This is a genomic window from Helicobacter sp. MIT 03-1614, assembly GCF_000762925.2.
GTDB classification, from domain to species: Bacteria; Campylobacterota; Campylobacteria; order Campylobacterales; family Helicobacteraceae; genus Helicobacter_C; species Helicobacter_C hepaticus.
Genome location: NZ_JRMS02000002.1, coordinates 1 through 57,671 on the forward strand (window position 1 = coordinate 1; position 57,671 = coordinate 57,671).

Genomic DNA, 57,671 nt, shown 5'->3' on the forward strand with positions numbered 1-57,671 from the left:
AAAAATATTCTTATTGAGTTTTTTGATTATATGAAAACGCATTTTAAAGATGAAGAGGAATATATGAAGGCAATCGGTTTCCCTCAATTAGAAGAACATAAAAAAATACATCGTCAAATTGTCAATGATATGGCAGGTATGGTAAAAAATGTGCATTCCGTAGATGTGCTTAAAGAAATGATTGCTACAATCGCAAAAGATTGGCTTTTAACGCATATTTTACAAGAAGATATGCGGATTGAAAAATATCGTAGAAAGGCACAAAGAAATAGCCCAGTTACTCAACCTCAAAGATTCTATATTTACACTTGTGCGTGTCCAGGTAAAGAGCATAAACTCACAGAAGCAATCCATACTTTTGTCAAAAACAGCAAATCAGGTATCCATTGTAAAGAGTGTCATTGCACGATTGCATTTCAACATATATTGGAGTAGAGTAAATTAAAAGAGAGGGGGATTTATGTTGCCAGAATGGAGTGATGATTTTAGCGTTCATCATCAGATTATTGATGAACAGCACCAGAAGCTTTTTGCTCTTGCTCATAGAGCGTATAATATTGCGAATAATAATAAAAGTTTAGCAAGTGATGTGAAAAATATTCTTATTGAGTTTTTTGATTATATGAAAACGCATTTTAAAGATGAAGAGGAATATATGAAGGCAATCGGTTTCCCTCAATTAGAAGAACATAAAAAAATACATCGTCAAATTGTCAATGATATGGCAGGTATGGTAAAAAATGTGCATTCCGTAGATGTGCTTAAAGAAATGATTGCTACAATCGCAAAAGATTGGCTTTTAACGCATATTTTACAAGAAGATATGTGCTATGAAAAATATCGTGAAGAACAACAAAATGCAACTTGTGAGGTGAAATATTATTATTACACTTGTGCGTGTCCAGGTAAAGAGCATAAACTCACAGAATCTATGCACCTTTTTATCAAAAATTCCTCTCACCCTACTAATTGTCAAGAATGTCATCAACCTATTCAGTTTAAAGAGCAACGTTAGATTCTATAAATGTGCTTTATTTATAAACCAAGTTGAATATCTTGTTTGCCTTGCGTGATAATATGGGTATATTGTTTATAGATTTCTTTATAATTAGGCAAAATCGTGTTGTTGAGTTCGTCAAACCACATTAGTTTAAAATCTTTAAAATGTGGATTATAGTAATTGTAGATAAGCTCTGCACGTGGATTTGAAAGTTTAACTTTGCCATCTTGAATCTTTGTGATATGCACGCTTCCTAGCATACCAATACGTTTATTTGTGCCTCTTTGCCCAGAGATAAGGTTGCCAAGTGAATAATATACTAAAGTATTACCTATCCATTCTGCAGGCTGTACTACGTGTGGGTGTGTGCCGATTATCAAATCCACACCCAAATCTGCTAGAAACTTTGCCAAATCACGTTGTTCTTTAGAGGGAATAAAATCGTATTCAATACCCCAGTGCATTGATACCATAAGAAAATCCACTTGCGAGCGAATAGCTTTTATATCTTTTTCAAGCATAGCCTTTGTATATACATTTACTAGATATTCCTTGCCCTTTGGTAGAGGAATGCCATTTGTGCCATAAGTATAAGCCAAAAGTGCATATTTAATACCATTTTTTTGCTCAATCTTTGGTGTATTGCGTTCTAAAAATGAGTTATAACTTCCAGCAGTAAGGACAGGTTTTTCCTCCCAATAAGCTAAAGAAGAACGCACAGCCCTTTCTCCCCTATCAAGTGTATGGTTATTAGCAAGAGAGATGAGATTAAAACCTAGAGAAAGCATATTATCGCCAAATTCTTGAGGTGAGTTAAAGTTTGGGTAAGTGCTTAAACCAAGCTTTACACCCCCTAGAATCGTCTCTTGATTATAAAATGCCAAATCATATTTTTCTACCACAGGCTTTAATGCGGTGAGCATAGAACTAAAATCATAACTTCCATCTTCTTGTTTGGCATCTTTATATACAGTGGAATGAAGCAAGGCATCGCCCGCCATAATGAGATTAAGCTCTTTAGCAGTTGCAAAAACACAAATGCTCCATAGGCTAAAAATTAAGGTTACAAGTATTTTTTTCATTTTTGCTCCTTTGTGGATTTTATTGCATTTTTTAGATTGTCAAGTAAAGCACGGAGTTTGTGAATATCTTTTTTTCCTACTTCTTTTTCTATACCAGAATTAATATCAAGCAAAGTGGGCTTAAGAGCTAAAAAATCTCCAATATTGTGTGGATTGATTCCTCCTGCGATACACAAGTATCTCTCCTGTAACGAGCGCAAAACATCTTTATTGATACTTTGCCCAGAACCACCCCCTTGCGCACTTTTGGAATCTACAAGACAAAATATACCCTCATAATATGGTGTAAAATCCTCTATGTGAGCAATATTTTGCACAGGATAAAAACAAAAAAGTGCCTCTTTAAGGTCGCTCTTAGCAAATATATCAGGTGTGAGGAGATTCAATGCGTGAAGTTGAATTGCATCAATGTAGCCTTGCTGATAAAGAGATTTTGCCTCATTGAGTGCTTGTTTATCATCATTTATTACGGCTATGCGTAAAATATGTGGATAGAGTTTTTGCAAGGCTTTAGCAATGTCTTTAATCTGCTTAGATTCTATGTATCGTGGGCTGTGTTTAACAAGAATAAAACCGAGCATATCTATTTTTTCTTGCCCTACCATAAGTGCATCATCAAGATTTGTAATGCCACATATTTTAAGTAGAGGTCTAGATTGTGGGGAGTGCGCACTTAGGGATTCAAATATTTGGCGATAAAAGCGAGGTTTTTGTGTTTTGCCAAGTGTGAAAGCGTGTTTGAGAGATTGCAAAGCAGTAGTTGGATTTTTATGTGAGACAAGATAACTTCCGCAAAGTAGTCCATCAAAGTCTAAAGAGCCTGTTATAAAAGCAGAGTAAGGAGAATCTATACCGGATTCAAAGATGATTTTACTATGAGAAAGTGCATTTTTAAGTGCACAGGCTGCAGGAATATTAATCTCAAAGGTGTGAAGACTGCGCGAATTAATGCCTATAAGTGGTGCTTGAAGTGGCGCAATAAAGTCAATTTCAGCTTGAGTATGCACTTCAATAAGTGGTGTAATCCCAACTTTTAAACATTCCTCATAAATCATTTTAAAATGAGAAAATCCCCCATCTTCATTGATAAACATCGCTACAATTAGCAGCACCATATCTGCTCCAGCACGATAACTAACATCAACCTCTTGAGGATATTGAATAAAGTCTTTGCGTAGGATACAGGCATTAGGATAAGCAGATTTTACGGACATTAAATCAAGCAAGCTTCCTCCAAAATAGTGTTCCTCACAAAGCACCGAAATTGCTCCAGCACCGCCATTAAGATAATCCCCAGCAAGTTTTGTAACAGAGGGTATCTCCTTAATAGTTCCAGCTGATGGTGAAGAGCGTTTTATTTCGGCAATAAAAAAGACAGAATCTAAATGAGGTTTGATTAAAGGGTGGATTCTTTGCTTTGGAATCTCATAGCCAAAATCAAAGCCTTTAAGGGTAATATCTTGTGAGCGTTGAGTTGTGATTTTGGCTAAAACTTCTACCATATATTGTTATCCTTATGCTGTATTGAAAGAGGCGATTGTAACATATTTGAGGTAATCACCTAGAAATAATATGAGAGATTAAGTGTGCCTGAATAACTTTGAAATGCCAAGTGTGAGCGTGAATAAAGCGCATAAGCACTAAGAGAGAATTCTTTAGCTATAGGCATAGAGCCACCAAAATGAAGTGTAAGCCCAAGTGAATTTTGAGGGTTAAAGTTAAGAACTGAAGAGCCAAAATGAGCGGAAAAAGAGGAATTTGTGAGTGCATATTGAATCTGCGCTCCTCCAAAGAGAAAGTGTTGCTTTTTTAAGTAGTATTGCCCTTGTGTGCCAAGTGAGAGTTGTGGCAAATGAGAAAGCCACATAGGAGCTGTAAGCATAGCGGAGGTGGTATCTGAAACAAGATTTTCTTTGAAGGCACTTTGTAAGCCAAAAGCATAGTTAATCCCTATAAATGGCTTTATCCATAGTTTTTCAAAGCGCAATAGATGAGTGATTTGGGCTGATAAACCAAGCTCGTGATAAGAATAGCGTGTTTGAAAAGCACTGTTGTTTAATAAAAGATGTCGTTTAGCTTTGTTAAAACTAGCACCATAGTATGCAAGGAGTGAAACTTCTATATATGGTAGGGAGATTCTATCATATAAACCTATAAGAAAAGAGTTTGTGTCAAAATGAGTTTGCAAGTGGGTAAGTGTATGGGTAGCGTTTGTATTTCCATAAGCAGCAAAAGCGCTAAGAAAATGTGTCTTATAAGGAATTTGGGCACTAATATTTACACCATTAAGAGGGGATTTAAGTGAGCCACGTGAAGCAATAGAGCTTAAAGGAGCTATGTTGAAAACAGATTTGCGTGGAGGGGGCATTACTTGAGCTTTAAGCGGCATAATACTATTTTGAACTATAGCCCATATATTTAAAGGAGAGGCATAAAGGAGCATAGATTCTGCGCTTTCATTAATATTATTTCCTAGTTTTGTAAGGTAATTTTTATTGCCATAAGCATAAATACTTTGTTGTCCTATTGTATTAGGATTGTAAAGACTATCTTCAAGCGCGGTAAGAATAGTTTTTGATTGTATAGGAAGAGTGTTCATAAAAGCGTTAATAGCTTGAGTGTTTTTATTAAGTGTGATTGTTGTGCTATTTTGGTAATGACTAATTCTCGCGTTTAAAAATTCACTTTTGCTCCCATTTAGTAAGACATCTCGATTTGCATTAAGCCTGCCAGTATGCCAACCACCAGCGATTCTATGATCTGTATTAAGCGTTGCTCCTGTAATATCAACTTTGGCTATACCACGATTGGTTACATTTCCATCAATCTGCCCCATTTTCCCATTATACCAACCTAAAATAAGTGTATTATTAGCTCCGTTGTTAATTCCTCCATCAACTTTGATTGTGCCACCATAAATTTGCACACTTGAATTTTGTGTTTTTCCAAGTTCAACGCCTTGCGCATTAATAAGGTTACCCGTAATATGAATTGTTCCACCATAGTTTATAAGATTCCCTCCACCCGGGCTTGGTGCATCATTTTGCCACCAGCTTCCTTGCACTGAATCGGCACGTGGAGTGCCACCATTATAAAAATTCCCATTCACTTTGACATTGCCATAATTGATAAAATGCGAAGTGCCAAGATTTGTGATTGTTTGGCTTTGTCCTATGTTATATACATCTCCTGTAAGTTCTATTGTGCCCTTATTGTGGAGAGTATTTTGGAATCTTATTGTGCTAGAATCTAAAATCATTTGTGCATTATTATTTATAATGCCTTTAGAGCTTATTATGACAAAATCAGTATTGCTTATATTAAGTGTTGAGCCATTGCCAAGATAAAAATTTGCATTGCGTGAAAAATGCACTTTTGATGAAGGGGCAAATTCACTCGCAGGTATTTTTTCTCCTTTTTGCAAAATAATCTCAAGAGCAGCATTATTATTAAGCGTAAGCTCACCAGAGAGGGCAAATGTATGAAAATCATTTATACTTAATGTTGAATTTTCTCCTACATTAAGATGTCTCATATAAAATACAGAATGCCTATGGTTATAAGGATTTGTAGGAGTATTTGCAACGAGAGAAAGCTTCGAAGAACCATTATGGGTAGAATAGCTGAAGTCATAGCTTCCAGCATTATTGCTCATTAAGCCAAATGCGCAATATTGATTCCCACATACTGAAGTAAGAATATCGCTTCTACTCTCTCCATTTTGCAAGATAATGGAGCTTGGAAGATTTCTAGTATAGTTTTGTGCTTTGAGCGAGAAAAAAGCCATAGAAAGTAAAAACACAATGAAAAAAGTATTTGAAATTTTATATTGCACTATGTTTATGTTTTGCATAATCCCCCTTCCGTCACTTATTTATATTTAATTGAACGATTTATATTTAACTTAAAAGTATAATGCAAGTAAACTTAATTTTTTAACTATGTTATGTAGATAAATAAAGATAATTTATAGATTTTGTACTTGGTTTAATGTTACTAATCTACTCTAAAAGATAAAAAGTTAAATTCTCATTTAAATATTAGATAGGTTTTAAGTTTGAAGTATTTAAACTTAAAATTATCTAAAAAATAAAGGAGAGTTATGAACAAAATTGTAAGTATAGGAATTTGGGGACTTATCTCGCTTTTAGGCGCTTGGTGCTTTGGTGTTTTAGCATTGCATACAGGAGAAAGTATTTCAGCTGTATGGATTGTGGTAGCAGCAGTATGTATTTATGCAATAGCATATCGTTACTATTCAAAGTATATTGCTCATAAGGTGCTTGAGCTTGATGATAATCGTGCAACTCCTGCCGTTGTCAATAATGATGGACGTGATTTTTGCCCAACAAATAAAATAGTGCTTTTTGGACATCATTTTGCTGCAATTGCTGGAGCTGGTCCGCTTGTAGGTCCAATTTTAGCAGCGCAAATGGGATATTTGCCTAGTATGATTTGGATTGTGGTAGGTGTGGTGCTTGCTGGTGCAGTTCACGATTTCACGGTGCTTTTTATCTCTATGCGCCGCAATGGTAAATCTCTAGGTGAAATTATTAAATTAGAGCTTGGTAAGCCTGTAGGCTCTATTGCAATGATAGGGATTCTAGGGATTATGATGCTCATTATTGCAATTTTGGCACTTGTCGTAGTAAATGCACTTGCAGAATCTCCTTGGGGATTATTTACGATTGCGATGACGATTCCTATTGCTATTTATATGGGAATTCATATGAGATTCTTACGTCCGGGTAAAATTGGCGAAGCAAGTATTATTGGATTTGTTCTTTTGCTTCTTGCGTTGTTTTATGGACGCGATGTTGCGGCTCACCCTGAACTTGCTGAATTTTTTACACTCACACCCATTCAGCTTACTTATGTAATGATTGTATATGGATTTGTTGCGGCAATCTTGCCTGTTTGGTTTTTGCTTGCACCTCGTGATTATTTAAGCACATTTTTGAAAATCGGTGTGATTGTATTAATGGCAGGGGGTATCTTAGTAGTTGCTCCTGATGTGCAATTCCCAAGTACAACTAAGTTTGTTGATGGCACGGGACCAGTATTTAGCGGGGAGCTTTTCCCATTTCTTTTTATAACAATTGCGTGTGGAGCGATTAGCGGATTTCACGCACTTATTTCAAGTGGGACAACACCAAAAATGCTAGAAAAAGAATCTCACGCGAGAATGGTAGGCTATGGTTCTATGGTTATGGAATCTGCAGTTGCAGTTATGGCACTTGTAGCTGCTGTGATTCTTACTCCGGGCTTGTATTTTTCTATCAATGTTGCTCCTGCAGCGCTTGGAACAGCAGGCGTAAAAGATGTCGCAGAAGCTGCAGCAATAGCTGCACAGACAATTAGCCAATGGGGATTTGTGATTACTCCTGAACAAATTTTGCACACAGCACAAGAGATTGGCGAAAATAGTATTTTAAGTAAAACAGGTGGTGCGCCTACATTTGCGATTGGTTTAGCCACTATTATTTCTCAAGTGCCACTTTTTAATCAAGGTTCTATGGCATTTTGGTATCACTTTGCGATTTTGTTTGAAGCACTCTTTATTTTAACTGCTGTTGATGCAGGCACAAGAGCAGGACGCTTTATGGTGCAAGATGTATTAGGAAATGTATATAAACCTATTGGAAACATTCACTCAATGTTTTGGGGTGTTGTGGCAACACTCATTTGTGTAGTTGGTTGGGGATATATCCTTTATCAAGGTATCACAGACCCACAAGGTGGAGTAAAATCGCTTTGGACACTCTTTGGCGTATCGAATCAAATGCTTGCAGGTATGGCATTACTCACGGTTATTGTGGTGCTTTTCAAAATGGGTAAAGCAAAACAAGCGTGGGTTGCTATACTTCCTGCAGCGTGGGTGCTTTTTAGCACAATGTATGCTGGTGTATGCAAACTTCTTCCTGCAAATGGCGAAAAAGTCCATGATGCAGTTTCTCATATTGCATTGTGGCAAATCAATGGTCAAAAGGCTGCAGCAAAAATGCAAGAAATTGCAGAAGCAAAGGCTTCAGGGCTTGATGTTGATATGATTGCAAATTTAAGTGCTGAAGCAACAAAATTTGCTACAATTGCCAATAATAACTTAATCAATGCTTTCCTTTGCGGATTGTTTATGTTTATTACTTGTCTTGTTCTTATTCAATGTGTGAGGATTTGTTTGCGCTGTTCTAAAGGTACAAATGATATTCCACTTGCTGAAACTCCTTATCGTAAAGCAAGTGAATTTGAAAGGAGTATGGCAAGTATACACTAGATATACCTCTTTTAGGGGTATATTTTAATTTTAAGAATCTCGTTACTTTTGTGAGATTCTTAAGCTTGATTTAGCTCTATTTTTGTCCTTTTTTTCTTTTTATTTTTTCTGATTTCATCATTTAAGTTTATTTAAATTAATAATTAAAGCTGACAATAGAGAATCCACGATTTATCGCCCAAAGCTAATACATCAAAATTACGAAAGAGGATTTTTATTATTTACGCGCTGCTTATAAGGAGCTTTCACATAAGGTGCATAATTAATCATTAATTGAGAAAATCTTGTTATACTAGAAATTTATCGTTTACTTTAAGGATTTAATATGGGGTTAAAGGATTAAATGTGAAAGAATATGTTGTCGGTGTAGTTGGAGCAAGTGGTGCTGTAGGTGAAGAGATTTTTAATGTATTAGAAGAACATAAATTTCCTGTATCAAGGATTGTGCCATTAGCCAGTGAGCGGAGTGTAGGCAAAGAAATAGAATTTAATGCCCAAACTTACAAGATTTTAGAAACCACAGATGAAGTATTTGCAAAAGAGGGCATACATATCGCTTTTTTTTCTGCTGGTGGAGCAGTGAGTGAGCGGTTTGTGCCAAGCGCTGCCAAAGCTGGAGCAGTAGTGATTGATAATACAAGCTATTTTCGTATGGATAAAGATGTCCCATTAGTCGTGCCTGATGTGAATCCACAAGATATAGCATTTTGGGACAAAAAGGGCATTATCGCTAATCCCAATTGCTCTACAATCCAAATGGTGCAGGTACTCGCTCCTTTGCATAAGGCATTTAAGATTAAACGTGTAGATGTAAGCACTTATCAAGCTGCGAGTGGTGCAGGAAAGCGCGGTATGGAAGAGCTTGTGTTGCAAATGCAAGCATTTTTTGCTTTCAAGCTTGATGAGGCACAACCGCAAATATTCCCTCATCGCCTTGCTTTGAATGTAATTCCGCATATTGATGTATTTATGTCCAATGATTATACAAAAGAAGAAATGAAAATGATTAATGAGACGCATAAGATTATGCACGCAGATTTTCCTTTGAGTGCGACTTGTGTGCGAGTGCCTGTGTTGCGAAGTCATAGTGAATCTATAAGCATTACTTTTGAATCCGAAGTGAGCGCAAAACAAGTGCGTGAGATTCTTTTAGAATCTCCTTATATTGTGCTCTGTGATAATCCTCAAGAAAAGCTTTATCCTATGCCAATATTAGCGACTGAAACAGATCAAACTTATGTGGGACGTGTGCGTGAGGATAATTTTGATAAACATATTGTGCATTTGTGGTGTGTAGCTGACCAAATTCGTGTGGGTGCAGCAACAAATGCTGTGAGAATCGCTCAAAAGTGGATTGAAATGCAAAACTAAAGTAGGAGTAATAAATGATTTTTATTGATGCGTGTTTTAGAAAACCCACGCCTTATACGCCTATATGGCTTATGCGCCAAGCAGGTCGATATTTGAGTGAATACAAACAAACAAGAACAAAGGCTGGAAGTTTTTTAAGCTTATGCAAAAATGTAGAACTTGCTACGGAAGTAACATTGCAGCCTGTGGAGATTCTTGATGTTGATGCAGCTATTTTATTTAGCGATATTTTAGTTGTGCCTTTAGAAATGGGGTTACCCCTTGAGTTTCTCGCAGGCGAGGGTCCTAAATTTAATCGCACAATCAGCAATGTGAGTGATGTTGCGAATTTACAAGAGGGTGCGCATAAACGCCTTACTTATGTTTATGACACCCTAAGCTCTATCCGCTCTAAGCTACCAAAAGAGAAAGCACTTATAGGATTTTGTGGTTCTCCTTGGACTTTAGCAACCTATATGATTGAGGGGCAGGGGAGTAAAACTTACGCTAAAAGTAAAGCAATGCTTTATAAAGAGCCTTATATTTTGAAAACTTTGCTTGAAACTTTGAGTGAGGAGCTCAAACTTTATCTGGAGGGGCAAATCCGCGCAGGGGCAAATGCAGTGCAGATTTTTGATAGCTGGGCAAGTGCACTTGAATGTGAGGCATATTTTGAATTTAGTTGGAAATATATGAAAGATATCGCTCAATACATCAAGGGCAAATATCCACATATTCCTGTTATGCTTTTTCCTAAAGGGATTGCTGGATATTTAGATAAAATTGATGGATGTTTTGATGTCTTTGGTGTGGATTGGGGCACACCTATGGCATTAGCAAAATCATATCTTGGCGCAAAATATGTTTTACAAGGTAATCTTGAACCTTCAAGGCTTTATGATAAAGAATCTATGGAGCGTGGAATTGATGAGATTCTAAAAATTATGGGAAAAGAAAAGGGACATATCTTTAATTTAGGACACGGAATGCTTCCAGACTTACCACGCGAGAATGCTATTGCCCTTGTGCAAATGGTAAGAGAAAAATCAAAGCGTTGATGTTATTTTTGGTGTATAAGTAACTTTTAATTTTTTAATTCTTGCACCTTCCATTTCAAGCACTTCAAAAATGCAATGTTCATCAGTAATTTTATCTTTCATCATAGGTAATCGCCCAAATAATCCAAATACATAGCCTCCAATAGTGATATGGTCATTTGTATTTTTGAAAGTAATGTCAAGCATTTCTTCAATATCACTTATTTCAAGTTTTCCATCAAATTCATAAGTTTGCGCATCAATTTGCCTCATATCTTCAATTTTAAGATCGTGTTCATCAGAAATATCCCCCATAATTTCCTCAATAATATCTTCCATTGTCAAAAGTCCAGAAGTGCCACCATATTCATCAACAACAAGTGCAGTATGGACTTGCTGACGATTCATTGTATTTAAAATTTCAGAGATATGTGCGCTCTCTGGCACAATAATCATATTGCGGACAAGTTTAGAGAGATTATGCTCTTTGCCTTTTATTGCGTTTTCAAATAAATCGCGGATATGTATCATACCTAGAATATTGTCTTTGGAATCTTGATAGTAAGGATAGCGCGTGTGATTTGTTTGCAAAATAATATCAATATTTTTTTCATATCCATCTTGTGCATTTAAACATATCATATCTTTTCTGGGCGTCATAATTTCTCTAGCAAGGGTATCAGAGAAATCAACAGCGTTTTTAATAATCTCACCCTCTATAGAATCTATATAGCCTTCTTTAAGACTTTCACCTATAATAATTTTAAGTTCCTCATCGGAATGGACAGCTTCATTTTCACGTGCAGGTGAGATGTTAATAAACTTAAGAAAAAATGCTGCAAGTAAATCAAAAAGCTTAATCAATGGAGAAAAGATAATCCGAAATGTATAAAGTGGTTTGGCAATGAGAAGCACGACCGATTCTGTTTTGGCAATGGCAACTGACTTTGGCACAAGCTCTCCAAGCACAACGTGAAGAAGCGTTACGAAAACAAAAGCAATCATTGATGCAATAGAATGCACTAAAAGAGGAGAAGATTCCAAAAGATAACCAAATGGAATACTTATAAGCTTAACAAAAGCATTTTCACTAATCCAACCTAGTGCGAGAGAAGCAAGAGTGATGCCAAGTTGTGTTGCACTCAAATATGTATCAAGCGAATGAGTAATTTTTAAAGCAAGAGAAGCATTTTTAACTTCATTTTTCGCAAGTTCCTCTAGCTTTGATTTTCGTATTTTAACAATAGCAAACTCTGAAAGCACAAAAAAGGCATTAAGAAATACTAAAAATAATGCCAAAATAAGCATTAAAATGGACGAATACGGGTCCAAAAAATCTCCTTGTCTTAAAAAGTAAAGATTTAATTGTAATCAATCAAATCTTTTAAAAAACTAAATGCTAAAGCCAAGACTAGTAATCACATAATAAGTAACTCCGCCAAGGACAGCAGATACAGGCACGGTGATAAGCCAAGAAGCAATTATTTTATTAATCGCATTACGTTTTACTAACTCTTGTTTATAAGCTTTCTTAAGTGATTTTCGCTCTTTTCTATCAAAATATGGTATATCTTTGAGTTGTCTATTATTCTTAATAGATTCTAACATCAAACCTTTTTTCTTAATGCTTGCTTTATTAAAACGCTCTAAAAATGCCTCTACTTCTTGAGCATCTTTCCCCTTATGAGCTTTTATGATGATTTGCTGCATTTCATAATAGCGTTTTTTAAGATATTCACGTAAGAATCCCACACCAAATATTGCTCCAATGGCAATATGTGTTGAGCTTACAGGTAATCCAAGTTGGGAAGCCAAGAGAACAGTTAAGGCTGCGCTCATAGCGATACAAAATGCTCTTATTTTATCTAATTCAGTAATTTCGCTTCCCACCGTGCGGATAAGTCTTGGTCCATAGAGTGCAAGTCCTAGAGAAATACCAAGCCCACCTACCAGCATAATCCATAATGGTACACCTGCTTTACTTGTAGGAAGAGATTCGCTAAGATTTTTTAACGTTTCATTAATTGCTGCGAGTGGTCCAATAGCGTTGGCAACATCATTTGCTCCGTGAGCGAAGCTTAAAAGTGCTGCTGAAAAAACAAGAGGAATAGTAAACAGTGAATTAATGTCTTCTTTGGTGTTTAGGAGAGAATCTGCTTTCTTGGCTATGATAGGGCGCACGATAAAATAAACCCCAATCGCTATAATAAAGCTAATGCCTACAGATAAAACCAAATCAAGCGATGGTAATATCTTTTTTAAACCTTTGAGTATAAGGTAAAGACTAAAAGCCCAAGTCATTACAAAAACGAGAATAGGCACTACTTTTTTGGCTGCCTCACGTTTATCTTCTTTATAGGTAATGCTTTTTTTAATGATGATAAGAAAAATTACTGCAATCAAACCACCAAGCACAGGTGAGATAACCCAACTTGATACAATGCGTAAACACTCTCCCCAATTTACAATTTCAAAGCCTACTGCAACAACTCCAGCACCTAAGATTCCACCTACAAGAGAATGTGTAGTTGAAACAGGAGCTCCGATAGCAGTAGCAAGGTGTAACCATACTGCACCTGAAGCAAGCGCTGCTAGCATAAGAGCCACAAACACACTTGGGTCAGTGATATTTTGAGAATCTATAATACCTGATTTAATCGTCTCTACGACTTCTCCACCAGCGATAACTGCTCCCATAGCTTCACAAATTGCAGCAATTATAATCGCCCCTACAAGTGTAATTGCGTGGGAGCCAACTGCTGGTCCAACATTGTTTGCCACATCATTTGCTCCAATGCTCATCGCCATATAGCCACCGATGATAGTTGCAAAAACAAGTAAAAGTGTGTTATATCCTGTATGAACAAAAATTGCTATCAGAGAAATAACTAGAAAAAAGATGAGTACAATAAAAAGCTTTATACCATCTTTTTGGTTAAAGTTCTGAGCCTTTTCAATTTGCTTGACATTTTTAAACTCCATAAATCCTCCTTTTAATTGAGTTTATTAGGTAACCAAAGCGAAATATCTGGAATATAAGTTATAAGCAATAAACCCACCAACATTATTCCAAGCCAAGGAAGCACCGAAGTTGTTACATCTTTAAGGCTAAGCCCAGTAAGTGAACTTGCCACAAAAAGATTTAAACCTACAGGTGGTGTAAGCATACCTAGTTCCATATTTACAACCATTACAACACCAAAATGTATGGGGTCTATACCAAGAGCTAAGGCAATGGGCAAAAGGAGAGGTGTCATTATCATAATCACAGAGCTAGGTTCCATAAACTGCCCCATAACAAAGAGCATAATATTTACAAGGATAAGAAATACCCACCAACTCATTTGCTGCGCAATAAGAAATTCAGCTATAAGATGAGGGATTCTCTCATTGGTTAAAAAATGTGCAAATACGACTGCAAAACCTATGATAAAAAATATCATAGCTGTGGTAATAGCTGCATCTAAAAATACCGAATGAAGATTCTTGAGTTTAATATCTTTATATACAAAAACAGAGACAATAAACGCATATACTGCACTAATGCCTGCTGCTTCTGTAGCAGTAAATATACCCCCATAAATACCTCCAATGATAACAAAGACAATAAGCAATGCCCAAAATGCTTCTCTGAATTTTTGAAAACGCACTTTGAAACTTTCAGGTTTTGTCGCTTTGAAACCTAGTCGTTTTGCACCTACATACGCATAAAGCATCATCATAGTGCCAATCATTAACCCCGGAATCACTCCTGCCATAAAAAGTTTTTCAATGGAAACTTCTGCTGTTACACCATAGACAATCATTACAACTGAAGGAGGAATAAGAATCCCTAGACTTCCAGCTGATGTAATAGCACCTATGGCATAACTTTTTGGATATTTTGCATTAGCAATGGCTAAAAACATTACTGAACCTACAGCTACAACCGTAGCAGGGGAGCTACCGCTTACGGCAGCAAAAATTATACAAGCTAAAATTGCACTTATAGGTAATCCACCCGGTAAATGCCCTACAAGAGAGGTTGCAAAATTGATAATACGTTGAGCTGAACTTCCTTTACTCATAAGAGAACCTGCAAGAATAAACATAGGAATTGCCATAAGAGCAGGTTTTAAGCCATTAAACATAATTTCAGCTGAACCAATAATATTGTATGAAGTAAAAAAATACAGTGCACTAATTGCGCTTATGCCTAAAGCAACCGAAACAGGAACACCTAAAAGCAATAAACCAAATAAAGCAACCATTAGATATGCAACACTCATTAATACTCCATTAATCTTTAATCACAGAATCGTGTATCATTTCATTTTCGGCATTTTTAATTACTTTGTCTGCTTCCATCCAAGAGACTTCATAGATTTTTTCAATACAACGGTAAGTTGCACCAAAAAAAGCAAAAGGCAGACAAAGCAAAAAAATCCATAAAGGGACATTATGCAGAGCTTCGCTCATATAACCAAGAATATAATTATCATAACATACCATAGCTCCGGCATATGTCATAAAAGCAAGAAAGATTGCATTAAGCGTATGTATACCAAGCACACAAGCTTTAGCATATTGAGGAGGAAAACGCTCAAGAAGCATAGTAACACTGATATGTACGCCTTTTCTAAATCCATATGCTGCACCAAAAAGAGCTGACCACAAAAAACAATATCGTGCAATTTCTTCTGCCCAAGTCAGTGAGAGGTGGATAAAATCTGGAAATAATCCAGTGAGATAACGGCAAAATACATTTAAAGCAGTAATAAGCACCCCTACAACTAAGCCAATTACGGCAATGTTTTTATTTATAGAGGCAATAATTTTATCTAAAATGGCAAAAATTTTAAGAATGCGTGGGTTATGATGTGCCCATACAAATGGTTTAGTAATCCAAGAAAACATCAAGTTTCCTCCGCAAATTATTGCACTTGTATAATTTTTTCAATCAAATCTTGCCCAACTATATTATAAAACTTGGGATAAATAGTCTGCATAGTTTCTTTCCATAGAGCTTTTTGCTCATCATTAAGTGTGATAATTTGTGTTTTTGTTGCGTCATCCTTTTCAAGTTTTTTAAGAAATAGTTTTTCTTCTTTTGCACTTTCTTCTCGTTCAAACTCTGTAGCTTCGTGGAGAGCTTGCTTAAAAATTTCTTTTAAATCATCAGGAAGCTCCTTCCAAAATTTATCACTCACCACAACTAGATAACCTAAATAGCCGTGATTTGAAAGTGTAACAGAGCTTTGCACTTCATAAAATTTAGAATTATAGAAGTTAGAGAGAGGATTTTCGGCTGCATCAACTACGCCTGTAGAAAGTGCAGAATATACTTCACCAAATGGTAATACTTGAGGAATAGCACCAATGGCTTTTGTTTGCTCCTCTAGCACTTTAGAGCTCATAATTCTCATTTTTTGTCCCTTAGCATCTTCAGGCACAATAATAGGCTTTTTATTGGTGCTAAATTGTTTAAAACCAGCGTCCCAATAATCAAGAGCAATAATACCACGTTGTGAAATAACATCTTTTAGAATCTGACCAACTTCTCCATCCATAACTTTATGCAAATGGTTTGTATCACGGAATAAAAATGGAATATCCCATATATTAAATTCTTTGGCAATAGGTGTAAATTTTGAAAAACTTGGTGCTGCCATTTGAATATTATTGCGTGTAAGTTCTTGGAATACTTTATCATCATCTACAAGTTGTGCACTTGGAAATACTTCTACTTTGATTTTAGCGCCACTAAGTTCATTTACGCGTTTGGCAAAAAAATCAGCAGCTTTACCCTTAGGAGTATTACTACTTACAACGTGAGCAAATTTCACTTTATAGCTTTCTTGTGTTTTATCTTCACTACAGCCCAAAAAACCAAAACCTATGATGCAACCTAAGATTAATGCCAACATTTTGTTCATAATTTTACTCCTTAATATTATCTTAGTTTTCTAGCTTTTATTCTATAAGGATTTATTATAAATAATAAAGAGGGTTTTGAGGTTTTTTACTTTAAAATTATCATTTTGTATCATTTATAAACAATTCTTTGATTTTCTAGTATTTGAAAAAATACGTTAAAATTGTATATTAAATTATAGAATCATAAGGAGTTTGAGTGTTTCCTTTTAGTGATGAAGAGCTTAAAATGCCTGTTGAAATAGTTATCCAAAAAGTGCGTCCTACACTTACGCTTGATGGCGGTGATATTACTTTACTTGGTATTAAAGATGCAAAAGTATATGTGCGCCTTGAAGGTGCGTGCAAAGGGTGTCCGAGTTCAGCAAATACGCTTAAATATGCCATTGAGAATCGTCTTAAAGAGGAAATTCACCCTGATATAGCTATTGTTAATGTTCAACACGGAAAAGAAGCAGATTTTCAAATAGGATAGAATTTATGGAATCAATCAAGCTAACTGATACGCGCACACGTCAAGTTATCAATAAAAACAATAAAAAAGCTTTTGATTTTTTTGCCGCTAAGCAGTATAAAAAAGCTTTTGGATTTTTTGCACATAATTTAAGTCTTGAACCTAATAATACAGAATCCACTATTGGTGTACTTCTTTCGGATATGGCTCAAGATTTTGAAGAACAAGCTCTTGGTTTATATGAGTATTATCAAATTTTGCTTTCACAAGAAATAAGCAAGAGTAAGGCGAGAGAACAAATGCTTAAAACCATTCGCAGTTTTGATAAAAGCACTAATAAAATTTTTAATATGATAAAGCATATTGAAAATTTACGTGCTGATGCGATTAATGGCATCTTATATCAGGATTTCAAACAAATTGTCCAAGACAAGCAGAACTTTAAAGAAGCTTTTGAAGACTTAATCTTTAGTACTAAAATTATTTTTACAAACAAGAATGAGTTTTATGAATTTCTTAATCAACTTGTAGAAAATAATTATCAAGATATGTCAATGGAATATATTGAATATATGGAATCTTTAAAAAAAAGTGTTATTTACGATAAAGAGATTGAGAAGATTCTCCAAAAGGTAGCTGATGATAATCAAAAAAAACGTAAGTTATAAGGATAGAAGCTTTATAGCTCTGACAGATGATACACGAGTGATAGAATCCCTCTTAAAAGGTGAGGGTGATAAATTTGGCTTGCAAAAAGATACAGATACAGACAAGGTTTTATTCGTAAAGAATAAACAAAATAAAAACTTTATTACGCCTCAAATAGCACAATCTTGCTCTATGGTAGAATCTTATGAACTTAACGATATTCTTATGGCAAATTTTTCTCATAATTCACCAAATATTGTAGGTATCACTGGCACAAATGGAAAAACAACCACCGCAGCTATTATTTACTCTATTTTGCTTGATTTGGGATTTAATGTTGCCTTGCTTGGCACAAGAGGTTTTTTTATTAATGAGCATAGGATTAAACCTAAAGGCTTGACAACTCCAAGTATGCTTGAGCTATATGAAAATCTTTGTATAGCAATGGAGCAAAAGTGTAATTTTTTTATTATGGAAGTAAGCTCCCACGCTATTGAACAAGAACGCATAGCCGGACTTGATTTTGCGCTTAAGATTCTCACAAATATTACAAGTGATCATTTGGATTATCATAAGAGTGTAGAAGAATATCGGCGCATTAAAAATAGCTTTTTTGAAGGTGAAGGTAGAAAACTCCTCAATGCTGATGAGCCCTATATATATTGCACTGATAAAGCAGCATATTTCTATGGCATAGAAAAAAAAGGAAATTTAAGCGTTGATGTATATGCACTTGAAAATGGTATTGATGGGTATATTTCGTGGAGAGAACGAGATTATAAGACAAATGAACAAAGTGCAATACAAGCGCATTTGTATGGAAAGCATAACCTGTATAATACCCTTGCTGCTATTGGAGCAGTAAAGATTCTCACTCAAGAACCACTAGAGCGAATAGCGGAGGCATTAGAACATTTTGGTGGCGTGAGCGGACGTATGGAGGTAGTGCATAATATGCCTCTTGTTATTGTGGATTTTGCTCACACATACGATGGTATGTATCAAATCTTTGAGAGTTTTAGGCATTGTAAAATAGCTGTTGTTTTTGGGGCAGGTGGTGATAGAGATAAATCTAAACGCCCTAAAATGGGAGCTTGTGCGCAACAATTTGCACATAAAATTTATATCACAAGCGACAATCCACGCACAGAATCCCCAAAAAGCATTATTGAGGATATTTTGAGTGGTATGCAAGATGGAGAATATGTATTTGTTGAAGCAGATCGCAAAAAAGCAATTTATATGGCGCTAGAATCCTTAGAATCTGATGAAGTGCTTTTGATTTTAGGCAAAGGCGATGAAGATTATCAAATTATTGGTAATGAAAAAATATATTTTGATGATAGGGAAGTAGTGCGCAACTATTTTGCAAGCTGCACATAGTTTTATTGCTCAATCCATTCTTGTATTTTTTTATATAACTGAACACTTACGCGCTGTGAAGCGAAACGCAATGCCTCTTGCACATTGGTAGCATTATGAGTATAGCTTACATTTGTATTAAATATGGGATTATTGCGACAATCAAATATGGTAAAAATTATATTAATTTTTACACCTTCGTTGTTGTTGCTTACTTGCACTTTAGCTTTTAGAATTTGGTTTGCTTGAGAATCAAAGCTGTAAAAATGTCCCAATTCCTTTGCCAAATTATTATAAATTATTTCATTAGTCAAATTACTTTCAATAACAAGCTTCGCATTAGGTTGTGGTGTATTTGCGGCAAGGATATTTTCAAAATTATTAAGTGGTTTGCTTGTAGTTCCTAATGTTTGGAGTAGTGTAGCATACAGGTGTAAAGTTTCTAAATTTTTCTCAATCTGTATTTTATCTTTAATAGAAATTGTGTTGCATTGAGTAATACGAGAAAGATTAAGGGAGTTATATACGGTATTGAACTTTTTTTGGAACTGCTTAATAAGAGTAGCTTTATGAACTTTTGCTTCTACATAAAATATACCATTTTCAAATGCACTACGTGAATATTGCACATCATTTAATTCAATTCCTGCACTATCAAGATATACCTCATTGCTTGAATTATGAGTGATAAGATTATTTTGTCTTTTTATATTGGAGCTAAATTGTGTGCTTACTTGGACATTGATTTGGGTAATAATATCACTCAAAGCATTAGCTTGAGCAGTATTGAGACTATTTGCACTTCCAAAACCAATGAGTTGGGTTTCATTTGTTGAGGATTTACCATACCAAGAAGGAGGCTTAGGCGAACTACCAAAGCAACCTCCATATATAATGATAATATATATGGGGAGTATGATTCTTAGCAATGACATCATATTTAATTTATTTTAGTTTTCAAATTTAGCATTACCGAATCAAAAATGATCTTGCAGCCTCTTGTCTTATATTGCTTGGAAGAGAACTTTTGTTAATTTCTCTCTTTACATTAGCTTGAAGCTTGGCTTTAAGCTCCGGATTAAGTTTAATAAGCACAAAGATTTTGGTTGCATCTTTGGTAATCCAAGTATCGGTTTGCTTTGTTCCACTAAGAGTTTGAGAAACACCCTGTTTTATGATTTGTTCACTAGCTTTAGAAACCTGCGCATCTTGGACTGAAGAACCCATAGTTACACTTGCTGCACGATTTATTACGCCTTCAACCTCTGTAGCTACTTGTCGTGCAAGTTCATCTCTAGCTAAAGCTAATGCTTCTGTGCGTGCATAGCCCAAATCACCATTAATAATATCAGCAATTCCTACGGCGCTCATATCACCTTGCCCACCATTGAGCACCCAATTTGGTGCACCTTGAATACTAAGAGCTTGAAGTGCTTTTTTATCGATACTCTTACCACCAACACCAAGTGCATCATCTTTATTGGCGCAGCCTATAATAAGCAACCCTGTAACAATGCCTCCAAATAAAACTTTTGTATGTGTTTTCATAAATGCCTCCTAAAATTTAGTTATTTACCAGTTTACAGATGAATTTGAGCCAAGCTTAATGATATTTACCTCATTGTCCCAAACAACAAGACCATCTTTAATATTGGTAAGTGTGAGAAGGAAATAATAGTCAGTGCGCTGCTTTGAGCCAATTTTAGTATTTTTTTGCACAATTTTTCCTGATAGAGAAAATTCTGGGGCTTTTAATGTGCCTTTTTCAATTGTAGTGTGTTGGTCAAATTCATCATTATCACGCACACTCCTACCCATCGTAATACCTTTATCTTTTTTATTTCCTACTGCGAGAGTAAGAACAAATTTTCCACTATTACGCATATCACGTGTTACTTTCCGAGTAAGCTGTTCTGTATCAATAGTTTGCATAGTATCATTAATGACATTTGATATCATTAATACTTTAGGAGAGCCTGTGCGAGAAAGATTGCGCACATAGTTACTATTGAGTAAAGAACGAACACTATCACTTGCTGCTTTTTCAATGTCGTGATAATCAAGCCCCATACTTGTATAAGATTTAGAATCTGCTGTATTAATATATTTTGGTGATGTGCTACAACCTACCATAAATAATGCACCTATGGTTATAAGACATAAAAAAGCTTTATTCATCAATGTTACCGCCCTTTAAGATTCTATAAGTTGGATTATTACCCTTGACGCGTAAATATAGAATGTTATCGTTTTTTTCACATAAAGTAATAATATTTTTTATTTTTTGCGTATTTTTTTGTAAAGATGTTTCTTTTATACACTCAAAATGCACATTATAAAGTGGACGATTATCAGCCTGAAGCATAAATTTACCCACATTATTTGGAATTTGTAGTACAAGGACACGTTTAGGTAAAGCCGTAGCAATACGCACATCAGCACTTGTTGTGCTCATAGAATAAAGTGCACCTGCTAAAGCTCCTATTGTGCCAAATTGATTATCCAATACATTTTGAGTAATTGATTTGAGTATAGCAGAAGAGATTGTGCGCGTAAGAATAAAGGGGAGTTGCTTATTAAATTCATTTGCAATCACTTTATCTAAATCAGCTACTTCAGAGGCTTTAAAATTTTGTTGTTCTATGCTTTGAGCTTGATATATGCGAGCACTTATTTTTCCTTCTACAAGCATTGGTATAGCAACACCTACGTGCAAGACATTATTGCTAACATAAAATGTAGGTAAATTAACTGACATATCCTGTTTATGCGCACTTTGCCCATCTTCAATAATAAACCAAGTATATCTAGCATCTGTATTACTATTTTTACGCTTTTGCATTATTTGCAAGTCTTGATTAATGATTGAGGCGTGATTAATCCCATAAGATTCTTTGTATAAATCCATTGCTTTATTGTAATCTTCTTCAAGCATAAAAAAAAGTGCAGAAACATAACTTACTGCAGGATTGATAAAGCCCTCATAAGCTTGAAAATTTTTTAAATTGCTGTATTCTTTTTGTAAAAGAGAAGAGATAGAAGAGTGAGTATCAACTTGCTGAAGATTTCTATTTTGTGCATTTTGTTTATGTTCTTGTGCAAGAGCTTTTTGAATATCTTTATTAAAATAATCTTTAGCACGACGTTGTCTGTCATTTGCACGATTAAATTCTACACGTGCACGAGCATAGTCTTTTTGCGACATAGTATTGAGTGCCTTATAATAATTGAACATAACGCCCTCATAAATATTGCCACGATAATCTCTAATATTTTCATTAACAAGCACTGAACCTACACTGCCAAATATGCCACCCATTAAACCTTCTGATTCATATTTGCTAAAGAGTGTTTCACCTTGTTCTAAAAGATTTAGAGTATCTTCTTGATGTGAAGTAAATGCACTCACACCCGCTTGAAGATTCCATAATACATCTCCAGATTTTCCGGCTTTGTCTTTGGCATATTTATAGGCTTTTTCATCATTGCCACCGTAGTAATATTTATTAAATGATTGTAAAGAATCGTGGTGTGAGCAAGCAGTCATAAAAATTATAGTAATCCATAGCATACTTATGAATACAATTTGTCTCAAATGATTCTCTCTAAAATGTTAAGATTTAAGTAGTTTTGGATTCTAATCTTTTAATATTTAAGATTCACTTTAATTTCACATTTTTTCAATATCATTTTAAGAGTAACCTTAAGATATTAAAAGGAATAAGATAAGTGAGGAAGATATGCTTATTTGTTGGTATGATATATACGGGTTGTAGCACACATATTCCCACACTTGAGCAAAGTGCTAAGCAAACACATATTCCCGCTGCTTTTTCTAATACTAAAGACTTACTTATATCTCAAAATACCACAAAAATAAAACAATCCACGAATCCTATAAATATGGAATCTTTACAAGAGCAACCTTTTAGATTACAGCAGTTTATGGCACTTATTGATGATAAGCAATTGCACCAAATCCTTCATCTTGCGCTTGAAAATAATACAAATGTATTGAGTATGATTTCTCGTATTAAGCAAGCCAAGTCTCAAATGAAAATCAATACAGCAAATATGTTTCCTACAATTAATGCTGGGTTAAATTCAAGTTATATTGATAGGCGCACTCTCTCTCAAAGCACAATTATCCGTCCAGGTGCAAATTCAATCAATGCAAATATCAGTATGAGTTGGGAACTTGACTTATTTGGCAAACTTAATGCCTTACGTCAAGCGAGCAAAAAATCTTATCTTCAAGCACAAAGTAATCTTGCTTTTGCACAAATTTCTTTAATTGCTGAAGTGGCGACTTTATATTTTACATTGCGGGATAATGCTTATTCGCTTGCTATTGCCGAATCTACTCTAAAAAACTTAGAGCAGATTCAGGCAATTAATATAGATAAATATAAATTAGGACTTATTGATGTAAACACTTATCAAAGCTTTGTAGCAAATACAACCGCGCAAAAGAATACTTATGAAAGTCTCTCTTATACTTTTGAGCAAAATAAAAATGCTCTGCTTGTGCTTTTAAATATTACTGCCGATGAACTCGTCCAAAACATTGATTTTTTAGATTCTATAAATTATACATTTCCGCATATTCCAAATTTTTATGTAGATAAAATGCCAAGTGATATTTTGCTCTCTCGTCCAGATATCCAAGCAAGTCTTTATGCTCTGCATTCTCAGCTTTATAAACAAACAAATGCAAATGCTGCAAGATTGCCAAATATTTCGCTTAGTGGCTCAATTGGTGAGATTCTATATAGCACAAATGGTGCAGGTTCTCTCGTATTTCAGATAGCAAATTCCATTACTGCACCTCTGCTTAATCGCACACCTTTAAAACAAAATTATCTTATTCAAAAAGAGTTAAGTAATGAAGCATATTATACCTTGCAAAATAATGTTAATACAGCTTTAGGCGAGGTTGAAAACGCACTTTTTGATGTGCAATCTAAAAAACGTCAGGTGCAAAATACGCAAAATGTATATGAAATTGGTGTAAAGGCTTACGAAAGTAATAGTGCAAAAAATAAACGTGGATTGCTTGATAAAAGTGATTTTTTAAATAATGAAAATACATATCTTAATTTGCAGACACAGCTTCATAGTGCAAAAACAAACGAGATTCTATCGCTTATTACGCTTTTTAAAGCTTTAGGTGGGAATCTTGCTTTGGAGCAAATAGAGAATCCACAAAAAGAACAATCTCCACAAGGAAACAAAGAATGAATTTATATCAAACTCTTCATACAAAAAAATATATAGGCAAAAAAATACCTCCTATGGTGTGGTTTATCTTACTTGGTATCATTGCACTTTGTATAGGTGGTATTATTTTATGGAATCTTTTTACTTCCCAAATGGAATATGAGACAATAAAACCTACTCGTGGTGATATTAAATCAAGCATTTCAGCTTCAGGCTCTCTCTCTCCTGTGAATGAAGTAGAAATTGGGAGTGTGATTTCCGGACTTGTGCTTGAAGTGCTTGTAGATGAAAATGATGAAGTCAAGCAAGGACAAGTGCTTGCTCGCATTAATCCAGAAAGTATTAATCAACAGATTGCTAAATTTCAAGCCCAGCTTCATTCCGCACAAGCTCAACTTAGAGCGAGTGAGCAAACTTTGGCAGATAAAAAATGGAATTATGATAGATTAAAAGAACTTTATAAAGCAACAAATGGGGCTTCGCCTTCTCTACTTGAATTACAAACTGCTAAAACTAATTATACCTCTGCACGTTCCGATGTAGATATTAAGAGCGCTACTATCATTGAAATTCAAACAAGCATAGAAAGCGCTAAGATTGATTTAAAAAATTCCGAAATTATTTCACCCGTTGATGGTATTGTCCTTACGCGTAGCGTTGAAGTGGGGCAAAGCGTAGCAGCAAGTTTTCAAGCTCCTACGCTTTTTAAGGTTGCTGAGAATCTTGAAGAAATGCAGCTTTATGCAAGCATTTCAGAGGCAGATATTGGCAAGGTTAAAGAAGGACAAGAAGTCATTTTCACCGTTGATGCTTACCCAGATAAAAATTTTCACGCAAAAGTTAATCGTGTGAATTTTGGTTCAGGCGATGGAAGTAGCTCTTCTTCAAATACTTCTTCAAGCACTTCTAATATCATCACTTATCGTGCAAAAATTGAAGTGGATAATAAATCTCTCCTTTTGCGTCCCGATATGAGTGCCACAGCTGATATTATCATTGCAAAAGCCCAAAATGCACTTCTTGTGCCAAGTTCTGCTTTGTATTTTGATTTAAATAAGGCATTGCAAAAAGCAGGCATAAAAAAGAATGATTCTGCACTCAATCCAATGGTTGCACCCTCACGCCCACGTCCTAAAGCGCAAATTAATATCAAGCAAAAGCAACAAGGTAAAAGTGGCACATTATGGATTTTAAAAAATGGTATGCCCGAATCCGTAGAGGTAGAGACGGGTATTACCGATGGGGTTCATACACAGATTCTAAGCGGCATTGACGAGCAAACACAAGTGATTACCAAAATAAAGGTGCAATGATTTAAGGCAAGTTAAATATGGAAGATTTTATTAAATTGCACAATGTGCGCAAAACTTATGGCAAGGGAGAGAGTGCATTTGAAGCACTCAAAGGTGTAGATTTACTCATTGATAAAGGCGAATTTGTTGCATTAATGGGACCTAGTGGTTCGGGGAAATCAAGTCTAGCAAATATACTTGGCACTCTTGATGTCGGGAGTAGTGGAGAATATTGGTTTTATGATGTGAATGTATTTGAACTTACCCAAAATCAACGTGCACTTTTACGCAGAAACTATATAGGTTTTATTTTTCAAGGTTTTAATCTTTTAGCGCGCACAACTGCGTTAGAAAATGTAGAATTGCCTCTTATGTATCGCGGAGTAAAAAAGACAGAAAGAGAAGAGATTGCTCTTAAAGCACTTGATAAAGTAGGACTAAAAGATTGGGCTTCGCACACAAGTGCAAAATTAAGCGGAGGACAACAACAACGCGTAGCGATTGCACGAGCAATTGCTTCAGAACCACTTTTTTTACTTGCTGATGAACCAACAGGAAATCTTGATACAAAACGAAGTGTGGAAATTATGGAAATTCTCCAAGAACTCAATCAAAATTTGGGTATTACGATTCTTATGGTAACGCACGAACCTGATATGGCAAAATATGCAAGTAGGGAATTGCACTTTTTAGATGGGCGCTTAATAAGTGATTCAAAGGATTGCTAATGATTTTAAATGCTTTTATCCTCGCACTAAGACAAATTAAACGCAACTTCTTGCGCGCATTTTTAACAATGCTTGGGGTAATCATTGGTGTGGGTGCAGTGGTGGTAATGATTAGTTTAGGAAATGGCACGACTAAAATGATAAGCGATAGAATCTCCTCACTTGGCAGCAACCTTTTGCTTGTATTTCCTGCGCGCGTAATGAATCCAAGTGGAGCAAATCTTCGCCGTAATTTTAGCCTGCAAGAAGCCCAGAATCTTACTACGCTTACACACGAATATATACAGGCTCTTGCACCCATTTCTCAAGGTTCAGTTACCCTACAATACCAAGCTCAAAATACAGCAACTCAAGCACAAGGCGTAAATGCAGCATTTTTTGAAGTAACGCAATGGGATACAAGTGAAGGAAGAAGTTTTGAAGAAAACGAATATCGTGTAGGAAGCAATGTGTGTATGATAGGACAATCGGTGCGTAAGAATCTATTTAATGAGGGTAATCCCTTGGGACAGAGGATTCGTTTAAATACAATCGTGTGTGAGTGCATTGGCGTATTAGAATCTAAAGGGCAGGGTGGTATGGGAAATGACCAAGATGATGTAATTTTGCTTCCACTCAAAACATTCTTACGTTCTGTATCAGGGAGCAATACACTTTTTTTTGTTAATCGACTTATGCTTCGTGCAAAAGATGGCGTAGATTCTGAACAAATGCTTCCCGCTCTTACTCAAGCACTGCGTCAAGTGCGCAATGTCCGTGCCGGAGATAGAGATTCTTTTGAGATTATGGATACAAAGCAGATTGCAGAGACACTCACTTCTGCCACAAAGAGACTTACCGCATTTTTAGGCTTAATTGCTGGAGTAAGCTTAGTTGTAGGGGGAATTGGCATTATGAATATTATGCTCGTTTCCGTAACAGAGCGCACCAAAGAAATTGGAACGCGTATGGCTATTGGTGCATTGCAGAGTGAAGTGCTTATGCAGTTTTTAATAGAATCTATTACCTTAAGCTCACTTGGAGGAATAATTGGAATTATTTGGGCATTTTTTGCTTCATTGAGCCTAAGTTATTATATGGAAATTCCTTTTATTTTTGATATTCCAACGGCTATCATTGCCTTTTTATTTTCGGCTTTTATTGGTGTTCTCTTTGGTTATCTTCCCGCAAGGAGAGCCTCAAAGCTTAATCCTATTGATGCGCTGCGCCACGAATAGTTGAGTAGATTCTATGGGAGAGAAAGAATAGGGTAGCCGTGTTTATTGCTTATAGGAAGCTCAAAGTGCCACCATTCCGTTTTTATACTCTTTAATCCAGCTTGGCTCATTATCTCTTGGAGTTCGTTACGATGAGTGCAATTTTGTGTTTGGGATTTCGGACACATATAATCACGCCACGCTTTTGCACTAAATTCATCAAATGCGCTTGGCATACTTAAAGCTTCTCCATTTCCTTGAGCTAAGCCCACATCAATGGCAATCCCCCTTGAGTGATTTGAGCCTTTCTTTGGGTGAGCGACATAGCGCGTATCAGGCACAATACTCCAAGCAAGCTCTTGTGCAGCTTGTGGACGGAAACAATCATACACAATAAGCTTTAAATTCTTTGCTTTTAGAATCTTAGCAAGTTTTTGCATATGCTCTTTCATATCTTTATGGAGATAGCATTTGTGTAAAGAAAAAGGTGTATAGATATTTGTTTTCATAAAGTTTTCTTTACCATCATAAGCAAGCTGCGTGATAAAAGTATCTTTATCTATTTCTTCAAGTGCAAAAAGCCCAATATTATGTATTTTATCTTCAATTAAAGAATCTTTGCCTTGCGCAAAGCTACATATAATTATAATTAAAAGCAAGGCAAGTTTCATTCTTTACATTCTTTCAACATATGTCAAATTTTTAAAACGCATTTTGAATCTCTCTACTAAGCTTAGGTTTGTTTTCTCTCCATTTTTATGTAAAAAATTCAGCAACATTCCCCAAAAGCCTATTTCATTTTTACCTAACTCTTGCTTTTCAATGGCTGCTTGTTCTTGCGCAATATTGAGCACACTCAAAATATCTCCTTTAGCAAGTAGAGAAAATACTTTATATCGTAAGTTTTTCTCACTTAGGTCTTGGAGATGCTGCACATATTCATCAAAATTGCGATATGTTGCATAAAAGGTATCAATACAAGATTGGATATACTCTAGCATTAAGGGGAGTTTTTCTTTGATAGTTGTTATTTGGGCTTCATCAAAGGGCTTTTTACAAGGGATTACATAAAAGCTTTTTTCTGCTCCTATATTTTCGCTTGACACAACAAAAGAACCATTTGCCCTCAAAGCATCACTTTTGTAAGTTAAGCATTCTTCTGCTTCTGTAATTTCCCAATAGAGTCTATCCATCTCATAGCCTTTAATCTCTACACTCCAAATGCCTGTATGATATGTATCTGGACGCCTATGTAATAACTCATAATGCACACTAATAAAATCATCTCCATTGCGTTTATACAAAATCCAATTTGAGTAAGTTTTAAATCCCTTTGCTTTGGCTAATGCTTTAAAATAAGATTCTAATTCTTTGCTTATACTCTTATCAATCTTTGCCACTTCTCCTCCTAAAGCCTCTTATCGTGCTTGGTTATGATGAATTAACACCATTATAGCAGAGGATTATCTATAATCATAGCTGCTATAGCCTTCATAATCGGCATTGATAAGGGTGCTATCAATACAGGAGGGAATCTCCACATCATCATCTACTTCGATACATTTTAGATTCTTACACTCGCTTAGCCACTCTGGTAAAGCTTTTATGGGATTGTCATTCAAACATAAAATTTCTAAAGATTGTAGATTTTTTATACTCTCTGGCAAAGATGTAATGTTATTTTCACCTAAGTAAAGTTCTCTTAAAGATTCTAGTTTGCCAATTTCTTGTGGGATTTGTGTGAGTTCATTATCAAATAAATCCAAAACTTCTAAACCCTTGATTTCACATATTTCTTTAGGAATGCTTTGAATGGATTGTCTCTGTGCTACAATGGCTTGTAAGCCCTTTAATGCACCTAATGTTTTTGGTAAATCTTTTATTCCCTTAGGGCAATTGTCATCAAGTGCAAATAGTCTTGTTTCCAAAAGCCAATCTTCAAGTTCGCTAGGGTCTAAATCTGCAGGATTTTCATCGCAATATCGTAAAGAATCTGTCATATCTTCAAGCATTAGTCCGCAATCATCGCAATTATTCCATAGCCAATTACTTAACTCTTCAAGTTCCTGTGGGGTAAGTTTTGAAACATTATCTTCTTGTTTCATTGTTTCTCCTTTTTGTTTTTACTATTATCATATCACGCATTTTTTTTTTTTTTTGAATAATAATTTTTAGAGTTTTTAGTAAAATTTTAAAATAAGTTACAATAAATTACATTATTTTTCTTTTATAATTTTAGTTTGCATAAAATAAATACATATAAAATATAAATATTTATTACTTTTTAGCAATCAAAGTGCCAAAATTCACCCATTTAAAAAGCACCTCAATGCCGCTAAAACCTATATCTTTAAGCATTGCAATATTTTCTTCAAGGCTAAAAGGCACAAGCACATTTTCTAATGCTTCACGTTTTTTGCTAATTTCGGTTTTTGTGTAGCCTTGCTCTTGTTTATAGCGAACATATCGTTCTATCATTTGCCTATCAAGGATTCTATGATGAGAAGTCATCTTTTCGCTCACAATTAAAATTCCTCCCTCCGTAAGAGCATTGTAAATTTTTTGCAGAAGTGCAGGGCGTTGCATTGGGCGAATAAATTGTAAGCTATAATTAGCAATTACAATATCAGAGTGCAAAAAATCGTATTCAAGCAAGTCTGTGCAGATAAATTCAATGTTCGCGTTATAGGCTTGAGCTTTAAGTGAGGCTTTATCAATCATAGCTTGAGAACTATCAATACCAATAAAGCGTGTATGCGCTGATAAGGTTTGAGAGAGAGCTAAAAGTGTCGTTCCTGTGGAGCTTCCCAAATCATAAACAAGAGGTGTAACACTTTTAGAAGATTCTAAAGTATAGGAGCAAAAATCTACAATTAAACCTAACACCTCTTTATAATGAGGAATTGAACGCTCAAGCATATCATCAAACACACTTGCTACTTGTGCATCAAATTCAAATTGTTTGCCAATATCTTGTTTAAAGATTGTATCTTTCATTTATTTGCCTAAATCTAGCTTAATTGTGCCATACCTTCAAGTGGAGAACTTGCGCTTGCATAGGCTTTGCGTGGTATGCGTCCAGCAAGATAGCTTAATCTTCCAGCCCTTATGGCATATTTCATCGCTTCTGCCATTGTTACAGGATTTTGTGCTTGAGCAATTGCCGTATTTGTAAGCACAGCATCTGCTCCTAGTTCCATAGCGATACTTGCATCACTCGCACAGCCTACCCCTGCATCAACAATCACAGGCACTTTTACTGCTTCTTTGATAAAGCCGATATTATAGCGATTTTGGATTCCAAGTCCGCTTCCAATAGGCGCAGCAAGAGGCATAATTGCGCTTGCTCCCGCATTTTCAAGTCGTTTTGCCATAATAGGGTCATCATTTGTATAAGCCAATACGCAAAAGCCCTCATTTGCTAGAATCTCCGTGGCTTGTAGGCTCTCTATTACATCAGGATAGAGTGTTTTGTCTGTATCGCCTATGATTTCAAGCTTGATAAAATCAATACCTGTTGCTTCTCTCACAAGACGAAAGAGTGTAATTGCTTCCTTAGCATTGACACACCCAGCAGAGTTGGGCAAAAACTGAATATTTGTATCTTTAAAGGTTTCAAGAAGATTCTCACTTTTATTATCCATAATATTCACACGCCTAACTGCAACGGTGATAATTTCTGCACCACTTGCCAAAGTCGCTTCTTTGGTGGTAGCAAAGTCTTTATATTTTCCGCTCCCAACAATTAAGCGTGATGCGAAAGTATGTGAGCCGATTTTGAGAGTATCATTAATATGATTCATTTATGTATCCTTTTATGAGATTGCAAGGTAGTAATGCTTTCAAGAAGCATACTTGGTGTCAATGCGTAATTTGCAATATGTTTTGTAGCCTCTCTTGCTGCAAGTGTATGAGCAAGTGAGCCTTGCAGTGCCGAATCTAAGCCATTATATCCTTGAGCTAAAAGTGCGCCAATGAGCCCGCTTAAAACATCGCCACTGCCACCTTTTGCAAGTGCATTGATACCGAGCGGGTTAATATAAATATCTTGTGCCTTTGCTATAAAAACATTTGCACCTTTGAGGACAAGAGTAGTATGTGGATATTTTTGAGTAAAGCTAAGCATACTATCTATGCGTTTTTGAGGATTATAATCCCCCAAATCACAATGCTTAAGTAATGCTTCAAACTCTTTTGGGTGTGGTGTTAAGATAATCTCACGTGAAAAATCTAAAGTCTGTTGATTTAAACTTTTATCAAGAAAATTTTTAATCATAGGTGTATGAAATACATCAGCATCAAGTATGCAGGGCAAAGTGCTCTCTTGTAAGTTTTGAAGTATTTGCGCAGCATTTTTTACACCAAGTCCCATACCTAGAGCAATAGCAGTTGTATTGTGAGGGAGTGTGTGTGTTTGCATAATATCAAATGGAATCTGTAAATCTTTTTGAGATATTATGCTAACTAGTCCAGCACCAAAATGCAATGCGCTCTGTGCGCTCAAAATCCCAGCACCGCTTTTTTCTCCTACAAATACTGCCAAATGCCCAAAATCACCTTTATGCACATTTTTATTTATGCGCTGTGGTAATGCTAAATCAGAGCTTTCAAGCATTTTAAGATTAGAAGTTACTTCATAATGATTCCCACTTAAACCAAGTTTGCCAATATGCAATTCTCCCACATAGTCCTTTGCTCTATCGCTTAGACACACAAGTTTAATTGCTCCCATACATAATGTATAATCTGCCTTAAATACAAAGCCTTCATCTTTATCGCTTAAACCACTTGGAATATCACACGCAATGCACAAACGAGCATTTTTATTTGCCAAAGAGAGAATCTCACTTGCTTCACGCTCTAAACTACCTTTTAAACCGCTGCCCACAACACAATCTACTACTACATCACAAGGTAAGATTTTTTTTATAAACTTTATTCCACACTCACAGGCACGCTCGTATGCTTGAATACAAAGAGGTGATTTTGGTTCTTTTACTTGAAAGATTCTTATAGAGTAGTCCCCGCTTAAACGCCTAGCTAATGCATATCCATCGCCACCATTATCACCACTCCCGCATAAAATAGTTATCACGCTTCCCTTATGTGTCAAAGAATTGATTAAAGATTCTAATGCACAAGCCGCATTTTCCATAAGAATTTCAGGTGTAAGATGATATTTTTCACACGCTCTTTTATCCAAAAATATTGTGCTTTGATAGATATTTTTCATAGGCTACTCCATTGTTTTATGCTCCATAGCGTGCGCTTAAGGCTGCGACAATGACGCTTACCATATCATCTTCAGGCTTAGATTGTGGGGGGGGCATAAGCTCTTTAATTTTACTTTCAATATAAGAAGTATCAAAATATCCTCGCCTAAAGTCTTTATCATTGCAAATGTTTATCAAAAAAGGAATTGTTGTTTTCACGCCTTTAATGGTAAATTCATTCAAAGCTCGCGAGAGTTTATTTACCGCAAGATTATAGCTTGAAGCTTTCACAATGAGCTTTGCTACCATAGAATCATAAAAGGGTGGAATCACATAATCTTTATAAATACAACTATCTACTCGCACAAAAGGTCCTAGAGCAGGGTAGTAAGTGGTAATTTTGCCCGGATTTGGCACAAAATCATTAGCCACGTCTTCAGCATTAATTCTCACTTCAATAGCAAAGCCTTGTGCGCGTATATCGTGTTGTGTAAGGTCTAAAATTTCTCCTTGCGCAATGCGGATTTGTCTCCCTATAAGGTCATAACCAGTAATTTCCTCTGTAACGCCGTGCTCAACCTGTATGCGTGTATTCATTTCCATAAAATAAAAAGTATTGTTCTCATCAAGCAAAAATTCAACCGTGCCTGCATTTGTGTATTGTGCAGCTTTGGCAGCAGCCACGGCAGCAGCTCCCATTCTTCGGCGTAAATCATCGCTAATAAGGGGACTAGGAGCAATTTCAACAAGCTTTTGATGTCGTCTTTGTATGGAACAATCACGCTCAAGCAGATGAATCACATTACCATAATTATCCGCTAAGATTTGAAACTCTATGTGTCTAGGATTAACGATATATTTTTCCATAAAAACATCATCATTTTTGAAAAATGCCATAGCTTCGCGTTTACACGCCTCAAAAGATTCTATTAAATCCTCTTCTTTTTCTACTACACGTATGCCACGCCCACCTCCACCACTACTTGCTTTAAGTATCACAGGATAGCCAATTTTTTGTGCATATTTAGCAATCTCACTTATAGAGTGCTTATTAAGTGGTTGAGTGCCTGGCACAATGGGGATTCCATTTTTTTCCATAATAGCTCTTGCTGCATTTTTATCGCCCATTTTTGCAATTGTTAGAGCATCAGGTCCTATCCAAGTAATTCCCGCTTCTTGCACTTTTTTAGCAAATGTGGCATTCTCACTTAAAAACCCATAGCCGGGGTGAATTGCATCAGCTTCAGCGCGTAATGCTACCTCAATAATCAAATCCGCATCAAGATAGCCTTGCAATGGGTCATCACTGATTTCATAAGATTCATCAGCCATTTTTACGTGCAAACAATCTCTATCAGCTCTTGCATATATGGCTATACTTTTAATATGTAAATCCCTACAAGCGCGGATAATACGCACTGCAATTTCGCCACGATTAGCAATGAGAATCTTCTGAAACATCATAACCTCCTTTAAACATCATTTTAAGAGTATTTTTAGCCTTTGTAGGCTTTGATTGATTTATCTAAAATCTCTTGTGCAGCAGTTTTGTCTTTGTATTCTTTAACTTTTACCCATTTGTTTGGCTCTAGTGTTTTGTAAGTTTCAAAGAAATTTTTGATTCTATCAAGTGTGATTTGTGGTAAATCTGCTAGGCTTTGAATCTTTTCAAATGAGGGGTCAATTTTAGAAACAGGCACAGCAATGAGTTTTTCGTCCATTCCGCTTTCATCTTCCATAATTAGCACACCAATAAGCCTAGAAGCAATCATACTTCCTGCTTGAAGCGGATAAGAATTAAGCACAAGAACATCAACAGGGTCGCCATCATCTGCGAGTGTATTGGGGACAAAACCATAATTAGCAGGATAAAACATCGCACCATACATCACTCTATCTACGACAACTAAACCGCTTTCTTTATCAACTTCGTATTTAATATTTGAACCATAAGGGATTTCAATGATAACATTGATTTTATTTGGATTTTCACCCACTGATACTTTTGAAAGATTCATTACTGCTCCTTTAAACTTAAAATATGTTAAAAGAAGCGATTATACCAAAAGATTCTACTAAAACGAAAGTGCAATTTGTGCTTTTGTGCTAAAACCGGGTTCATAGAGTGGTGTGCCTTCTCCTTTTGAAAAGAGTTCCTTAAGCGGACTCATAGGGTTTATGTAAGTTTGATTTGTAAGATTTAAAAATGCTAAACGCACACTCAAATAAGACTTCACATCATAGGTTAAATAAAGATTATGCGTGTTATAGCCTTTTTTAGTTACAGATTCGGTATCATTATAATACATATTGTAACCTTGATAATCTATTCCCTCTACAAAACGACTAAGCCATAAAATATGAAATTGTGGCACACTTTTAAAAGGACGCAATCCTGCACTTAGATAATAGCTTCGCCCACTTACAGCAGCAAGCTCAAAGGTGTCAGTAATCGTTTTATTTTTGTATGTAGGAAAGCTTTGAGCAATACCTATATGCACATCAAGAAAATCTAAATCAAGCCCAACATTTGCTTCATAACCCAAAACACGTATGTGTGAATCCATATTTTGACGAAGGATATCATCGTGCGAATGCCCACTACCTGTGTGATTACCTTTGTTTGTATAACTATTAATGAAATTTTTAAAATACTGATGATAGAGTCCGATATGTGCGCTAAAAAGGCTATTATCGTAGTCCATATCAAATTCTGTATTGTGCATTCCCTCTGCCTTGAGAGATCTAATAATGATATGTGGATTTCCAAGCAGCGAAGCGTCCATAGGCATAGCTCCACGTGTATTATAATTTTGTGTGATTTTAAAGCTAAGTTCATTTGTTGGAGCATAAAGAAGCGAGATATAAGGGCTAAACCCTTGAGTATTATGCCTTGTATTAACTTTATCACGATAAGTGAAGATATCATAGCGCGAACCTACATCAAGGCTTAGAGATTCTAAAAAGTTAAAATTTGCTCCAATAAATCCGCCATAAATAGCACCTAATTCGTGCCCTTGATTATTATCATCTCTATCGTGTCCATCAAGATTGTGTTCTTTGGTAGCGATAAGCTGATAGTTTAAACCATATTTTATATAATGACGCACAGGGCTAAAGTAGTGTTTCAACATTATATCGCTTCCAAGATGATGCAAACTTAAATCGTGTGCTTTTTCGTGATCAGTGCTAGATACTGCTCCAATAGGTGAAAGTGTAAGATTCTTATATGAATAAAAAGTATTCCACAATAAAGTAAAATTATCAGTTGGCACATAAGCGTATTGTGTGCTTATAGCGTGAGAAAAGAGGGTATTATCATAAAGTTTTGGATCTTGGCTAAGCAAAACATTAGCACCATAGGGAGCTATGGCATTTACATTATTAAAATGATAGTTAAGGTTAAGCGAATGATTTGCATTAGGAAGAAAACTTAATTTAAAAAGCGCATTATGTGAGCGCGTTTTAGAGGAGGAGACCTTGTCTCCATTTCCTGCACGATAATAAGGCACATCATCAAAGCTATAACTTGCGAGCAAACCTATATTCTCTGTAATTTTCCCGTATGTAGCAAGAGCAGTGTCTATACCTTTATTGCTTTGTCCTCCTAATACAAAATGTGCCCCATAACTGCGATTTGGTAATAGCATATCAAACGCATTTTTTGTTATGATATTAATCCCCCCTGCAAGCGCACCTGCACCATCTTCTGGTTTTGCTAAACCTTTTTCTATCTCTATGCTTTTAATTAAAAATGGGTCAATAAGAAGGTTGCCTTGGTGATGAAAGAGATTTCCTCCTTGCGTGATTCCATCAAGCCTCACACGAAACATTCTATCTTCAAAGCCTCTCACGTAGAGTTTTTGTGCAATTTGTGCACCACCGCCAACTTGTATCTCGGCGTCTTTTGCAAAGATATCTCGGAGATTATTTGCTTGCGTATGGGTAAGAAAGGTATCATCTATAACGCTTATATTAGCATTGCTGATAGGGTGAGCTGCTGAAATAAGGGGAGAAAGTTTTGTGGAAGAAAGTGTTTCATCGGCAAAAAGTATGCTACTGCAAATTGATGCAAAAGTAAAACTTAAAATAGGCGAACCTTTAAAAGAAGAAAGTATCATAAAAAACCTTTATATAAAAATAAAGTGTGAAGTGTATCACATTTTATAAAATGTAGCAACACGTTTTATAAAATGTGATAGAATCTAAATATTTTCACTTAAAGGAGTTTTTATGGAATGTCCTTATTGTAAGCATTCACTTTCTCATAGTGAGGTTGTATCATTACTTAAAAGCCTTGATAAAGCAAAAAAAGATTGTCAAGTATGCCATAAGCCATTTATTGGAAGCAAAAGTGCAAAAACTTGCTCAAGTGCTTGTCGTTCAAAAGCATATAGAATCCGCAAAGCAGCACAGATTCATTAAATCTTAATATAAAATAGGGAAGTTATGGTGGAGCTGTGGGGAGTTGAACCCCAGTCCAAAAGCTTGAGCTTCTTAAGAATCTACATGTTTAGTAGGTATTGTTTTCTGTTCGTGGTTATCCAACACCCCAAGATAAATCCCACAAGCAACCTTATTCTTTTCTTTTTGCTAAGGTATGACAAAAAGAGCATCTAGCAAAGATTACAGCTTGAAAGATTCTAGCTAGATTAGAAGTTCTTAAGCCGACTCCAAAAGTGTGATAAACTTACGCGACTTTTGCGTAAGCTGGAGCGTAATTTGCGTTGTTTGCGTTTATTTATTTGTGGTAGTTTTAGAGCTTACCAGCTCACATGCACTTAAGTCTCTTTGCTCCTGTCGAAAGCCAATCAGCCCCGCAGATTCTGTATAGATTTTATCTAACAGGGCGTGGATTATAATCTTTTTCATTATGTTTGTCAATGCTGCACTTTAGGCTTTTTATTAATAAAACTTATAAACACTAAACTCCCTACAAAGCCAAGTAATGCACCTGCACATACTTGAATTGGCGTGTGCCATAAACTGATAATACGAGCGTAACCTACCATAAAAGCTAAAAATATAAAAAATATACCCCATTTTTTGCTCATATATTGCCACGCAAATGCTGCAGCAATAAACGCCGCTGTCGTATGCCCACTAGGAAAACCTTTAAACTCACCATTAATTGGACGCTTTGCAATGTGGGCAATGTTTTCTACCCATACATTATCCATAAAATAATTTGCCATATAAAAAAAGGTATATTTACAAACAAATGCAATACCCAAAATAACAGCCGTAATTACTATAAAATATTTTAAGAGTATATATCGTTTTTGCAAAAGCCATACTAACCCAAGAGGAAAAAGCATAAAACGAAATACATCGCTATATAATTTTGGTTCATAAAGCCATAAAATTAAAGCACATACGCTTATGAGACACATTGCAAGATTACTGGCTTTTGGAGTAAGATATAAAGGAGAGTTCATAATGCCCCTTTAAGTAGAATGAGTTTTATTGGATATATTATCCATTACACTGACAACTTCTTGCAAACGTTCCATATCAAAATGCGTATAAATACGGCTTGTATTTAAATCTGAATGTCCAAGTGCTTCTTGCACCATTACTAAATCGTGTTTTTGCTGATAGAGCAGGGTAGCAAAAGAGTGTCGTAGCATATGTGCGCCATTTTTTTCTTTACGAATCCCTGCTTGAGTTAAAATATTCTCCACATTTTTATAAATATAGCTCTGCGTGAGGGCTTTTCCCTTGGCATTACAAAAGAGTAAATCGTGCATTGGAGAGAATCCCAAACGTTGCGTAAGCCAGGTATTAAGAAGATTCTGAATATGGGATTGTCGTATCATTACTACACGCGGCTTGTTGCCTTTACCGCGAATACTTATAAGATAGCAGTCTTTAGCTGGTAAAATATCTTTACAGCGGAGATTAAGAGCTTCACTTACGCGTATGCCTGTATAAACAATGAGTTTGATAATAAGTTTGTTACGCGCAGCGACTTTTTCCCCAAGTTGAGATTCATCAATAGCGCGCAAGAATTGTTCTAATTCTTTTTGATTTAAAAATGAGGGGAGTTTTTGTCCACTTTTGCCTTGTAATGAGCTGATTTTGAGTGTAATATCATATACATAAGATGCACCATCACTCTCATTTTGCTTATCAATATAACCAAAAAAACCAATGAGAGCAATGCGATAGTTTTTTTTACTTGCGTTAGAAAGAGCACTTGTCTCCACACTTAAAAAATCGCTTAATACTTCCTCATCAATATCCTCCATTGTATCAATAGAGCTTTGCGTAAGGAAAGCGTAAAGTTTGAGTAGCGGGGTAGAGTAAGTATTAATCCCTATCATACCCGCTTTTCTCGCTTTTTTACAGATATTTTCTAATTCATCTATATTACTTATTTTATCATTACTTAATGTATTTATTGCCTGAAGAATGCTTGATTTATCATTTACTTGATGGTTAGATAGTGTTGTAAGCTTATAACGTATAAATCTCGTAATCCAAAAAAGCAAACTAGAAGAAAATTCATTTTTATAATTAAGCGGATATTTCATTTGTTTGTCATTTTCCTTATTCTTGTGCCTTTGCCCGAGTAAATATCAAAATTACAGGATTATACGATTTTGTATCTCTCAAGTCAAGATTACAAGGTTTGTGTTTGAATTAGTTATGAAAACTATACTTTTCAAACTTTTTTATCTCAATCCACTCTCCATACAACAAGCTAAAAAAGAAAATTTTTACCATAATTATAGTAAAATTGAATTTTCAAAAGGAGAAAGGAGAATTGATGAAGAATGTTTTACTTCCTATTGCAAGAGGATTTGAAGAAATTGAGTTAGTATCTGTGGCAGATATTTTAAGACGCGCAGGTGTGCGGGTGGTAGTCGCTAGTCTTGATTCTCATAAACGCGTTTTGGGAGCACATCATATTGTAATCGAAGCGGATTCTGCCTTGCCCGAGCTTGAAATGGAACATTTCAATGCTATTGTCCTCGCAGGAGGTTATAATGGAATGCAAAATCTTGCCAACAATGAACTCATTAAGCTATGGCTCACGACCTTTAAGCAAGAACAAAAGCTCATAGCTGCAATTTGTGCCTCCCCTATCGTGCTTGATAAGGCGGGGGTGCTTGAGGGTGAATTTACTTGTTATCCTGGTTGCGAAAATCAAATCAATATGCAAGGCAAAAATAGAAATGCGGAAGCGGTAGTAAAAAATGGTAATATTATCACTTCAGTTGGTCCTGCTACAGCAAATGTATTTGCCCTTACTATCGTAAAAGAACTTTGTGGCGGAGAAAAAGCACAAGAGCTTTATGAAGAATTGCAAATGCCCTCTCTCAAGGCGTACTTATAAAACAAAATGTAAACACAAGAGAATATTAAGCATTTTTAGAAATTTAACCCTTAATAGAATCTAGAATCTGAGTTATTTAATAAGAATATCTTGGTAGAAAGTTGTTATTGGCGAATATAAAATAGTTTTGCATTTACTTATAATGTATCATACACCTGCATACTCACGCAATGTAAACTGCCGTGCCATAAAATCAATGAGCAACAATCTACGCCCACTACCCTATACTTTGGCAATGCTTTGCTTAGTATTTCAAGTGCCTTTTTATCATTTTTATCCCCATAAGTTGGCACAAGCAATCCACCATTAACAAAAAGAAAATTTGCATAGCTCGCAGGTAGCCGTTGTCCTTGTTCATCATAAATAGCTTGAGTAAAAGGCAGAGGAATAAGCTTATATGGCTCTCCATTAGATTGTTTTAAAGCGCGTAGTTCCGCCTCCATACTCTTAAGAGATTCAAAATGCTCATCTTGCTTATCATCACAAGTGATGTAAGCAATCGTATCCTCACTAATAAAACGCGCTAGTGTATCAATATGACTATCTGTATCATCTCCTGCAAGATAGCCTTGTGTAAGCCACAATACAGAATCTAATCCAAAATACTCTTTAAGCTTAGATTCTATTTCATCTTGGCTAAGATGAGGATTGCGATTTTTTTCAAGGAGACATTGTGTATTAGTAAGCAATACCCCTGCCCCATTGCTTTCTATGCTGCCACCCTCAAGAATCATATTAGTTTTTATGAGACGATAAGATGAAAAAATTCTTTTTACAAGTGGAGATAAATGAGTATTTTTGAAAGCTTCACAAACAATATTTTGCGTAATTTGATTGTCATAATTTGCAGGATATTTTAGCCCCCAACCATTAAAGACAAAATCAAATAGGGCTATGCCCCCCTCTGCTTCCACGCTAATACCTCCAAAATCCCTCGCCCAAGTATCATTTGTGGGCACACGAACAATATGAAGCCCATATTGTTGATTATACGATTTAAATGTCTCATTTTGGGCAAATGCAATATGTTTTTTAAAATGTGTGTGCAATAATGCCATTCCCTCATCATCATTAATATCCACACAAAGTATTACTGATTCAAAATATAGAATCTGCTCTATAATACGCACAAAACATTCTCGAGCCACCTCAATGTGTATTGCCCAATCGCTATTTTTGTGCGGAAAAGCCATTAATATAGCTATTTGTTCCTCCCATTCCGCCTTAAGTCTATATTTGATTTTTTTCATAGATAATCCTTTAAACTTCTTATGTATAATCTTAGCACACTTTGGAATTTTTAAGGAATTTGCTTATGATCTTAAGCATAGAATCAAGCTGCGATGATAGCTCACTTGCCCTAACGAGCATTAATGATGCTTCGCTTCTTTATCATATCAAACTTTCTCAAGATGAAGAACATAGCACTTATGGTGGGATTGTGCCAGAAATTGCTTCAAGACTTCACGCTCAAAGACTTCCAGAGATTCTAAAAAAGCTCAAAGCATTTCTCAATAACGATTTATCTCCTATTAAAGCAGTCGCGGTAACCACGCGTCCGGGACTAAGTGTAACACTCATTGAAGGTTTGATGATGGCAAAGGCACTTTGTCTTGGTTTGCAAGTGCCGCTTATTTGTGTTAATCACCTTAAGGGACATATTTATTCGCTTTTGATTCATAAAGCCACTTCAGATATGCAAGCCATTCTCCCTAAAAACACCTCTCTGCCCCAACCTCTTGGCATTTTGCTTGTATCTGGCGGGCATACACAGATTCTCCATATGCGCGATTTTAATGCCATAAGCCTTATCGCTCAAAGCCTTGATGATAGCTTTGGGGAAAGCTTTGATAAAGTAGCTAAATATTTGGGATTAGGTTATCCAGGTGGTCCTGTTATAGAATCTTATGCTACAACTTTTATGCGCGACTTTCCACATATTGCGCCTCATAGTTTTCCTGTGCCACTTTTGCATAATCAAAAACTACAATTTAGCTTTTCGGGTTTAAAAAATGCCGTAAGACTTGCCATTCAAGCTCTGCCCCAACCTCTTAGCCCCAAAGATAGAGGAAGTATCTGTGCAGGATTCCAACAAAGCGCGTGTGAACATATCGTGCGCAAAGTAAGATTATATTTTCAAAGCGTGCAGGCACAAGATTTAGAACATTTTGCTATTGTAGGAGGAGCAAGCGCAAATACATACCTACGCACCACCCTAAATGAGCTTTGTAAGGAGTATAATAAACAGCTTCATCTCGCTGACCTTGCTTTTTGTGCTGATAATGCGGCAATGATTGGCGTGTGTGCCATAGAGCATTATAAAAGGGGAGATTTTACACCCATAGATGAAGCGCAAATCTCACCTAAAAGCTTGCCTACTGATTTTTGTGAGAAATAAGAATCTTGTCTATAAGGATTAGATTCTAATCCTTATAGAATCTATTATAATTCAAGCCCAAGCTCTATCATACCCACATAGTTAGTGCTTGCAGGATAATTAACATTTGTAGCCGTAAGTTTTGAATCGCTCATATTTTCATATTTGCCAATAGCTTTAATATAAAATCCTAGATTTGGCGTAATATTGCTCACATAGCCCAAACTTGCCTTAATCATATAGTTTGTACCCCCAAGCTTTGAGCTTACATCATTTTGCAAAAGATAATTTCCCGCAAAGAAATGATAGTAACCTACGAGATATTCTATCTTTGAATTATTGCGAGTAGGTAAGAATCCTTCAAGCTCTGCCCCGCCTAATTCGCGTGAAAGCCCCACTCCTTTATCTTTTGTATTTGTAGAGAAATTATCCCAACCATATACAGCATTGACAAACAAAGGAAGGTGTTTGCTTGAAATATTTAAACCAATCTTAAAAGAAGCCTCTGTAAAAACTGAAAGTGGCTTTTCATCAAGAGTTGCGAAGTATGCTCCACTTGCTTTTGCGCTCCCTACGCCTATTTTTCCGCTAAGTTCGCTCATAAGCCTTTGTTTGAGAGTGCCACGTGCTGCAAAAGAGAGATAGCCACCTGTGCTACTTATATTATTTGCTCCTTTGCCATCTAAGGTATGATAAGCTCCCCCCACACCTATGCGAAAGCTTGAGCAGTTAGTTTCTTCACAATCAGCGGCAAGGCTTAAAGAAGTTATTGCGCCTAAAAATGCAAGAGAAAGCAACAAGTTTCTAAGAAATTTCAACTGCATAAATCCTCCTTAAAAAATTAAGGGCTGGTGATTACCACCAACCCTTCTTTTGACCATATTTATCAATAGCCAAAACAACCAAAGCTCCGCCTAAACCAGAGAAAAATTCCCCCTTAGTTTCTTTCATCTCTTTATCAGAAAGAATAGCAACATTATTACTTTCTTGCTTACCAAAGAGGAATTCACTCTCACTTGCTTGTAGCTTATTTACACCATTTGATGTTGGCTCAACTGCCACCAAGCTACTTGCACCAAATAAAGCTGACGCCAATAAAAAAGAAACAATCTTTTTCATACGAAAATCCTCCAGAAAGTAAAATTTTTGTTCCACCTTTGATATTAAAATACAAAAATGGAACACTATATTTTTAATAAAAATTATTTAATGAATAATTTTTAATTTTTATTTTTTTCTAACTTTAAAAAAGTATGTTACAAAAGGTAAAATTACTTTTATCTTTTAAGAGAGTTCAAGCATTCTATCAAGAGCGATTTTTGCCCATTTTTGAATCTCATTATCCAAAAACACTTCATTAATAGGCTTATTATCTTCAAAAGCAAGAAGCACATCACGCACATCTTCAAGAGTTGTTTCATTCATTGTAGGACATTGAGGCTTACTTGAGCTAAGGACAAAGGTTGTTTGTTTGCCATTATATTTAGGACGCAAACGATTGACAAGATTAAATTCTGTGCCTACTGCCACTTTTTGCTCTAAAGGCAAATTTTGCACATAAGCAATGATTTGACTTGTCGAGCCAACAAAATCAGCAAGTTCTACGACACTCGGGTCGCATTCAGGATGCACGACAATTTTAATATCTGCAAATTTTTCACGATAAAAGGTAATATCTTGTGGCGTGAAAAGCTGATGCACAGAACAGAATCCATCATAGCAAATCACATCAGCACTAAGCACTTTTTCTTTACTATCTGTGCGTAATAATGCAGATTTTTTGCTATTTAAACGCGCAAGATTCTCTCCTAAGCACCTATCGGGGAGAAAAAATATCTTTTTGCCCTGCTCCTTTGCAAAATCAAAAATTTTTGCAGCGTTTGCGCTTGTGCAAACAAGCCCGCCCATTTGCGCAACTTTTGCTTTAACATCAGCATTTGAATTAATATAAGTAATAGGAAAGATAGAATCTTTGCTTAAGCCATAAGATTCTAAAAGAGCAATGCTTTCATCATAATAATCACTATCAATCATTCTTGCCATAGAACAACACGCTAATCTTGGCATAATCACACGCTTTTGTGGAGCAAGCACCTTAACGCTTTGCCCCATAAATGCCACGCCACAAAATACAATGAGATTTTTCTCACTTTGCGAAGCCTTACGGGAAAGCTCCAAACTATCTCCACATAAATCTGCTAAAGCGACAATTTCATCTTTTTGATAATAATGTGCTACCAAAAGCCCATTGAGTTTATGAAGTAAATCTTTAATTTCATTGGTGAGTGTGGCTGACATAACTATTCCTTAAATTTATATAATTTTATGTATGAGTGCCTATGTCTTGAGCAAATTTAACTTTCTCATTAATATGCACATCTGGAATCATCTGCTCCATAAAAAGCACAATAGTTGAACCCATTTTAAACATTCCCAATTCCTCACCCTTTTTTATTGTAATAGGTGTGCGGTAAGTATAGCAAATATCGTGTGATTTGGCATTACTCTCAACTCTGCTCTCAAAATGCATTACTATACTTCCCACATTAAGTGCACCTATGGCGACAAAATACAGCCATTTGTTTGTTGATGTTTTGCCTACCACTACTACGCGTTCATTTCGGGCAAAAAGACTTTGATTTTTTTGTAAAGATGGTAGATTCACAGGAAGCAGCTCCCCGCCAAAATATCGCACCTCATAAATCTCCATATCACAAGGTGCGTGATAACGATGATAGTCTTTTGGTGAGAGATAAAAATTTATATAATAGAACTCCCTATCAAGCTTTTGTCCTAAAAGCTCTTCAACAGAATATTCCATACCTTTGATTTGGAGAGCATTTTTTTGTGTGCTTTTGCCCATTTGAGTTATCAGAGAATCACAAGGCGCAACAAGCACAATAGGATTAGGATTAATCGTGCGCTCACTTGTAAGTGCTCGTGTAAAAAGTGCATTGAGCGAAGCATAGCTAGAAGCAGGAGCAAATTCACCAAGCTCAATGTGAAAGATTTTCACATACACGGCATTAATAAGATTCTGTAATGGAGAGGGAAACTCATAAGATGCGAAATGTCCAAAGAGCCGTGAGATTTTATTAGAAAGATTCATACTTCACCTCGTTTTTGAGTTGTTTTAGGTTGCTTATGTCCGCGTATAGCAAGGGCATAGAAAAATGGAGTATCGCATAAAGCAAGAAAAGCTTTTATGCAAAAATCTGCAAAAACCATAGCCATAACTTGCTCCCAAGGATATATAAATAAAAACGCAATATGAAAGAAAATCATTGTATCAATAAATTGTGCAATTATTGTGCTTGCGTTATTGCGAAGCCACCATAAACGTGGAAAGCGACTTTTAAGATAAAAGAATATATGCACATCAAGATTCTGTGAGACAAAAAAGGCACACACACTTGCAATGGCTATGCTTAGCTCACTTGCTAAAAGTGAGGGAATAAAAGCAAGTATAAGCCCACACCAAAGTATTTTCAATACTTGAGGTTTGCTATATTTTTCGCTCAACACATCTATAAGCAAGAAACTAAGAGGATAGCTTAAAGCCCCATAAGTGAGCGGCGTATCAAGCACAGGATATTGCACACTATAATTTGCTAAAACAATTATGCAAGCAAAAAGTAATGAGCTACCTATAAAAACCCAAATGCTCATCTCTCTCACCTTTATCTCCTCTTATTCACTTTCATTCTTTATTCTCTATAGGAGCAGATTCTATATGAGAATCGCCTTGTAATGAAAGCTTTTCTAATATCTGCTTTGAAAGTTGCGAATTATAACTAATGAGGCTGTTTTTTAGCTGAAGCTCCCACAAATCAAATCCCTCACGCATTTGTCGTTTAAACTCATCTTCATTTATCATCTCATCAACACTATTTATAGCATAATCACTTGCCACAAAAAATCCAATTGCACATAAGGGTGCAAATACGCCACATACTATTGAGCCCCCTGCTCCTACTGCTCCTGATAAACTCTTTTTTGCTACGCTTTTGCTCACAGCTTTGGTAGTAGATTTGGCAAGTGCTTTGCCCGAAGTTTTGAGAATCATCGCTCCTATTACGCTTGCTCCTAAAAGAGCTGCTACACCATCAGTAGCACGAGGAGAGAGTGAGCTAATTTGTGCATTTATATCTTTAAATGAAAGAGCAAAGGAAATAGTAGCATTAGAAGGTTTTTTATGCGTTGTAAAAAAGCTAAAGCTCTGCTCCAAGCGAAGCTTAAGATTTTCAATATGTGTGTCATATATACCATTTAAATGCTCTTGCAAATCATAGGGCGTATAAGATTTAAGTAAAAAAAGGAATTGTTCTTGTGCAATGTCTTCTCCTTTACCAATGGCGGCATAAAAAAGCCTTGTATATTCGCCACGCACACTAAAATACCATTTTGAATATTCATCAATAATACGCTCTTTTTGAGCAAGATATTCATTTATACTTTCTTGTGTTGTGAAGTTTAAGCTTTGTTGAAAATCATTCACATTTTCTTCAAATCTTTGATGTAAAGACAGCAAATCTTTGGTATGGATAAAAGTATGTGCTCCTTGGATACTTAGCTCAATATATTGATTATTGTGTGATAAAAGTTGTGTGCTTAAAAGCGTAGGAAGATCTTTATTGGATTTCGCTAAAGGCTGGAGATGAATGCTGATATTAAAAGCAATATACAAAAAAATTAAGAAAAAAAGCATTGCAAAAAATTGTTTTACAGAAAGGAGATTCTCTTGTCCTAAAGGAGCAGATTCTTTACACGATATGCTTCCTATGCAAAGCAAGGCAAAACTTGCAAATGAGGCAAAATGTCCACATATAAAAAGCAGATTAAGTCCAATATGCAAATAAGTATCTGCTACGCTTTGATACAATACATCAAGCACAGCTTTTTTTAAAAGCACAAAACCAAAAAATTCCTGCCACCATTGGCAAGCCATTTCGGAGACACCATAATTATGCAAAAGACTTTGATAGTGAGATTGTATATCAAGCGTATGAGAAATTGAATCTCCATAAGAATGAATGAACATTTCACCTATGCACGCTAAAAGTGCGCAAAAAATCGCCGTATATTTTTTGGCAATTGTGGGAGCAAAATCTGCGCTGATATTGGCTTTACAAATAAAATTTATCACTCTTAGGCTATATATGCTAAGAGGCACAAGGAGACAAAAAATTAAAATATCTCCACCGCTAGGAAATACAAGCATAAAAAAGAGCGGCACACTCCCAATAAGAGCAATAAAAAAAGTGGTTACCTTCACAAATAAAAATCGCCCAAAATAGCGATATAATAGAGAATCTTGCTTGTAATAAGCCTTTATTATAGCTTGTTTTTTTATTTTTAAAATTCCATAGCTTTGCATAAAAAGTGCGATAAATTGCCCAATAAAAGCGACATAAAGAAGCACACATAATTGAGGATAGAATCCCACACATAAAATACAAAGGATACTTAATATAAAAAGTAAAAGAGGCAAAAATTGTTTCATTGTTATTAAAAGTAAGTTCCTTATATTTAACATTTAGATGAAAGATTCTATCTAAAAGAAATTGCTTTGAGCTTAAATAAAGGACAATTATGACTTATCAAAAAGTCTATTTATACATTGACTAAGGGCTTTCTTGCGATGAGATATGGTATTTTTAGCGCTCATATCAAACTCTGCTAAAGTAAGAGATTGGGGATTATGTTCAGCAGGTATAAAAAGTGGGTCATAGCCAAAACCCTCATTACCGCGCATCTCATTTATCACTTCACCATTGAGTATTCCTTCAAAATGCTCTATGACACATTGCTCTAATGGTGGGAGCGTATATGTGTAAAAATAAGGTTTAATAAAGATAAGGGCAATATGTGCGACAAAAAAAGCGGGGGTGGGAGCGCAATGTGTAAGTGCATTCAGAAGACAATAGAGATTTGCTTCATCTGTGTTTTTATATTGCATAGATGCAAATTGTTTATGATGTGCGTATCTCGCACTATAAATACCCGGCTCTCCATTAAGCACAGGAACACATAAACCGCTATCTTCAGCTATAATAGCTAAAGGCTGTGCAAACAAATTGCGTATGTTTTCCTGCATTGTGCTTTGTGAAAGAGTATAAAAAGCTTGATATATGGCTTTTACCTTAAGCGTAGCATTTTCCTTAAAACTATTGCCATTTTCTGCTATCTCAAAAGTTTCTAAAAGCTCTCCATAAGCATAAACTTTTACTTTTTCTTTCACATTTTTAAGCATTGCTTGAAATTCACAAATCTTATGTTGGTTTGCACTAGCTAAGACAATAACCATTTTTTACTCCTTAATGCCAATACTTACGAGGTGGTAACATTCTTCCTCTATGCGTGAGAGTGCCGATTTCACGCACAAAGATTCTATGCCTTAGTGCTTGTCGCTTTAATCTTAAAATATCTTTGGGAGATACAGCAAGGAGCATTTCATATTCTTCTCCGCTGTGTAAAAGCATCTTGATATGTGGGCGAAAAAGAGGGATAGATGGCTTAAAATAAAGATGATTGATTGTGCAAAGACGTGTAATTTCACTTAAGATTCCATCAGAAATATCCATACCTCCTTTTAAAAATGGTGCACAATGATGCACAAAGTTTTTACGAATATATGGCATTAAAAATCTGCCTTTGGGATATAAAATGCGATTTTTAGGTTGGTAAAGGAGGTTTTTTAGCACTTTATAACTTTGAGTGATAGTATGCCGTGGATATTTATCGCAAGTATAAAAAAGCACTGAACCTGCAGGAATTTTATCACGATAGAGCGTGTGTTTATGAGCTATTCCAAAAAAAGTAATATGAATCTGTAAATTTTGAGAACTAATGGTATCGCCCCCGATAAGTTTTACATTATATTTACGACAAAAATCTCCCACGCCTCGAACAAAATCTTTAATCTCTACTTTAGTCCAATATTTAGGTAAGCCAATACTTAGCATTGCATAAGCAGGAGTAGCATTCATCGCTATAATATCAGAACAATTAACCAAAAAAGCCTTAAAAGCAAGTTGGTAAGGTGTAAACCAATGTGTAAGAAAATGCACTCCTTCACAAAAACTATCCATACCGACAACAAAAGGCGAAATATTTGCTTTTTGTTGCACTTTAGAATGAGTATTTATATGGATAGCTGTCTGCAAATAATGTGTTTTGATATGCGCTTTATGTGAGCGATAAGACTTATTAAATTGTCCTTGTGGAAAAAACACACAACAATCATCACCTATTCCTTGTGTAATTCCCTCTGATTGTAATGTATGAATAAAAAATGATTCTCTATCAAATCTTATCACAACCTAGCCTTCAATTTTGAGGCTCAAATCAAGCCATTGAGCTTGATGAATAAGTGAGCCTACACTAATAGCATCTACACCGCTAGAAGCATATTGCACAATATTTTTAAGATTAATATTACCACTTGCTTCAATGCAAATATAAGGTGCATTTGCATTGCGATATGCTACTACTTCTTTAATCTCCTCTATACTCATATTATCGCACATAATTACATCTGCTTTGGCTTGTATCGCCTCTTTTGCCTGTTTGTAATTTTCGCATTCTATTTCAATAGGACACATAAATGGCAATCTTTCTCTTGCGGTGCTAATAAGTTCTTTAAGATTCCCAGCATAAGCTAAATGTGTATCTTTTAACATAAGCATACTATCAAGCCCAAAACGATGATTATGCCCCCCACCATTAACAATAGAATATTTTTCAAGTTGGCGCAACAATGGACGGGTTTTACGTGTATCAAGAAGTTTAACGTGCATATCCTTTATTAATCTCACATAAGAAGCCGTGAGAGTAGCTATTCCGCTACTATGAGCGAGAATATTGAGTAACACACGTTCTAGCTGTAAAATATGGATATGACTTCCTTTTATATTACATAAAATCGCGCCTTTTGCAAAGGATTCGCCATCTGAATATGATGATACAAGGGCAAGTTGAAAATGCTCAAGCATTGCTTTAAGATATATTTCCCCAGAAAATACGCCCTCTTGTTTAGCAATGATATAAGCTTGAACTTCCTTATCGATTGCAAAAAGAGCGTATAAATCTCCTCTGCCCAAATCTTCATCAAGAGCTTTTTTAATAAAGTCTTTAATATGATGTTGCAACATTGTGTGCCTTTGGCTTTTTTAAATAATTAAGAGTAAGATAATAGCATAATTGAAGCAATATTCGCACAAAGGCTTATAAAGCCGCGCGAATATTGAAAAGTATTAAAGGAATTATTTTTTGTGAATCCCATTAATGTAGAATTTAAATGATTGTAAGCCTTCTTTAAGCGCCCATTCATAAGCTCTTGATACAAATGCCCAATTAATATGTTTCCAAAATGCTTCCAAATATGCAGGACGTGCATTTCTATGATCAATATAATAAGCGTGTTCCCACACATCAACAACCAAAAGCGGCACTTTAGAATCCGTAGCCGGTGTGGCTGCATTACTTGTTTGCACAATTTCAAGCTTTTTACTTTGTGTATTATATACGAGCCAATTCCAACCTGAACCAAAAAGAGTTGTGCTTGAAGCAAGGAATTTTTCTTTGAAAACATCTAATGAACCAAATTCAGCATTAATAGCAGCACTTAATTCCGCACTTAGCGCACTTTCTTTAGGGCTTAAGCAATCCCAATAAAAGTCGTGATTATACACTTGAGCTGCATTATTAAAAATACCACCACTTGATTTGAGGATAATATCGCCAAGCTCTGCGTTTTCAAACTCTGTCCCTTTAATGAGATTATTCAAGTTATTCACATAGGTTTGGTGATGCTTGCCATAATGATATTCAAAAGTCTGTTCGCTAATAAAACCATTAAACTCATTTTTACCATAAGGTAATTTACGTAATTCAAACATTTACTTTCTCCTTAATTTTGTTGTTTGCCTGCTAATTTTAGATTCTTTAAAAAGTTTAAAAAATCTAAACACTGACAAATGCGGAAATATTATAACTGAAATCTTTTAACCTTTAATCCACAACTTGATAAAATTCATTTTCTCCTACTCTACACTGCTTTAGCTTGCCTTTTTGGCAGAGTTTATATAAAAGTGCTAAAGTATTGGAATCTAACATTTTTTGTGCGTCTATTGTGCTTAGAGGACGGCGTTTAATAAGTCCCAATAGCTCATTTGTACTATAAGATTGCAAAGTAAAATTTTGCTGTGTTTTATTATGCGTGCGTTTTGGAAGTGAAATATTGAGATGTGGATAAGCATAAAAATTTGCAGCAAGGGATTCTAGGCTTTCTTCGCTTATAGCCTCTACTTTATAAGCTGGTGGGCGGTCAATGCTTCCTATATCTACACGATGAATGGGTAATGTGGAGAGAAAGGCTGCAATAGCTTGGGCTTGGGTGTGCGTATCATTTATGTCTTTTACAAAAACCACTTCAGCGACAATCTCACCTTTAAATTCACTGCAAAATTGGACTATGCCCTCTTTGATTTTTGCCAAAGAAAGACTAGAATGTGGGCGGTCAATATGTTTAAATGCTTTCTCTTCAAGTGCATCACAAGAAAACTTAACAATATCAAGCTTTTTAAGACATTCGCGCACATCATCTCGCCATAATAACGAGCCATTTGTAAGCAAGAGTAGTTTTATAGAATTTGGCATAATATCTTTAAGAGCGCTAATAAGCTCTTTTAAATACGGATATAGCGTTGGTTCACCATTTGCAGTAAGTGTTAAAACATCACATTTATGCGCAACAATAGCTCTTTGAACGGCATTTACCACTTCATCAACAGATACTACTGCATTCATAGATTCTACGCTTTTTGCCTTTTGTAATTCACAATATACACAATCATAATTACACTGCTTTGTATAAGGCGATAAATCAACGCCAAGTGAGTGTCCAAATCGCCGCGAATGCACAGGACCAAATACGATTTCCATAACATTCCTTAATTTTATAAAAATCCAAATAAATTTAATGCACAAAGTATATCACATTTTCACATTTTGCGTTGTTTATTGATTAGCGAATCTTAATTTTTTACGATACAATCCCCACTTTAAAACAAAATCTAAACAAAGGCATTATTTGAAAACTCTTTGTTCTTTAAAGATTCTATACTTTTGCAGATATAAATTTACATATATATTTATATGTATGCTTATAGCAATCATATGTATGGGGAGTTTTTGGGGTTGCTCTGCTTTGGGTAACAATGCTCAAATCACCATTACCGAAGACCCTCATTATGCGATAAAACAAGTAGCAGGCAATCAGCTTAGGATTTCCACTGACCAAAAGGCATTATTACGCGATATAAAAGAAGTTAAGCGTCAATATACCAAAGTCACTAATGCTCTTAGTGGAAATGTCGCTAAACAATGGAGCAATGAAGATGTCAGTTTGCCCAGTGCTCAAACTTATGTGAGATACTCTAATCATTATAAGTCTAAAGCAAGTATTAATTTTAGCACAGGTGCTATTCGTATAGAAACCATTGACACACAAAATCCCGCAAAATCTTTGGAAAGAGCTATTACTCATACTCTTTTGCTCCCTCAAGACCCAAGCAAGATAGATTTATATTCTGATGACGATTTTACTTTTGATGGAAAGCCATTTCTTGCAGGATTAATAAAAGATAATGAGGGAGAGGATATTTTAACACAATGGCGAGCAGAGAGATATGCCAAATATCTTATTGAAAATACGCTCAAAACGCGCAAAGATAGCAAAGGAAAAAAAGTAAGTTATGTGGATTTACAAATGGTTGGGGATTATCAAAGCAAAAATGAACATAGATATGAGGAACTTGTAAAAAAATATGCTCGTAAATACAATATCTCTCCCGCTCTTGTGTTAGGTATTATCCAAACAGAATCTAACTTCAATCCTTACGCTGTAAGTGCAGCTCCAGCTTATGGGCTTATGCAAGTGGTCCCAAGCACAGCAGGAGCTGATGCGTATGAGCTTATCAATGGTAAAAAAGGTATGCCCACAAAAAAAATGCTCTTTAATCCCGAAACAAATATTGAATATGGCGTAGCGTATTTAAGCATACTTTTTAATCGCTATTTGCCAAATGTCAAAGATAAACAAAGTCAAGAATATTGTGTTATTACCGCATATAATGCAGGAGCTGGAAGTGTGTTAAGGACTTTTCATAATGACAAAAATCAAGCTTTTAATCGCATCAATGCACTCTCATCTGCTAAAGTCTATGATACACTGCGTTCAAAACTCCCCTCTGATGAAGGGAAGCGGTATCTCCTCAAAGTCAGCACATTTAAGAAAAATTACGAACATATCAAATGAGATTAGTTGAATTTTACTCCGAAAAAAAAGTGTGTAGCTATATAGACTCTAAGCAAAGCATTTTTAGGTATTTTCATATTCAAAATGTAACGCCAAGCTTTTATTATGGACTACTTGAACGCGGTTGGAGACGCTTTGGCAATTATTTTTTTACACCTATGTGTGAAGGCTGCACCGATTGCATTTCAATACGCACCTTAATTGATGATTTCACTTTTAGCAGAAATCACAAGAGATTGCTAAAAAAAGCTCAAAATATTGATATTTACATACAAAAACCCACTATAACTCAAGCACACATAGAACTTTATAATCGCTATCATCGTGTGATGCGTGATAAAAAAGGTTGGGAATACACTCCAACCACGCCAGAATCTTATATGGATATGTTTGTTGAAGGACACCAAGACTTTGGCTATGAGATTCTTTATTTTATAGATTCTCAACTTGTGGGTGTGGGGCTTGTTGATGCACTTTTTGATAGTATTACAGCAGTATATTTTTACTATGACCACACATTTGCACACCATAGCTTAGGCACACTCAATATTTTAAAACAAATCCAAATTGGCAAAGAAAATGGGCTTAAATACTTTTATCCGGGCTATTGGATAAAAGACCATTATTGTATGGGCTACAAAGAGCGGTTTACGCCTTTTGAAGTGCTTAAAAATATCCCTGATGTGTTTGAAGCACCCATTTGGGAAATGTATATGTATAATGGATAAGAAGTTATGAATCCTAAGTTACAAGGCATTTATGCGATTTCAGATGAGATTCTCACTCCTTATGAGATTTTGCCTCAATGTTTAGAATCCGCTCTCAAAGCAGGGGTGAAAATCTTTCAGTTGCGTGATAAAAGCCATAGTGATTCTTGGCTTTATCCTAAGGCAAAAGAGCTTATGGCATTGTGTGAGAAATATAATGCGCTTTTTGTGATGAATGATAGATTAAATCTCGCCTTAAAACTAAACGCTCCTGCTTTGCATTTAGGCAAAGATGATGGGGTAATCGCTCAAGCAAGAGAAAGATTCAAAGGAATTTTAGGTGCTTCAAGTTACGCAGATTTGCAGAGGGCAAAAGATTTAGAATCTCTTGGTCTGGATTACATTGCTTTTGGTGCATTTTTCGCCTCTCCTACGAAACCAAATGCCCCGCTTGCACCCTTAGAGATTCTAGAATCTGCTAAAGCGATTTTAAACATTCCTATTTGCGCCATTGGAGGCATTAGCACTCAAAATATATATTTGCTAAAAAATGCAGATATGTTCGCTGTAATAAGTGCTTTGTGGGATACAGACACCACCTTGCCACTCTCTGTAAGGCTAGATTCTATCGCACATAATATCAAGTCTTTATTGGTTCATAAAAAAATAAATGCTTAGTCTCATATAATTTACCTACCACTCCTCGCCAATGCCTAGCATAATGCACTTATCAAAGCGTGGCAATACGCAGTAAGCATAAATCTTGCGCCCTATGCCAAAAAATTCCATATCTGTCAAATATCGCCCATCAAAATTAAGATAAAATTTTTCTTCATCATTTGGCTTAAGCTTCGCACCAATGCCTACACCGCCCAAATGGCTATATTTAATAAATTCATTAATAAAAGCCCCTATAAGCACAATGCCACCGCGCAAAGACTCTTTATCTTGCTGTGAGAGTGTGCGATATGCACTATATTCTACAATAGGACGCGCAGGGCGTGAGGAATAAAGAGGATAATCTTTCTCTAAAGTTTGCTTTTTGACTTGCTCTAAGTAAGATTCTAAAACTTCCGTATTGCGCTCTAAATAATATTCACCATTTTTTGGGAACCTAAAGGGGTTTGGCTCTTGGTTTATCACAGCATTTCCACCCGCAATGGCTATATCAAGAGCAAAGCATATAAATGTATAAATGAATGCAGTTTTTAAAACAAAAGTTTGCATTTTTACTTTACTCAATTTCCCTTAAAATCACAAATCTTGAGCAATTAACTTTTCAAAACTCTCAAAATAAAGCTTTTTCATCTCTTCAAGGCTTATATTAATCTCATCAACACAAAAAATATCACCTCCTACACAACCAATTTCTGTAAAAGCAATCTTATGTTGTTTTGCTTTTTGCTTTAGCGTATTGAGATGCTCTCCTGCTACTTCTACAATGATACAGCTTTGGGAAGGTGCAAAAAGTAGCTGTGAGGGTAAATGCGTATGGACATTACAACCTATGGGTTGGCATTCGCCATTGCCTAATGCCATTTTTGCAAGAGTAATAGCTAATCCCCCCTCACCAATATCTTTTGCAGCACTCAACATACATTCATCACTCGCCTCAAGCATTAAATTCCATAAAGCAAACTCTTGTGTTAAATCAATGCTTGGAATTTGCCCATAAATATGTCCTTCCAAAATCTTTTGTGCCAAAGAGCCACCAAACTCGGCTTTAATTTCGCCAAGTAATACGAGCATATTCCCCTGTGTTTGGAATGTTGAAGACACTACCTTACTTACATCATCTATCAAACCCACACTTACAATAGAGGGTGTAGGGTAAATATCCACGCCATCGCTTTGATTATGTAAAGAAACATTACCGCTTACTACTGGAGTATTTAATACTTTACAAGATTCTTTAATGCCTTCACATACTTCCTTGAATGCCCACATCACTTCAGGATTATGAGGTGAGCCAAAATTCAGACAATCACTAATTGCCAAAGGCTTTGCACCATTAACTATGGAGTTACGTCCTGAAGTTGCTACCGCAATCTTTGCACCATTTTTGGGGTCAAGGTAACAATAGCGCATATTGCAATCCACACTCATACTCAATGCACTATTTGTGCCTTTTATACGTATCATACTCGCATCACCGCTTCCTGCAGGAGTAATCGTATTGCTTTGCACACTACTATCATATTGGCTATAAACCCATCTTTTATTTGCAACCTCTACGCTTCCAAGCAGAGTTATAAAAATTTCTTGTGCACTTTGAGATGTTTTAAGTTGATTAGCTTTATGAGTTTGCGCTGCAACAGGGCGTAAGGGCATATCAAGCATAGGAGCATTTTCGCTTAATTGCGCGATTGGAATCTCCGCACATTTCTCTCCATACCAAAAAAGTTCCATAATGCCACTTTTTGTAACTTCTCCAATAATTGCTGCATCCACTTCCCATTTGGCAAAAATATCTAATACCTGTTGCTCACAACCTTTTTTAGCGCAAATAAGCATTCTCTCTTGAGATTCACTTAGCATTAATTCATAAGGATTCATTCCTTCTTCGCGCATAGGCACTTTATCAAGATACAGTGTCATACCGCTGCCACTACGACCTGCCATTTCAAAACTTGAGCTTGTGAGCCCAGCTGCACCCATATCTTGAATCCCAACAATTAAATCTTGCTTGAAAAGCTCTAAACACGCTTCAAGCAAAAGTTTTTCTGCAAACGGGTCGCCTACTTGCACCGCGGAACGCACAGCCTTTGAAGTAGAGCTGAAACTATCACTGCTCATCACTGCTCCACCTAACCCATCACGTCCTGTCTTACTCCCTACATAAATAACAGGATTCCCTATCCCTTCAGCTTTTCCATAAAAAATCTCATCTTTTTTGACTAATCCTAAACAAAATGCATTTACTAAGATATTGCCATTATAGCAAGATTCAAAACTCATTTCTCCGCCAATTGTAGGCACTCCCATACAATTTCCATAACTCCCTATGCCTTCTACCACGCCTCGTAATAAGTAACGATGTTTTTTGCCAAGTGTGCCATTATCGCTTATATCGCCAAAACGAATAGAATTAAGGCTTGCCACAGGACGTGCTCCCATTGTAAAAATATCTCGCATAATCCCACCTACGCCAGTAGC

55 protein-coding genes and 1 other RNA gene (1 of these 56 running past the window's edge) are annotated in these 57,671 nt (G+C 35.8%); 18 read left to right on the top strand and 38 right to left on the bottom strand.

The features are described from left to right. A partial coding sequence (locus tag LS66_RS01265) for a hemerythrin family protein (protein WP_138091817.1) occupies positions 1 to 435 on the top strand: 435 nt, incomplete at its 5' end. Between the two features lie 25 nt (positions 436 to 460). Further along, a complete protein-coding gene (locus tag LS66_RS01270) occupies positions 461 to 1,015 on the top strand; it encodes a hemerythrin family protein (protein ID WP_011114847.1) in 555 nt (184 codons plus the stop codon). Positions 1,016 to 1,035: 20 nt separating this feature from the next. On the opposite strand, the gene LS66_RS01275 is transcribed toward LS66_RS01270, so the two are convergent. Genes LS66_RS01275 through LS66_RS01285 form a run of 3 tightly spaced genes read right to left on the bottom strand, consistent with a single transcriptional unit; the run spans position 1,036 to position 5,935 of the window. After that, entirely contained in the window at positions 1,036 to 2,082 is a 1,047-nt protein-coding gene (locus LS66_RS01275; protein ID WP_034366740.1) for a CapA family protein, read from the bottom strand. Next, complete coding sequence (locus LS66_RS01280) at positions 2,079 to 3,584, bottom strand: bifunctional indole-3-glycerol phosphate synthase/phosphoribosylanthranilate isomerase (RefSeq protein WP_034366737.1); 1,506 nt, start codon at positions 3,582 to 3,584, stop codon at positions 2,079 to 2,081. The genes LS66_RS01275 and LS66_RS01280 overlap by 4 nt, the downstream gene beginning before the upstream one ends. Positions 3,585 to 3,643: 59 nt before the next feature. Further along, positions 3,644 to 5,935: an autotransporter outer membrane beta-barrel domain-containing protein gene (locus tag LS66_RS01285; protein ID WP_052057379.1), complete on the bottom strand. Its 2,292-nt coding sequence runs from the start codon at positions 5,933 to 5,935 to the stop codon at positions 3,644 to 3,646. A 249-nt stretch (positions 5,936 to 6,184) separates the two neighbouring features. On the opposite strand from LS66_RS01285, the gene LS66_RS01290 reads away from it, so the two are divergent. The 3 genes from LS66_RS01290 to hemE all read left to right on the top strand — a co-directional run bounded on the left by LS66_RS01290 (position 6,185) and on the right by hemE (position 10,764). Beyond that, positions 6,185 to 8,356 (top strand): carbon starvation CstA family protein, encoded by a 2,172-nt coding sequence (locus tag LS66_RS01290; protein ID WP_011116714.1) that lies wholly within the window; start codon positions 6,185 to 6,187, stop codon positions 8,354 to 8,356. A 345-nt stretch (positions 8,357 to 8,701) separates the two neighbouring features. Beyond that, positions 8,702 to 9,727, top strand: coding sequence for an aspartate-semialdehyde dehydrogenase (locus LS66_RS01295; RefSeq protein ID WP_034366734.1), 1,026 nt, complete (start codon positions 8,702 to 8,704; stop codon positions 9,725 to 9,727). Between the two features lie 14 nt (positions 9,728 to 9,741). Continuing rightward, positions 9,742 to 10,764 (top strand): uroporphyrinogen decarboxylase, encoded by a 1,023-nt coding sequence (hemE, locus tag LS66_RS01300; RefSeq protein WP_034366731.1) that lies wholly within the window; start codon positions 9,742 to 9,744, stop codon positions 10,762 to 10,764. Here hemE and LS66_RS01305 read toward each other — a convergent pair. The 5 genes from LS66_RS01305 to LS66_RS01325 are packed head-to-tail and all read right to left on the bottom strand — an operon-like array spanning position 10,753 to position 16,658. Then, positions 10,753 to 12,075: a hemolysin family protein gene (locus LS66_RS01305; protein ID WP_034366728.1), complete on the bottom strand. Its 1,323-nt coding sequence runs from the start codon at positions 12,073 to 12,075 to the stop codon at positions 10,753 to 10,755. The genes hemE and LS66_RS01305 overlap by 12 nt on opposite strands. A gap of 60 nt (positions 12,076 to 12,135) precedes the next feature. Then, on the bottom strand, positions 12,136 to 13,725 hold the full coding sequence (locus LS66_RS01310) for an inorganic phosphate transporter (protein WP_011116710.1): 1,590 nt from the start codon (positions 13,723 to 13,725) through the stop codon (positions 12,136 to 12,138). 11 nt (positions 13,726 to 13,736) lie between these two features. Further along, positions 13,737 to 15,011: a TRAP transporter large permease gene (locus LS66_RS01315; RefSeq protein ID WP_034366726.1), complete on the bottom strand. Its 1,275-nt coding sequence runs from the start codon at positions 15,009 to 15,011 to the stop codon at positions 13,737 to 13,739. Between the two features lie 10 nt (positions 15,012 to 15,021). Beyond that, positions 15,022 to 15,639: a TRAP transporter small permease gene (locus LS66_RS01320; RefSeq protein WP_011116708.1), complete on the bottom strand. Its 618-nt coding sequence runs from the start codon at positions 15,637 to 15,639 to the stop codon at positions 15,022 to 15,024. 17 nt (positions 15,640 to 15,656) lie between these two features. Next, a complete protein-coding gene (locus LS66_RS01325; RefSeq protein ID WP_011116707.1) occupies positions 15,657 to 16,658 on the bottom strand; it encodes a DctP family TRAP transporter solute-binding subunit in 1,002 nt (333 codons plus the stop codon). Between the two features lie 197 nt (positions 16,659 to 16,855). On the opposite strand from LS66_RS01325, the gene LS66_RS01330 reads away from it, so the two are divergent. Genes LS66_RS01330 through LS66_RS01340 form a run of 3 tightly spaced genes read left to right on the top strand, consistent with a single transcriptional unit; the run spans position 16,856 to position 19,141 of the window. Beyond that, positions 16,856 to 17,131: a NifU family protein gene (locus LS66_RS01330; protein ID WP_011116706.1), complete on the top strand. Its 276-nt coding sequence runs from the start codon at positions 16,856 to 16,858 to the stop codon at positions 17,129 to 17,131. Between the two features lie 5 nt (positions 17,132 to 17,136). Continuing rightward, a complete protein-coding gene (locus tag LS66_RS01335) occupies positions 17,137 to 17,778 on the top strand; it encodes a hypothetical protein (RefSeq protein WP_034366723.1) in 642 nt (213 codons plus the stop codon). Then, the gene (locus tag LS66_RS01340) at positions 17,750 to 19,141 is read left to right on the top strand and encodes a UDP-N-acetylmuramoyl-L-alanyl-D-glutamate--2,6-diaminopimelate ligase (protein WP_034366721.1); all 1,392 of its coding nucleotides are present in this window, start codon (positions 17,750 to 17,752) and stop codon (positions 19,139 to 19,141) included. Before LS66_RS01335 ends, LS66_RS01340 begins: the two co-directional genes overlap by 29 nt. 2 nt (positions 19,142 to 19,143) lie before the next feature. On the opposite strand, the gene LS66_RS01345 is transcribed toward LS66_RS01340, so the two are convergent. From LS66_RS01345 to LS66_RS01360, 4 genes are read right to left on the bottom strand one after another with little or no spacing between them, the layout of a single operon-like run. Beyond that, a complete protein-coding gene (locus LS66_RS01345; RefSeq protein WP_081947950.1) occupies positions 19,144 to 20,058 on the bottom strand; it encodes an LPP20 family lipoprotein in 915 nt (304 codons plus the stop codon). 31 nt (positions 20,059 to 20,089) lie between these two features. Next, positions 20,090 to 20,668 (bottom strand): LPP20 family lipoprotein, encoded by a 579-nt coding sequence (locus tag LS66_RS01350; RefSeq protein WP_034366718.1) that lies wholly within the window; start codon positions 20,666 to 20,668, stop codon positions 20,090 to 20,092. A 24-nt stretch (positions 20,669 to 20,692) separates the two neighbouring features. Beyond that, positions 20,693 to 21,298 (bottom strand): penicillin-binding protein activator LpoB, encoded by a 606-nt coding sequence (gene lpoB / locus LS66_RS01355; RefSeq protein ID WP_034366715.1) that lies wholly within the window; start codon positions 21,296 to 21,298, stop codon positions 20,693 to 20,695. Further along, on the bottom strand, positions 21,291 to 22,715 hold the full coding sequence (locus tag LS66_RS01360) for a hypothetical protein (protein ID WP_236096949.1): 1,425 nt from the start codon (positions 22,713 to 22,715) through the stop codon (positions 21,291 to 21,293). Before LS66_RS01360 ends, lpoB begins: the two co-directional genes overlap by 8 nt. A 134-nt stretch (positions 22,716 to 22,849) precedes the next feature. Here LS66_RS01360 and LS66_RS01365 point away from each other — a divergent pair, with 134 nt between their 5' ends. From LS66_RS01365 to LS66_RS01380, 4 genes are read left to right on the top strand one after another with little or no spacing between them, the layout of a single operon-like run. After that, positions 22,850 to 24,361: a TolC family protein gene (locus LS66_RS01365; protein ID WP_034366712.1), complete on the top strand. Its 1,512-nt coding sequence runs from the start codon at positions 22,850 to 22,852 to the stop codon at positions 24,359 to 24,361. Next, positions 24,358 to 25,653, top strand: coding sequence for an efflux RND transporter periplasmic adaptor subunit (locus LS66_RS01370; protein WP_034366709.1), 1,296 nt, complete (start codon positions 24,358 to 24,360; stop codon positions 25,651 to 25,653). The genes LS66_RS01365 and LS66_RS01370 overlap by 4 nt, the downstream gene beginning before the upstream one ends. A gap of 17 nt (positions 25,654 to 25,670) precedes the next feature. Beyond that, the gene (locus LS66_RS01375; RefSeq protein ID WP_011116696.1) at positions 25,671 to 26,360 is read left to right on the top strand and encodes an ABC transporter ATP-binding protein; all 690 of its coding nucleotides are present in this window, start codon (positions 25,671 to 25,673) and stop codon (positions 26,358 to 26,360) included. Next, positions 26,360 to 27,577: an ABC transporter permease gene (locus LS66_RS01380; protein WP_034366706.1), complete on the top strand. Its 1,218-nt coding sequence runs from the start codon at positions 26,360 to 26,362 to the stop codon at positions 27,575 to 27,577. The genes LS66_RS01375 and LS66_RS01380 overlap by 1 nt, the downstream gene beginning before the upstream one ends. 11 nt (positions 27,578 to 27,588) lie before the next feature. On the opposite strand, the gene LS66_RS01385 is transcribed toward LS66_RS01380, so the two are convergent. The 9 genes from LS66_RS01385 to LS66_RS01425 all read right to left on the bottom strand — a co-directional run bounded on the left by LS66_RS01385 (position 27,589) and on the right by LS66_RS01425 (position 36,890). Further along, on the bottom strand, positions 27,589 to 28,227 hold the full coding sequence (locus tag LS66_RS01385; RefSeq protein ID WP_052057374.1) for a M15 family metallopeptidase: 639 nt from the start codon (positions 28,225 to 28,227) through the stop codon (positions 27,589 to 27,591). 3 nt (positions 28,228 to 28,230) lie between these two features. After that, complete coding sequence (locus tag LS66_RS01390; RefSeq protein WP_138091820.1) at positions 28,231 to 28,956, bottom strand: hypothetical protein; 726 nt, start codon at positions 28,954 to 28,956, stop codon at positions 28,231 to 28,233. Between the two features lie 63 nt (positions 28,957 to 29,019). Further along, positions 29,020 to 29,661: a leucine-rich repeat domain-containing protein gene (locus LS66_RS01395; protein WP_034343185.1), complete on the bottom strand. Its 642-nt coding sequence runs from the start codon at positions 29,659 to 29,661 to the stop codon at positions 29,020 to 29,022. Positions 29,662 to 29,833: 172 nt separating this feature from the next. Further along, positions 29,834 to 30,553, bottom strand: coding sequence for a carboxy-S-adenosyl-L-methionine synthase CmoA (cmoA, locus tag LS66_RS01400; RefSeq protein WP_034367760.1), 720 nt, complete (start codon positions 30,551 to 30,553; stop codon positions 29,834 to 29,836). Between the two features lie 14 nt (positions 30,554 to 30,567). Continuing rightward, positions 30,568 to 31,350, bottom strand: a complete 783-nt coding sequence (locus LS66_RS01405) for a thiazole synthase (RefSeq protein ID WP_034367778.1) — start codon at positions 31,348 to 31,350, stop codon at positions 30,568 to 30,570. A 5-nt stretch (positions 31,351 to 31,355) separates the two neighbouring features. Continuing rightward, the gene (locus tag LS66_RS01410) at positions 31,356 to 32,789 is read right to left on the bottom strand and encodes a bifunctional ADP-dependent NAD(P)H-hydrate dehydratase/NAD(P)H-hydrate epimerase (protein WP_034367763.1); all 1,434 of its coding nucleotides are present in this window, start codon (positions 32,787 to 32,789) and stop codon (positions 31,356 to 31,358) included. A gap of 16 nt (positions 32,790 to 32,805) precedes the next feature. Further along, positions 32,806 to 34,230, bottom strand: a complete 1,425-nt coding sequence (locus LS66_RS01415; protein ID WP_034367766.1) for an acetyl-CoA carboxylase subunit A — start codon at positions 34,228 to 34,230, stop codon at positions 32,806 to 32,808. A gap of 35 nt (positions 34,231 to 34,265) precedes the next feature. Then, entirely contained in the window at positions 34,266 to 34,787 is a 522-nt protein-coding gene (ppa, locus tag LS66_RS01420) for an inorganic diphosphatase (RefSeq protein WP_034367769.1), read from the bottom strand. Positions 34,788 to 34,844: 57 nt separating this feature from the next. Further along, positions 34,845 to 36,890 carry a TonB-dependent siderophore receptor gene (locus LS66_RS01425; protein WP_034367771.1) on the bottom strand — a complete coding sequence of 682 codons (2,046 nt, stop codon included), beginning with the start codon at positions 36,888 to 36,890 and terminating at the stop codon, positions 34,845 to 34,847. Between the two features lie 112 nt (positions 36,891 to 37,002). Here LS66_RS01425 and LS66_RS01430 point away from each other — a divergent pair, with 112 nt between their 5' ends. Continuing rightward, complete coding sequence (locus LS66_RS01430; protein ID WP_034328179.1) at positions 37,003 to 37,194, top strand: hypothetical protein; 192 nt, start codon at positions 37,003 to 37,005, stop codon at positions 37,192 to 37,194. A gap of 25 nt (positions 37,195 to 37,219) precedes the next feature. Here the strand turns inward: LS66_RS01430 and ssrA are convergent. From ssrA to LS66_RS01445, 3 genes are all read right to left on the bottom strand, one after another. After that, positions 37,220 to 37,588, bottom strand: a transfer-messenger RNA (tmRNA) gene (ssrA, locus tag LS66_RS01435). Between the two features lie 61 nt (positions 37,589 to 37,649). Further along, the gene (locus tag LS66_RS01440; RefSeq protein WP_011116685.1) at positions 37,650 to 38,207 is read right to left on the bottom strand and encodes a phosphatase PAP2 family protein; all 558 of its coding nucleotides are present in this window, start codon (positions 38,205 to 38,207) and stop codon (positions 37,650 to 37,652) included. A gap of 9 nt (positions 38,208 to 38,216) precedes the next feature. Next, positions 38,217 to 39,305: a tyrosine-type recombinase/integrase gene (locus LS66_RS01445; protein WP_011116684.1), complete on the bottom strand. Its 1,089-nt coding sequence runs from the start codon at positions 39,303 to 39,305 to the stop codon at positions 38,217 to 38,219. Positions 39,306 to 39,538: 233 nt separating this feature from the next. Here LS66_RS01445 and LS66_RS01450 point away from each other — a divergent pair, with 233 nt between their 5' ends. After that, on the top strand, positions 39,539 to 40,111 hold the full coding sequence (locus LS66_RS01450; protein WP_226989495.1) for a DJ-1 family glyoxalase III: 573 nt from the start codon (positions 39,539 to 39,541) through the stop codon (positions 40,109 to 40,111). 137 nt (positions 40,112 to 40,248) lie between these two features. On the opposite strand, the gene LS66_RS01455 is transcribed toward LS66_RS01450, so the two are convergent. Then, a complete protein-coding gene (locus tag LS66_RS01455) occupies positions 40,249 to 41,361 on the bottom strand; it encodes an agmatine deiminase family protein (protein ID WP_034367608.1) in 1,113 nt (370 codons plus the stop codon). Positions 41,362 to 41,426: 65 nt separating this feature from the next. On the opposite strand from LS66_RS01455, the gene tsaD reads away from it, so the two are divergent. After that, positions 41,427 to 42,509, top strand: a complete 1,083-nt coding sequence (gene tsaD, locus LS66_RS01460; protein ID WP_034367605.1) for a tRNA (adenosine(37)-N6)-threonylcarbamoyltransferase complex transferase subunit TsaD — start codon at positions 41,427 to 41,429, stop codon at positions 42,507 to 42,509. A 44-nt stretch (positions 42,510 to 42,553) separates the two neighbouring features. Here the strand turns inward: tsaD and LS66_RS01465 are convergent, their stop codons facing one another. From LS66_RS01465 to LS66_RS01515, 11 genes are all read right to left on the bottom strand, one after another. Further along, the gene (locus tag LS66_RS01465; RefSeq protein ID WP_034326584.1) at positions 42,554 to 43,312 is read right to left on the bottom strand and encodes a hypothetical protein; all 759 of its coding nucleotides are present in this window, start codon (positions 43,310 to 43,312) and stop codon (positions 42,554 to 42,556) included. 31 nt (positions 43,313 to 43,343) lie between these two features. Then, positions 43,344 to 43,607, bottom strand: coding sequence for a hypothetical protein (locus LS66_RS01470; RefSeq protein ID WP_052057480.1), 264 nt, complete (start codon positions 43,605 to 43,607; stop codon positions 43,344 to 43,346). Positions 43,608 to 43,772: 165 nt separating this feature from the next. After that, the gene (gene nadA / locus LS66_RS01475; protein ID WP_034367602.1) at positions 43,773 to 44,786 is read right to left on the bottom strand and encodes a quinolinate synthase NadA; all 1,014 of its coding nucleotides are present in this window, start codon (positions 44,784 to 44,786) and stop codon (positions 43,773 to 43,775) included. A gap of 25 nt (positions 44,787 to 44,811) precedes the next feature. Next, positions 44,812 to 45,597, bottom strand: coding sequence for a phosphatidylserine decarboxylase (locus LS66_RS01480; RefSeq protein WP_034367600.1), 786 nt, complete (start codon positions 45,595 to 45,597; stop codon positions 44,812 to 44,814). Continuing rightward, a complete protein-coding gene (locus tag LS66_RS01485) occupies positions 45,594 to 46,157 on the bottom strand; it encodes a queuosine precursor transporter (RefSeq protein WP_034367615.1) in 564 nt (187 codons plus the stop codon). Before LS66_RS01485 ends, LS66_RS01480 begins: the two co-directional genes overlap by 4 nt. 31 nt (positions 46,158 to 46,188) lie before the next feature. Next, positions 46,189 to 47,979, bottom strand: a complete 1,791-nt coding sequence (locus LS66_RS01490) for a hypothetical protein (RefSeq protein ID WP_236096950.1) — start codon at positions 47,977 to 47,979, stop codon at positions 46,189 to 46,191. 99 nt (positions 47,980 to 48,078) lie between these two features. Next, entirely contained in the window at positions 48,079 to 48,795 is a 717-nt protein-coding gene (locus LS66_RS01495) for a non-canonical purine NTP pyrophosphatase (protein ID WP_034367594.1), read from the bottom strand. Positions 48,796 to 48,805: 10 nt separating this feature from the next. Then, positions 48,806 to 49,807: a thiamine-phosphate kinase gene (locus LS66_RS01500; RefSeq protein WP_034367591.1), complete on the bottom strand. Its 1,002-nt coding sequence runs from the start codon at positions 49,805 to 49,807 to the stop codon at positions 48,806 to 48,808. A gap of 3 nt (positions 49,808 to 49,810) precedes the next feature. Beyond that, positions 49,811 to 50,641 (bottom strand): carboxylating nicotinate-nucleotide diphosphorylase, encoded by an 831-nt coding sequence (gene nadC, locus LS66_RS01505; protein ID WP_034367588.1) that lies wholly within the window; start codon positions 50,639 to 50,641, stop codon positions 49,811 to 49,813. 111 nt (positions 50,642 to 50,752) lie between these two features. Continuing rightward, complete coding sequence (locus tag LS66_RS01510) at positions 50,753 to 51,388, bottom strand: superoxide dismutase (protein ID WP_011116671.1); 636 nt, start codon at positions 51,386 to 51,388, stop codon at positions 50,753 to 50,755. A 112-nt stretch (positions 51,389 to 51,500) separates the two neighbouring features. After that, complete coding sequence (locus tag LS66_RS01515) at positions 51,501 to 52,433, bottom strand: radical SAM protein (RefSeq protein ID WP_011116670.1); 933 nt, start codon at positions 52,431 to 52,433, stop codon at positions 51,501 to 51,503. A 238-nt stretch (positions 52,434 to 52,671) separates the two neighbouring features. Between LS66_RS01515 and LS66_RS01520 the strand changes: the two genes are divergently transcribed. Genes LS66_RS01520 through thiE form a run of 3 tightly spaced genes read left to right on the top strand, consistent with a single transcriptional unit; the run spans position 52,672 to position 55,193 of the window. Then, complete coding sequence (locus tag LS66_RS01520) at positions 52,672 to 53,808, top strand: murein transglycosylase domain-containing protein (RefSeq protein ID WP_236096951.1); 1,137 nt, start codon at positions 52,672 to 52,674, stop codon at positions 53,806 to 53,808. After that, the gene (locus LS66_RS01525) at positions 53,805 to 54,536 is read left to right on the top strand and encodes an arginyltransferase (RefSeq protein WP_034368008.1); all 732 of its coding nucleotides are present in this window, start codon (positions 53,805 to 53,807) and stop codon (positions 54,534 to 54,536) included. The genes LS66_RS01520 and LS66_RS01525 overlap by 4 nt, the downstream gene beginning before the upstream one ends. Positions 54,537 to 54,542: 6 nt before the next feature. Further along, the gene (thiE, locus tag LS66_RS01530) at positions 54,543 to 55,193 is read left to right on the top strand and encodes a thiamine phosphate synthase (protein ID WP_034368006.1); all 651 of its coding nucleotides are present in this window, start codon (positions 54,543 to 54,545) and stop codon (positions 55,191 to 55,193) included. Positions 55,194 to 55,208: 15 nt separating this feature from the next. Here thiE and LS66_RS01535 read toward each other — a convergent pair whose 3' ends face one another. Both LS66_RS01535 and purL read right to left on the bottom strand, forming a co-directional pair. After that, positions 55,209 to 55,757 carry a hypothetical protein gene (locus LS66_RS01535; RefSeq protein ID WP_011116665.1) on the bottom strand — a complete coding sequence of 183 codons (549 nt, stop codon included), beginning with the start codon at positions 55,755 to 55,757 and terminating at the stop codon, positions 55,209 to 55,211. 12 nt (positions 55,758 to 55,769) lie between these two features. Beyond that, a protein-coding gene (purL, locus tag LS66_RS01540) for a phosphoribosylformylglycinamidine synthase subunit PurL (protein WP_034368002.1) crosses the window boundary here: on the bottom strand, positions 55,770 to 57,671 show its 3' portion. Its footprint extends 336 nt past the window's final position; the window shows 1,902 of its 2,238 coding nt (coding positions 337–2,238); the start codon falls outside the window, past its right edge — the gene reads right to left on this strand; its stop codon occupies positions 55,770 to 55,772.

Bases quoted from the DNA above. Each gene is read 5' to 3' on its own strand.
- LS66_RS01415 (WP_034367766.1), bottom strand. From the start codon at position 34,230: ATGTTTCAGAAGATTCTCATTGCTAATCGTGGCGAAATTGCAGTGCGT.
- LS66_RS01335 (WP_034366723.1), top strand. From the start codon at position 17,137: ATGGAATCAATCAAGCTAACTGATACGCGCACACGTCAAGTTATCAAT.
- LS66_RS01375 (WP_011116696.1), top strand. From the start codon at position 25,671: ATGGAAGATTTTATTAAATTGCACAATGTGCGCAAAACTTATGGCAAG.
- tsaD (WP_034367605.1), top strand. From the start codon at position 41,427: ATGATCTTAAGCATAGAATCAAGCTGCGATGATAGCTCACTTGCCCTA.
- LS66_RS01385 (WP_052057374.1), bottom strand. From the start codon at position 28,227: ATGAAACTTGCCTTGCTTTTAATTATAATTATATGTAGCTTTGCGCAA.
- LS66_RS01380 (WP_034366706.1), top strand. From the start codon at position 26,360: ATGATTTTAAATGCTTTTATCCTCGCACTAAGACAAATTAAACGCAAC.
- LS66_RS01280 (WP_034366737.1), bottom strand. From the start codon at position 3,584: ATGGTAGAAGTTTTAGCCAAAATCACAACTCAACGCTCACAAGATATT.
- nadC (WP_034367588.1), bottom strand. From the start codon at position 50,641: ATGTTGCAACATCATATTAAAGACTTTATTAAAAAAGCTCTTGATGAA.
- LS66_RS01290 (WP_011116714.1), top strand. From the start codon at position 6,185: ATGAACAAAATTGTAAGTATAGGAATTTGGGGACTTATCTCGCTTTTA.
- LS66_RS01515 (WP_011116670.1), bottom strand. From the start codon at position 52,433: ATGGAAATCGTATTTGGTCCTGTGCATTCGCGGCGATTTGGACACTCA.
- LS66_RS01340 (WP_034366721.1), top strand. From the start codon at position 17,750: ATGATAATCAAAAAAAACGTAAGTTATAAGGATAGAAGCTTTATAGCT.
- LS66_RS01525 (WP_034368008.1), top strand. From the start codon at position 53,805: ATGAGATTAGTTGAATTTTACTCCGAAAAAAAAGTGTGTAGCTATATA.
- LS66_RS01440 (WP_011116685.1), bottom strand. From the start codon at position 38,207: ATGAACTCTCCTTTATATCTTACTCCAAAAGCCAGTAATCTTGCAATG.
- LS66_RS01510 (WP_011116671.1), bottom strand. From the start codon at position 51,388: ATGTTTGAATTACGTAAATTACCTTATGGTAAAAATGAGTTTAATGGT.
- LS66_RS01425 (WP_034367771.1), bottom strand. From the start codon at position 36,890: ATGATACTTTCTTCTTTTAAAGGTTCGCCTATTTTAAGTTTTACTTTT.
- LS66_RS01480 (WP_034367600.1), bottom strand. From the start codon at position 45,597: ATGAATCTTTCTAATAAAATCTCACGGCTCTTTGGACATTTCGCATCT.
- LS66_RS01465 (WP_034326584.1), bottom strand. From the start codon at position 43,312: ATGCAGTTGAAATTTCTTAGAAACTTGTTGCTTTCTCTTGCATTTTTA.
- LS66_RS01320 (WP_011116708.1), bottom strand. From the start codon at position 15,639: ATGTTTTCTTGGATTACTAAACCATTTGTATGGGCACATCATAACCCA.
- lpoB (WP_034366715.1), bottom strand. From the start codon at position 21,298: ATGAATAAAGCTTTTTTATGTCTTATAACCATAGGTGCATTATTTATG.
- LS66_RS01395 (WP_034343185.1), bottom strand. From the start codon at position 29,661: ATGAAACAAGAAGATAATGTTTCAAAACTTACCCCACAGGAACTTGAA.
- ppa (WP_034367769.1), bottom strand. From the start codon at position 34,787: ATGAATCTTTCAAAAGTATCAGTGGGTGAAAATCCAAATAAAATCAAT.
- LS66_RS01430 (WP_034328179.1), top strand. From the start codon at position 37,003: ATGGAATGTCCTTATTGTAAGCATTCACTTTCTCATAGTGAGGTTGTA.
- LS66_RS01325 (WP_011116707.1), bottom strand. From the start codon at position 16,658: ATGAACAAAATGTTGGCATTAATCTTAGGTTGCATCATAGGTTTTGGT.
- LS66_RS01285 (WP_052057379.1), bottom strand. From the start codon at position 5,935: ATGCAAAACATAAACATAGTGCAATATAAAATTTCAAATACTTTTTTC.
- LS66_RS01455 (WP_034367608.1), bottom strand. From the start codon at position 41,361: ATGAAAAAAATCAAATATAGACTTAAGGCGGAATGGGAGGAACAAATA.
- LS66_RS01370 (WP_034366709.1), top strand. From the start codon at position 24,358: ATGAATTTATATCAAACTCTTCATACAAAAAAATATATAGGCAAAAAA.
- LS66_RS01470 (WP_052057480.1), bottom strand. From the start codon at position 43,607: ATGAAAAAGATTGTTTCTTTTTTATTGGCGTCAGCTTTATTTGGTGCA.
- cmoA (WP_034367760.1), bottom strand. From the start codon at position 30,553: ATGAAAGATACAATCTTTAAACAAGATATTGGCAAACAATTTGAATTT.
- LS66_RS01310 (WP_011116710.1), bottom strand. From the start codon at position 13,725: ATGGAGTTTAAAAATGTCAAGCAAATTGAAAAGGCTCAGAACTTTAAC.
- LS66_RS01445 (WP_011116684.1), bottom strand. From the start codon at position 39,305: ATGAAATATCCGCTTAATTATAAAAATGAATTTTCTTCTAGTTTGCTT.
- LS66_RS01345 (WP_081947950.1), bottom strand. From the start codon at position 20,058: ATGATGTCATTGCTAAGAATCATACTCCCCATATATATTATCATTATA.
- LS66_RS01315 (WP_034366726.1), bottom strand. From the start codon at position 15,011: ATGAGTGTTGCATATCTAATGGTTGCTTTATTTGGTTTATTGCTTTTA.
- LS66_RS01485 (WP_034367615.1), bottom strand. From the start codon at position 46,157: ATGAGCATTTGGGTTTTTATAGGTAGCTCATTACTTTTTGCTTGCATA.
- LS66_RS01410 (WP_034367763.1), bottom strand. From the start codon at position 32,789: ATGAAAAATATCTATCAAAGCACAATATTTTTGGATAAAAGAGCGTGT.
- nadA (WP_034367602.1), bottom strand. From the start codon at position 44,786: ATGTCAGCCACACTCACCAATGAAATTAAAGATTTACTTCATAAACTC.
- LS66_RS01270 (WP_011114847.1), top strand. From the start codon at position 461: ATGTTGCCAGAATGGAGTGATGATTTTAGCGTTCATCATCAGATTATT.
- LS66_RS01275 (WP_034366740.1), bottom strand. From the start codon at position 2,082: ATGAAAAAAATACTTGTAACCTTAATTTTTAGCCTATGGAGCATTTGT.
- LS66_RS01520 (WP_236096951.1), top strand. From the start codon at position 52,672: ATGGGGAGTTTTTGGGGTTGCTCTGCTTTGGGTAACAATGCTCAAATC.
- hemE (WP_034366731.1), top strand. From the start codon at position 9,742: ATGATTTTTATTGATGCGTGTTTTAGAAAACCCACGCCTTATACGCCT.
- LS66_RS01350 (WP_034366718.1), bottom strand. From the start codon at position 20,668: ATGAAAACACATACAAAAGTTTTATTTGGAGGCATTGTTACAGGGTTG.
- LS66_RS01495 (WP_034367594.1), bottom strand. From the start codon at position 48,795: ATGGTTATTGTCTTAGCTAGTGCAAACCAACATAAGATTTGTGAATTT.
- thiE (WP_034368006.1), top strand. From the start codon at position 54,543: ATGAATCCTAAGTTACAAGGCATTTATGCGATTTCAGATGAGATTCTC.